This is a genomic window from Mesorhizobium sp. L103C131B0, from assembly GCF_000502275.1.
Taxonomy (GTDB): domain Bacteria; phylum Pseudomonadota; class Alphaproteobacteria; order Rhizobiales; family Rhizobiaceae; genus Mesorhizobium.
Genome location: NZ_AYXC01000012.1, coordinates 1 through 57,671 on the forward strand (window position 1 = coordinate 1; position 57,671 = coordinate 57,671).

Below are 57,671 nucleotides of genomic sequence, written 5' to 3' on the forward strand. Positions count from 1 at the left end.
CGACACACGGCACATGAAGCTTGCCCGCCGCAGCGCCGCGCCAACCAATCCGCTTGGCGCTGCGGCGGACGCATAGGGGGAGAGAAGTGTCACCTATGTATCCGGTTCAAAGTGTTACCCATCTATCGGCTGGACACAGGCACCTTCTCCCCGTGAACGGGGAGAAGGAAGAGATGCTACTGAGCTGCAAACTCCGCCGGGTCGAAGTCGTACTGCTTCGAGCAGAACTCGCAGGCGACGTGGATGCCGCCATCTTCGGTGCTGTCCTTGATCTCCTGCGCGGAAAACCCCTCGAGGATGCCGCGTATCTTGTCCCTTGAGCAGGAACATTGGTCGGCGACCGGCACGCCGCCGAAGACGCGCACGCCATGTTCGTGGAACAGCCTGTAGAGCAGCCGCTCGGCGCCGATGGTCGGGTCGATCAGCTCGGTCGGCTCGATGGTGCCGAGCAGCGCCACCAGCTCGCGCCACGAATTGTCGGCCGGCTCCTGCGTCACGTCACGCGGATCGCCGTCGCCGCCCGAAATGTCCGGCACGCGCATGCGCTCGGGTGACTGCGGCAGGAACTGCGCCAGGATACCGCCGGCGCGCCACTGCTCGCGCGCACCGCCGGGGCCGGGCGTCAGCAGCTTGGCCACCGACAGCCGGAGGTCGGTCGGGATCTGCTCCGACTGGCGGAAATAGGTGCGCGCGGCGTCTTCCAGCGTCTCGCCGTCGAGCTGGACGATGCCCTGATAGCGCTGCGTGTGCGCGCCCTGGTCGATGGTCAGGGCCAAAACGCCGCTGCCCAGCAGCGTCTGCTGCGAGGTCTGGCCTGCGGCCACCAGGGCCTCCAGCCGGTCGGCATCGAAGCGCGCATAGGCGCGCAATGCCGAAGGCGTGGAGAAATCCGCGACCAGCATGTCGACAGGCCCGTCGGTGCGGGTCTGCAGGATGAACTTGCCTTCAAATTTGAGCGAAGTGCCGAGCAGCACCGTCAGCACACAGGCTTCCGCCAGCAGGCGGGCGACCGGCTCGGGATAGTCATGACGGTTGAGGATGGCGTCGAGCATCGGCCCGAGCTGCACGGTGCGGCCGCGCACGTCGAGCGGGCCTACCTCGAAGGGCACGACATGATCGTCGCCGGCATAGCCGAACTCGCCGAGTTTGGGGTGATGTTCAGTCACTTGATGCGTTTCCAACATGACAAAGCTCCAGGGCGCGGCCATGCGGCCCGGAGGGGTGCATGCGTCCAAACGCGCTTGATTTGCGTGATGGGGCGCAAATAGGCATCGCGCCGCCCCGGATCAAGCGCTTGGAGATCAAGCGCCTGGAGATCAAGCGCCCAGACACCAGGCCAAAACCGCCTTCTGGGCGTGGAGCCGGTTCTCGGCTTCGTCGAAGACCACCGAATGCGGACCGTCGATGACCTCGTCGGTCACTTCCTCGCCACGATGGGCCGGCAGGCAGTGCATGAACAGGGCGTCGGGCTTGGCCCTGGCCATCAGCGCCGCATTGACCTGATAGGGCGAGAAGACATTATGGCCGCGGGCGCGGTGTTCCTGGCCCATCGACACCCAGCAGTCGGTGACGATGCAGTCGGCCTGGTCGACGGCCTCTTCGGGCGAGCGGGTGAAGTGCAGCTTGCCGCCATTGGTCTTCGACCAGTCGATGTGCTTCTGCGCCGGCTCGCTGCCTTCCGGTACGGCGACATTGAGGTTGAAGCGGAACCGCGCCGAGGCCTCGAGCAGCGAATGCAGCACGTTGTTGCCGTCGCCGGTCCAGGCGATGGTCTTGCCGGCAACCGGACCGCGATGCTCCTCGAAGGTCATGATGTCGGCCATCAGCTGACAGGGATGGGTGTCGTCGGTCAGCCCGTTGATGACCGGAATCGTGGCATTCTCGGTCAGCTCGAGCAGCCGCTCATGCGACGTGGTGCGGATCATGATGGCGTCCACATAGCGCGACAGCACCTTGGCGGTGTCGGCAATGGTCTCGGAGCGGCCGAGCTGCATTTCGGTGCCGGTCAGCATGATGGTCTCGCCGCCGAGCTGTCGCATGCCGACGTCGAAGGACACGCGCGTGCGCGTCGACGGCTTGTCGAAGATCATGGCCAGCACCTTGCCTTCGAGCGGTTTGGTCCGTTCGCCGGCCTTGAGGCGCGCCTTGCGCACCACCGCATCGTCCAGCATCAGGCGCAGATCGCCTTCGGAAACGGCGGAAAGATCGGTGAAATGGCGAAGGCTCATCGGGAATGGTTCTCGGGATTACTTCGCGGCGGCCGCGGCGATGGCGTCGGTCAGGCCCTTGGCGCCGGCGCGGATGCGATCGAGCGCTTCGCCGATCTCGGCGTCGGTGACGGTCAGCGGCGGCAGCAGACGAATGACGTTGTCGCCTGCCGGCACCGCCAGCAGATGCTGGTCGCGCAGCGCCATGTTGACCTTGGTGTTGGGCATGGCGCATTTCAGGCCAAGCATCAGGCCGCTGCCCCTGATGCCTTCGATGACATCAGGAAATTCGTCGGCGACCGCCGCCAGGCCCTGCTTCATCAGCAATGCCTTGCGCTGGACGTCTTCGAGGAAGCCGTCTTCCAGCACGACGTCGAGCACAGCGTTGCCGACCGCCATGGCCAGCGGATTGCCGCCGAAAGTGGTGCCATGCACGCCTGCCGTCATGCCGACGACAGCGTCGTCGGTGGCGAGGCACGCGCCCATCGGGAAGCCGCCGCCAATGCCCTTGGCAATCGCCATGATGTCGGGCGTCACGCCGGTCCATTCATGCGCGAACAGCTTTCCGGTGCGACCGATACCGCACTGGACCTCATCGAAGATCAGCAGCAGGCCATGCTGGTCGCAGAGCTGCCGCAGCCGCTTCAAGGATTGCGTCGGCACCGGGCGGATGCCGCCCTCGCCCTGTACCGGTTCGATCAGGATCGCGGCGGTCTCTGGTGTGATCGCCTTCTCGGCGGCGTCGATGTCGTCGAAGCCGACCTGGTCGAAGCCTTCGACCTTGGGGCCGAAGCCTTCGAGATATTTGTACTGGCCGCCGGCGGCGATGGTCGCCAGCGTGCGGCCGTGGAAGGCGCCTTCGAAGGTAATGACCCGGAAGCGCTCGGGATGGCCCTTGACGAACTGGTAGCGCCGCGCCGTCTTGATCGCGCATTCGAGCGCCTCGGCGCCGGAATTGGTGAAGAACACCTTGTCGGCGAAGGTGGCGTCAGCCAGCCGCTCGCCGAGCCGGGCCTGCCCCGGGATCTCGTAGAGATTGGAGACGTGCCAGAGCTTGGCCGCCTGTTCGGTCAGCGCCGAGACCAGATGCGGATGGCTGTGGCCCAACGAATTGACCGCGATGCCGCCAGCGAAATCGAGATATCGCTCGCCCTTGTCGGTAACCAGCCAGGTGCCTTCGCCATGGTCGAAGGCCAAAGGGGCGCGGGCAAAGGTCTCGTAAAGCGCCGAACCGCTCATTATATGCGTCTCCGGTACCGGAAAAATCAAAAAAGCCGCCAAAGCGGCGGCCTTTGCGGCTTATCGTGTTTTTCGGCCATGAAGTCAACGAAAACGTCGCGCAGAGGCGCGCGGCAAGCTCCCGACGAGACGCCGGCTCATAAGCGACCGGGCAAGTTGGGGAAAACCTAAAAAACCGATTCGTGTTGCACCTGGGACTCTTGTCACCGAGTCAACACATGAGGTAATTGTAGTCGGGAAATAACTAGATTTCGTGCGGCGGACCTAATCACCTAATATATGTGGTGTCTGCCCCGGCAAAGATTGCCGGGTCGGGAACGGATTCCGGCTGCCGCACACATAGCAGGAGCGCGGTCTCATGAACTGGACTGACGAGCGGGTCGAACTTCTCAGGAAACTGTGGTCGGAGGGCTTGAGCGCAAGCCAGATCGCCGCACAACTCGGCGGGGTCAGCCGCAACGCGGTCATCGGCAAGGTGCACCGGCTGAAGCTGTCGGGCCGCGGACGCTCGACCGCGACGCCGGCGCGTCAGAAGAAGACAACGCAGGGATCTTCGATCCAGAAATCGGTGCCTCGCGCCGCAACCACGCAGCGCCATGTCACGACGTCGATCGGGGCGAACGCGCTGCAGGCGCAGTTCGACGCCGAGCCAGTGGCGCGCCACTACATCCGCCCGGTCGAAAACGTCGTCGTGCCGATCTCGCGGCATCTGCAGCTCACCGATCTCACCGAGCGCACCTGCAAATGGCCGAATGGCGACCCGCTGTCGGAAGACTTCAACTTCTGCGGCAACGAGGCGGCTGAAACCGGACCTTACTGCAAGTACCACGCAAGGGTGGCGTTCCAGCCAGCTTCAGAGCGGCGCAGGAGCCGGTAGTTAGGAATAGGGATTGGGGACTGGGCAGTAGGGAATGGGGTAGCGCTCGTGAGGCGCTACCTTATACTGCCTACTGCCTACTGCCTACTGCCTACTGCCTACTGCCTACTGCCTACTGCCTACTGCCTACTGCCTACTGCCTACTGCCTACTGCTGCCTGCCCCCTCACAGCCACCCACTCTTCCGAAATTGCCAATACAAAAACGAGCAGATCAGCGCGATCGAGACCAATACGACGGGATAGCCGTATTGCATCTTCAGTTCCGGCATGTCGTCGAAATTCATGCCGTAAATGCCGGCGAGCGCCGTCGGCACCGCCAGGATCGCCGCCCATGAGGCCAGCTTCTTGGTGTTCGCGGTTTCCTGGCTCTGGCCGACCAGCAGGCTGGCTTCGAAAGCGAACGCCAGAACCTCGCGCAGGCTGTCGATCTTTTCCTGCACGGTGCGGATATGGTCGGTGACATCGCGAAACAGCGGATGCATGGCGGTATGGATCTGCGGCAGGTCGGCGCTGGTCAGCCGGCGGCAGACCTCGACCAGCGGCAGCGCCGCATTGCGCAGGCGCAACAGATCGCGGCGCAGCATGTAGAGCCGCTCGATGTCGGGACCGGTCATCGGCTTCAGCAGCACCCTGTCCTCGATCGCCTCGACCTCGTCCTCGATCTGCTCGAGCACCGGCATGTAGTTGTCGACGATGAAGTCGAGAATGGCGTAGAGGACGAAATCCTCGCCCTTGGCCAGTGAGTGCGGACAGCTTTCCCAGTGCTGGCGCACGGCGGCGTATGAGGTCGAGGGACCATGCCTGACGCTGACGATATAGCCTGAGCCGACGAACAGATGCGTCTCGCCGAAGGTGACGCGTCCGTCGATCAGCTGTGCAGTGCGGGCAACGATGAACAGCGCATCGCCATATTGCTCGATCTTCGGCCGCTGGTGCGGATGTTCGGCGTCTTCAATCGCCAGCTCATGCAAATGGAATTGCGCCTTGACGCGCAGCAGAAGCTCGCGGTCGGGTTCGAGCAGCCCGATCCAGACGACATGGCCCGACTTCTTGGCCCATTCACCGGCTTCCTCGATCGGAATGTCGGCGATCCGCTTGCCGGCGGTGTAGACGCTCGACGCGATGATGCCGGACGATGCCGGCGCCGGCTTGAACTCTCGGACATATTCCATCGCAGCCTCCTGAGCGCCTGGCCTTGGCCAGGAACCGAGACGCTAACATCCGGGCAGTTTAGCGCAATATGATTAAGCGTTCGAGGGGCGCGCGATCACTTCACCGGCAGCGCCGGCAGGGCAACCTTGTCGGTCTTGTCGCCCTTTGGACGCTCGGCCGGCAACTGCTCGCCGGTGACGATGTAGTAGATCGTCTCGGCAATGTTGGTGGCGTGGTCGCCGATGCGCTCGATGTTCTTGGCGCAAAACAGCAGATGCGTGCACGGCGTGATGTTGCGCGGATCTTCCATCATGTAGGTCAAAAGCTCGCGAAACAGCGAGGTGTACATGGCGTCGATCTGGTCGTCGCGGTCGCGAACGAAGCCTATTTTCTCGACCGAGCGCGAGGCATAGACGTCGAGCACTTCCTTGAGCTGGGTCAAAGCGAGTTCGGCCAGCGCCTCGAGGCCGCGAAACAGGCTGGTCGGCTGGCGGCCGTCAATGACGCTGACCACACGCTTGGCGACGTTCTTGGCGAGGTCACCGACCCGTTCGAGGTCGGCCGAAATGCGGATGGCGCCGACGATCTCGCGCAGATCCGTCGCCATGGGCTGGCGCTTGGCGATGATGACGATGGCTTTGTCGTCGATTTCGCGCTGGCCATCGTCAAGCACGATGTCGTCGCGGATGACCTTCTGGGCGAGGCCGGGATCGGCATTGACCAGCGCCTGGATCGCCTGCTCGACCATGCGCTCGGCATGGCCGCCCATCGCAGCGATGCGCTTCGCCAGGTATTTCAGCTCTTCGTCATAGGCGCTGACAATGTGTACGGACTGCATGGGCGAAATGCCTTCCTTAAATCTTTGGCCTTTTGCGTCGTTTCCTCGACCCCTGTGCTGATACGCTAGCCGGATGACAGAAAGAAGAAACAGGCAGTTAGCAGATAGTACCGCCTCAGCCTGCCGGCAAATGGACCGTGAACGCCGCGCCCTTGCCAACCTCCGACTTGATCGAAAGCCGGGCGTTGTGGCGCGTCAGAATATGCTTGACGATGGACAGGCCAAGACCGGTGCCTTTCTGGGTGCGGCTGCTCTCCACGTCGACGCGATAGAAGCGCTCGGTAATGCGCGGTATGTGCTCTTCCGGGATGCCCGGGCCATAGTCCCTGATGGTGACATCGATGCCCGGTTCCGGGCCGGCCTCGCCCCGCGCGATCGACACCGTGACGCGTCCGCCAGGCTGGCCGTATTTGCAGGCGTTTTCCAAGAGATTCTCGAACACCTGGAACAGCTCGTCGCGGTCTCCGGGCACGTCGAGCGGCCCCTCGGCGTAGCCGCGTTCGATGACGACGCCGTTCTCGCTGGCGAGCGGGCCCAGTGAATCGATGACGCTGTCGATGGTCTGGCGCAGATCGACCTCGGTTCCCGGCCTCAGGTAAGGCTTCATTTCAAGCCTCGACAGCGACAGGAGATCGTCGATGAGGCGCGCCATGCGGCCGGTCTGGTTCTGCATGATCTGCAGGAACTGCTCGCGCGCCGCCGGATCGTTGCGGGCCGGGCCGCGCAACGTCTCGATGAAGCCCGAGATCGAAGCAAGCGGGGTGCGCAACTCGTGGCTGGCATTGGCTATGAAGTCAGCGCGCATGCGGTCGATGCGGCGCGTCTCACTCTGGTCCTTGAATACCAGCACATAGAGATCGGTGGCGTGGCCGACCGAGGACGCGCTGACCCGGTAGGCGCGTTCCACCGGCAGCTTCTCGGTGTAGTCGACGGCATCGGAGGCGACGGCTCCCGACAGTACGCCGTCCAGCAATGCCTGCATTTCCGGGGCGCGGAATTTCAGCGACAGCGACAGGCCGGGCGCGATGCCGCCAAAGGCGGCATAGGCGGCGGCATTGGCGTGGACGATGGTGGCGGTGCGGTCGAAGATGATCAGCGGATCGGCAACGGCAGCCGCAAGATATTCGCCGGAAAGCCGCTGCAGCCCGCTCGCCTCGACCGTGGTAATGGTCTCAGCAGACCGGCTGGCGCCACCGGTTGGCAGAAGCGCGGCGGCCAGCAGCACCGTCAACGCAGCCAGGACGACATAGGCAGAGATACCGGCAAACCCATAAACGGCCATGATGGCGATCGCACCGGCGGCAAGCAGCCATCGGCTGTTCCACAGCCGGCCGGCGACGGCCTGCCCCGTGGTTGTCCGCTCTGCGCCGGTGTCAGCCATTCGTGCTTTCCGTGCTTCTGCGCCGGTCCCGCCGAAACTTCCGCTGGACCGGGTTTGAGGCCCCCCATAGCATGAGTCCGCAGGCTGGAAAGGTTCGTCTCGATGAAAAAAGCCAAGGAAAGTCCCGCCGCAGAGCCGGCAAAGGGGCCGCTGAAGATCAAGGTGGACGGCAAGGAGCGGGAGTTCGACATCGAAAACCCCGAGCTTCCCAGCTGGATCGAGGACCACAAACTGACCGCAGGCGACTACCCCTACGACAAGAAAATGAAGAGCGAGGAGTATGACGAGACGCTGGAGCGGCTGCAGATCGAACTGGTCAAGGCGCAGGCCTGGCTGCAGGCGACCGGCAGCAGAGTGATGTCGCTGTTCGAGGGGCGCGATGCCGCCGGCAAGGGCGGCACCATCTCGGTGCTGCGCCAGTATCTCAATCCTCGAACCGCGCGCAATGTGGCGCTGACCAAGCCGACCCCAACCGAAGTCGGGCAATGGTACTACCAGCGCTACGTCGCCCATTTCCCGACATCGGGCGAATTCGTCACCTTCGACCGGTCCTGGTACAACCGCGGCGGCGTCGAGCCGGTGATGGGCTTCTGCACACCGGAACAGCATGCAAAATTCCTCGACGAGACGCCGCATTTCGAGCGGATGATCTCCAACGACGGCATCTATTTCTTCAAATTCTGGCTCAACATCGGCCGCGAAACCCAGCTCGAACGGTTTCACGACCGCCGCTGGTCTCCGCTGAAGAACTGGAAGTTCTCGCCGATCGATATTGCCGGCATTACCAAATGGGACGACTACACCAAGGCGCGCGACCAGATGGTCGAGCGCACGCACAAACAGTTCGCGCCCTGGATCATCGTGCGGGCCAATGACAAGCGACGCTCGCGGCTGGCCGTCATGCGGCGCATCCTGTTGTCACTGCCCTATGATGGGCGCGATCTCGACGCCATCGGCAAGGAAGATAAGAAGATCGTCGGCGACGGGCCGTCGTTTCTCGAGAAGTAGAGACGGGCCTCGATAGGCAGAGGCTGAAATTACAGAGCCCACCCCCACACGGAGGTGGGCTCTGTGGCCATTGTCTAAAGCGCATCGCATTTGAACGGATTCACGCGACGGTCTTTGTTTCATGCATGTCGTTCTCTCAAAACCGGGGCCACTTTGAGCGACATGCATTAAAGCGCGTCGGGTGAAGACAGTCTCACGACGCCTGCCGCATGCCGAGCATGTGGGGGGTGCCCCTGGCCAACACCGGGGCGTGATGGTTGCGGCGCGAACGCACGACATCCAGCGTATGCTCGTTGAAGGTCAGCAGTGTGGCGACGACCTGCTGGTTGCCATAGGTGCGCTGGTAACCGAGCGGCGTCGCCAGGAAGTGCAACTGCAGCGTCCGCAGCACCCACACCGGCTCGACCTCGATAATGACCTGATCGACATTGCGAGCAAGGCCCCATTCGACGAAGCCGGCGATCAGTTCGGTGCCGACCGTAGACACGCCGCGCTTGCCATCGCGAAAGCCTGGCGCCACCGCGTAACGGGTTAGCTCCCAGACATTCGGTCCCGAAGGGCGCTTTCCCTCGCAGAGTTCCGGCATCACATCGCTAAGGAGATGCGGCCGTGTGGTCGGCAGCATCCGATGATAGCCTGCGAGCTCGCCATTGCGTATGACAAGGTGGTGTTCGGCCTCATTATGGTCGAATTGATCGATTTCGAGGCCGTCCGGGCGATCGAGATCGGTCCACCGCATCTCATCGACGAAGACCTTGTAACGCAGGCGATGGACGGCCTCCCATAGGTCGGGACGTTCCATCAGTTGTTGAGTGGTAAGGGAAAATAGCATTAGCCGTCTCCTGGGCTTAAGAGGAAGATACGGCCGGGCTTTCCCGAAAAAATTGCGCGAAGGTGTTGGCAAGGATTTCCAGGCTGCCACAGCCGACATGGCTAATATAGCTGCGTCTAAACGCCTCCGCGATGGCGTGCACCCTGTTGGCGACGCCGAGTCTGCTTTTGGCGTTAAGAAAGCATTAGCCGTCTCAAGAGGACGACAGGGGCCGGTCTTTTCTGAAATTATGACGCCAACAATGCGGCCATATATTTCGGGCCGCCAGAACCGGCCTAGCTGATATAGCCGTGCCTGACTGCTTCGGCGACTGCCTGCACACGGTTGGCGGCGCCTAGTTTGCTCTTGGCGTTGAGAAGGTGTTTCTCAGAGGTATGCTCCGAGATGCCGAGGATCTGCGAAATCTCCCACTCGGATTTTCCGACCGCCGCCCATTGCAGGCATTCGCGCTCGCGCGGCGTCAATTCAATGTGATCGATAGATTTGCCGGCCGTCGTTTGAAGCTGCATGGCGCGGCCGATGGCATAGGTGGAGGCCAGCGAGACCATTGCGAATTCGGCTTCGGACAGTTCGACCGCCTCACCGCCCAGCGAGACCAGCGCGATCTGGCCTTCGAGCGTGATCAGCGGGAAGGCGAGGCCGTCACGCAGCTTGAACTGGCGGGCGTCGCGCATTACCTCGGCGCTGCTCTTGTCGGCGGGCATGCTTTGAACGGCATCGCGCCATTGGAATGGCGCCCGAAACTGCTTCAAATGGCTGACGACCGGATCGTGGTCGACGTAGTTGCGCGATAAGTAACGCTCCAGCCATTCGCTAGGCCAATCGCAGAGCAGCACATGGTCCTTCGTCTGGCTGCTTGGTGTACCGGGCTGCGGCACCGTTGCGGCTATCAGGGCCGTCAATCCGAAATTCGAGGTGACACTAAGTAGCTGCTCGCACACCGCAGCCGACGTGTCGGCACGCTGCACCCGGTCAATATATTCAAGTGTCCGGTCAAAATAACCCATCGCAACATCTACCCCATGTTGCCTACCGCTCTTGAGACCGATGCTACGTGCCTGCCCCGCACTTAGCCATCAACCCCGGATTGCAAAGCCACATCCTTAGCTTCTCTAACGCCAGCGACCGCCAACCCCGGGCCGACTCTGTGCGGCTATTTGCAACCTCGCCAAAGCATAACCCGAAATTTGCCCGTTGAAATCAAAAACAATTGTGCCTGCGCCGTTTTCGTATCACAAGCCAACGGTCAAGACGGGCGGAGTTTTTTCGTGACACCTCGCTGGATAGCCATCGCCTTGCTGTCGATGCTGATGGGAGTGCAGCCGTTTGCCGGCGATGCGCGGGCAGCGGAACCGCAGGTACCGGTGCTTTGGGATGCCAAGGAGCGGCTGCCGAAACCGGACCTTTCGGCGCTGCCGAGGCTCAGGTTCCTCACCACAACCGATTTCCCGCCCTTCAACTTTCTCGACGGCACGGGCCGATTGTCCGGCTTCCACATCGACCTGGCGCGGGCGATTTGCGCCGAACTCGACATCGCCGACAAATGCCAGATCCAGGCGCTGCCCTGGGCCGAACTCGACGACGCGTTGCAGAAGGGCGAAGGCGAGGCGATCATCGCCGGCATCGCCGCTACGCCGGAGACGCGGGCGAAGTACAGCTTTTCGCGCTCCTATCTACAGTTTCCGGCGCGCTTCATCATGCCGAAGACCAAGGCCTTCGCGGAGCCGATCCTCGACAAATTGCGCTCGAAGCGGGTCGGCGTGCTGGCCGGCTCGGCGCATGAAAAGATGCTGCGCGATTATTTCGGCACCGTGCAGATCATCCGCTTCGACCGGCCGGAAGACCTCTACAGCGACTTGAAGAGGGCCAAGATCGATGCCGCCTTCGGCGACGGCATGCGCTTTTCCTTCTGGCTGGGCGGCACGGACGCCGCCGGTTGCTGCCGCTTCGCCGGTGGACCCTACCTGGCGCCGGAATATCTGGGCTCCGGCATGACCATTGCCACCCGGGCCAGCGACCCAGCGCTGGTCGCAGCCATGGACTACGCGCTGCAGGAGATATCGGTGAAAGGCACCTTCGCCGAATTCTACTTGCGCTATTTCCCGGTCAGTTTCTTCTGATCCGGTTCCCGGTCCGCTTTTTCTAGGGGCTGGATCAGGTCAGCGTGCGCAGGCGGGCCTTCGCCCCGCGCGCGATGGCTGCGGCGGTCAGCGTGTCGAGATCGAGCTCACGCCGGATCAACTGCAGCACCCGCAATTCCTCCATGCGCATTTCTAGATCGACGGCGGCAACCTCGAAGGCCGCGGCATAGGCGGTGTCGTGCAGCCGTTCGGGCAAAATCTCGGCGACACGCTCGAGCACGCCTTCCAACCCATCCTTTTCATGCAGCATCTTCTGGCAGTCCTGCGCAATGGCGATCAGCCTGTCCTGCTTGAAATCCTCGAACACCGGCCAGCTGCGGACGACGTCGCCGATGCGCGCCAGTTCGATATCGGTCATGTCGCGATCGGAAGCCGAGGTGATGACCATCAGGTAGATCAGGGCTTCATGGGTGGACGGCAACGGCATTCAAAACTCCTTGATAGTGAGGGTCGAAGGTAGGGACGCCACGGCGCCGTCGCAACGAAAACGCCTGATATCGTTGACGCTCCGCCCTGTCGCGCCTAGAGACCCGGTTGAAAAATCTTACCAGCCGCGAAAGCCGGCCATGACTGGAACTTTGACATGACGGGATCAAACATCGCCGATCTCAACCCCGAAATGCTTGCGGCAGCCGCCGAAAGCAAGGCCTGGCCGTTCGAGGAAGCCAAAAAGATCATCGAGCGCTACAAGGGCGGCGACTTCCCGGAGATCGTCCTGTTCGAGACCGGCTACGGCCCGTCGGGCCTGCCGCATATCGGCACGTTCGGCGAGGTCGCGCGCACCTCGATGGTGCGCCATGCCTTTCACGTGCTGACCGGGAACAAGGTCAAGACCAAGCTGCTCTGCTTCTCCGACGATATGGACGGCATGCGCAAAATCCCCGACAATGTGCCGGATCGCGCAGCGCTCGAGCCCTATCTGCATATGCCGCTGTCGGCGGTGCCCAATCCGTTCGGCGGCGACTATCCGAGCTTTGGCGACCACAACAACGCGATGCTGTGCCGCTTCCTCGACACGTTCGGCTTCGACTACGAATTCGCCAGCGCCACGCAGTACTACAAGGCCGGCCGCTTCGATGCGATGCTGGTGCGCGCCGCCGAGCGCTATGAGCAGATCATGGCGGTGATGCTGCCGACGCTGGGGCCGGAGCGGCAGGCAACCTACAGCCCGTTCCTGCCGATCTCGCCGAAGAGCGGGCGCGTGCTCTACGTGCCGATGAAGCATGTCAACGCCAAGGCCGGCAACATCACCTTCGACGATGAGGGCACCGAGACCACGCTTTCGGTGACCGGCGGGAAGGTCAAGCTGCAGTGGAAGCCGGATTTCGGCATGCGCTGGGCAGCGCTCGGCGTCGATTTCGAAATGTTCGGCAAGGACCACCAGACGAACGCGGTGATCTACGACCGCATCTGCAACATTCTCGGCGGGCGCGCGCCCGAGCATTTCGTCTACGAACTGTTCCTGGACGAGAACGGCCAGAAGATCTCGAAGTCGAAGGGCAACGGGCTGACCATCGACGAATGGCTGCGCTACGCGCCGACCGAAAGCCTCGGCCTCTATATGTATCAGCGGCCAAGGCAGGCGAAAAAGCTCTATTTCGACGTCATCCCACGCGCCGTCGACGAGTACTACACCTTCCTCAACGCCTATCCGCGCCAGGACTGGAAGGAGCGGCTGGGNGGCTGGGCAATCCGGTCTGGCACATGCATGACGGCAAGCCGCCTTCCATCGACATGCCGGTGCCGTTCTCGCTGCTGCTCAACCTGGTCAGCGCCTCCAACGCGCAAAACAAGGATGTGCTGTGGGGCTTCATCTCGCGCCATGCATCTGGCGTGACGCCGGCGACGCATCCCGAACTCGACCAGCTGGTCGGTTTCGCCATCCGCTACTTCGACGATTTCGTGAAGCCGACGAAGACCTTCCGGCCGGCCGACGATGTCGAACGCGTGGCGCTGGAAGCGCTTGGCAACGCGCTTGCTGGCCTGCCGGCCGGCGCCGACGGCGAAGCGATCCAGAACGCTTCGCTCAACGTGGCGCGCAAGATCGAACGCTATCAGGACCATTCGAAGAAGAGCCCGGACGGCGGCCCTGGTGTCTCGGGCGCTTTCTTCCAGATGATCTACCAGGTGCTGATCGGCCAGGAACGCGGACCGCGCTTCGGTTCGTTCGCAGCCCTCTACGGCATCGCCGAAACCCGCGCGCTCATTGAGCGGGCGCTGGCTGGTCAGCTGGCGGCGTAATTTCCGTCCCGGACGGCGGCGTGTCTATCGCCGGGGCATCGAGGATCGGTTGCGACGCCGTCGGTGCCACAACAGGCGTTGGCGCCGGTGGCAGGCCGCCAAGATCGGGCGCGGCGCCGAAGACGCCCTTCTTGGCGGCGCGCGCCTTGTCGCCCGCTTCGACATAGGGGCCGGCTGCCGTGGCGCGCGCCCAGCCGTTTTCGACCAGCCACTGGCCGACATCCAGCTTGCCGATGCGGCATTCGGCGGCGATCAGCGCACGGTCGGCCTCCGGCGGCACCTTGCAGGCAACGGCCCGGCCGCGCAGGAAAGACCGGAACGCGGTGCGCGCCCTGATACCGCAAGCCCAGGACTTGCCGCCCTCGGTGCAGGTCTCGTCTTGCCTGACGATGTCGATGCCGGAGACCGTCACGGAATAACCATTGGCTTCGATCAGGCCGGCGGCGGCCGCGACCGGCTGGAACAGTTTTGTTCCTCCCCAGTCGTCGACCGCTCTGCGCCCACGCGGCTTGGGCGGCCCGGCCAGCGCCAAGTCGCTCAGCGGCGCGCGTGGCTCAACCCGTTCAAGTTCTTCTACCGGCAGCGGCGGCGGAGCGATGGCCTCGGGATCGATCGCCCTCGAATGCACCTGAGGCGAGTGCATCGGAGGCTTGACGGGCCGGACCTCGGGGATCGCCGACGTCGCCGGCTCCTCGGGCACGGCCTCGGTGTCCGGGTCGATCTGGTCGACGGTGATGGCGGGGCCGTCGCGATGCAGCGCGCGACCGCCGGCGACGACAATGGCGACCATCACCGGGATCGCCAGGAGGGCTATGAGGATTTGAAGCAGACGCACCGCGAGACCTACTGGCTTGCCCAGACGATCCGCGCCACCCATTCGACATCGCGCATCGCGATGTCGCGGTCCGGGTGGTCGGGGTTGAGCGAAATCAGCACGATCGATTTCGTCGTCTGGCGGTCGAGCACCTTGGCCATGACTTCGCCGGCATTGGTCTTGACGACGACGCGGTCGCCCTTGCGGGTAGCGGCGCCCGGCTCGACGATCAGCACATCGCCATTGCGGTACAGCGGCAGCATGGAATCGCCCTGCACCTTCAACGCATAAGAGGTTTCGGTCGCCCGTGCCGGAAGCTCGACAAGGTCCCAGCCCTGGCCTGAGGGATAGCCGGCATCATCGAAGAAGCCGCCGGCGCCGGCCTGGGCAAAGCCGAGCAGCGGCACCGCCGAACGCTGCGCGGCTACCGAGCCCGAAGCGGCCTTGGCACGGCCTTCGACCAGCCCGGTGAATTCGTCGAGCGAGGCGCCGGTCGCCTCGATGATCTTCGCCAGCGATTCGGTCGACGGCCAGCGCGGCCGTCCATCCGAGGACAGCCGCTTCGATTTGTTGAAAGCGGTGGAGTCCAGACCGGCTCGCCGGGCCAGGCCGGAGGCCGACAACGAATAGCGCTCAGCGAGAGCGTCGATGGCTGCCCAAACTCGGTCATGCGAGAGCAATTCGCTCTCCTCAAAACAGGAAAAAATACCTTTTCCTTCTAACGCGCGGTCATCCGATTGTCCACCGGCGCGCGGCCCGATCCCCTAAAAAGCTGTGTGCGGCGAAGTCGTCATGGATGCCTCAAACTGCCTTGGCAAGGCTGCGCAATCCCTGGTCGGAGCTCATGAAACCCCGCTCGGCCTAGGTCGGCGGTCGCGGTTGAACGGAGCGGGCAAGCGTACTGTTGGACGCGCCAAGGACGCTGTAGCATTTTGATTTGGCGCATGACCCCGAAAATCGATTCCGATTTTCGGGGTCATGCGCGAGGTCGGCGAGCATCATGTAGCGGGCGTTGTTGAGATGGAGGTTGAAGTCGATCTCGGTCGGCAGGCAGCGAAAAGCCAGTCGGCTTTCGCTACCGACCGCATAAGGCCACGGCGCCTTGCCGTGGCCATCATTCGCGCAAGGCGCCCCCAGACGTACATGGGGCGCTAGCTCAAGCGGCCTTCTGCACCTCGCCTTTCGCATAGGGATCGAAGCGCTGGTAGAAGGTCTCGCCCTTCTCGGCCAGGTCGAGCAGCAGCTTGGGCGCCTTGAACTCGGCGCCGTATTTCTTCTGCAGGCCTTTGGCTATTCTGACGAACTCCCTGGCGCCGATGCCGTCAATATAGGACAGCGCGCCGCCGGTGAATGGCGCGAAACCAAAGGCGAGGATCGACCCGAGATCGGCCTCACGCGGATCGGTGACGATGCCTTCCTCCATCACCCGGGCCGCTTCCAGCGCAATGGTTACCAGCAGGCGCTGCTGCAGTTCCTCATAGTCGACCTTCTCGGCCTCCAGCTGCGGATAGAGATCCTTCAGGCCCGGCCACAGCTTCTTCTTGGCAGGCTTGGCGGGATAGTCGTAAAAACCCTTGCCGTTCTTGCGGCCGAAGCGGCCATGGGTGTCGACCAGCGTGTTGATCAACGCCATCTGCCTGGGGTCGACGGCCTTGTCGCCGAGGTCCCTGATGGTCTGCTTCATGATCTTCTGGGCAAGGTCGATCGCCGTCTCGTCGGTCAGCGCCAGGGGGCCGACCGGCATGCCGGCGGCCTTGGCGGCGTTCTCGATCATCGGCGTCGGAACGCCTTCGATCAGCATCTTGTAGGCTTCCGACATGTAGCGCAGCACGCAGCGGTTGACGTAGAAGCCGCGCGTGTCGTTGACGACGATCGGCGTCTTCTTGATGGCGCGCACGAAATCGATCGCGGTGGCCAGCGCCTTGTCGCCGGTCTTCTTGCCCAAAATGATCTCGACCAGCATCATCTTGTCGACCGGCGAGAAGAAGTGGATGCCGACGAAATTCTTCGGCCGCGCCGAATTCTTGGCCAGTGCGGTGATCGGGATGGTCGAGGTGTTGGAGGCGAAGATCGCCGACGATTTCAGCACGGCTTCGGCCTGCTCGGTGGCAGCCTTCTTGACGGCCGAATCCTCGAACACCGCCTCGACCACCAGATCGCAGCCGGCGAGATCGGCATAGTCGGCCGACGGCGTGATCAGCGACAGAAGTCTGTCCTTCTCCTCGGGCTTGACGCGGCCCTTCTTGACCTGATCGGAGATCAGGCTGTCGGAATGCGTCTTGCCCTTTTCGGCCGACGCCATGTCGCGGTCGAGCAGGACGACCGGGATGCCAGCCTTGGCGGTGACAAAGGCGATGCCGGCGCCCATGAAGCCGGCGCCGAGAATACCGATCTTCTTGAACTTGGTCTCCGGCACGCCGGCCGGGCGGCGGGCGCCCTTGTTGAGCTCCTGCAGCGAGACGAACAGCGAGCGGATCATCGCTGCTGCTTCCTTCGACTGCATGATTTCGGTGAAATAGCGCTGTTCGATCCGCAGACCGGTGTCGAAGGGCACCAGCAGGCCTTCATAGACGCATTTCAGGATCGCCGCGGCGGCCGGATAATTGCCGTAGGTCTCGCGGCGCAGGATGGCGATGGCCGGCGGCCACAGATTGAAGCCGGCCGGCGTATAGATTTGGCCGCCAGGCAGCTTGAAGCCCTTCTCGTCCCAGGGCTGGACGGCTTTCAGGCCGTTCCTGATCATCGCCTTGGCGGTCTCGATCAGCTTGCCGGGTTCGGCGATCTCGTGGATCAGCCCCATCGCCTTGGCTTTCTGCGGCGACAGCGTCTGGCCGGTGGTCAGCATCTGCAACGCCTGCTGCTGGTCGGTCAGGCGCGGCACGCGTTGGGTGCCACCGGCGCCGGGGAAGATGCCGACCTTGACTTCCGGCAAGGCCATCTTGACCTTTTCGGAGTCAGCGGCAACGCGGCCATGACAGGCCAGCGACAGCTCGAACGCGCCACCCATGCAGGTGCCGTTGATCGCCGAGACCCAAGGCTTGCCCGACGTTTCGAGCTTGCGCCACAAGCCACCCATGCGGCCGGCATTGTCGAACAAAAGCTGTGCCGCCTTCTCCGGGTCCTTGGTCTTCTCCTTGGCAAATACGGCCAGCATCTTCTGCAGCATGGTCAGGTCGGCGCCGCCGGAGAAGCTGTCCTTTCCCGAGGTGATCACCGCGCCCTTGATGGCGGCGTCGGCCACCACATGGTCGATGATCTTCTCGAGCTCGTTCATCACCTCTTCGGTGAAGACGTTCATCGAGCGGTCCGGCATGTTCCAGGTGACCAGCGCGATGCCGTCTGCGTCGGTGTCGACCGTGAAGTTTGTATAAGTCATGTCTCTCTCCTTCCGGCCGAAAATCAGACGCGTTCGATAATCGTTGCGGTGCCCATGCCGGCGCCGATGCAGAGCGTCACCAGAGCGGTGTTCAAATCGCGGCGCTCGAGCTCGTCCAGCACCGTGCCCAGGATCATCGCGCCGGTGGCGCCGAGCGGATGGCCCATGGCGATGGCGCCGCCATTGACGTTGATCTTGTCGTGCGGGATTTCGAATGCCTGCATGTAGCGCAGCACCACCGAGGCGAAGGCCTCGTTAAGCTCGAACAGGTCGATATCCGACAGCTTCATCTTGGCGCGCTTCAGAAGCTTCTCGGTGACGTCGACCGGACCGGTAAGCATCAGCACCGGCTCGGAGCCGATGTTGGCAAAGGCGCGGATGCGGGCGCGTGGCTTCAGGCCCATCGTCTTGCCGGCCTTCTTCGAGCCGAGCAGTACGGCGGCCGCACCATCGACGATGCCGGACGAGTTGCCGGCATGGTGGACGTGGTTGACCTCTTCGACTTCCGGATGCTTCTGCACGGCGACCGCGTCGAAGCCGCCCATTTCGCCAGGCATGACGAAGGACGGGTTGAGCGAGGCCAGCGACTGCATGTCGGTCGACGGCCGCATATGCTCGTCATGATCGAGGATGGTGAGGCCGTTCTGGTCCTTGATCGGTATGACGGAGTTCTTGAAACGGCCATCGGCCCAGGCCTTGCCCGCACGCTTCTGGCTCTCGACCGCATAGGCATCGACGTCGTCGCGCGAAAAACCGTATTTGGTGGCGATCAGGTCGGCCGAAATGCCTTGCGGCACGAACCAGCCGGGCAGGCCGACGGACGGGTCCATGAACCACGCGCCGCCCGAGGCGCCCATGCCGACGCGCGACATCGATTCCACGCCGCCTGCAATGACGATCTCGTCGGCGCCTTGAGCGATCTTGGCGGCGCCGAAATTGATGGCGTCGAGGCCTGAGGCGCAGAAGCGCGAGATCTGCATGCCCGGCGCCTTGTTATCGTAGCCGGCCTCGAAGGCGGCGGCACGCGGAATGACGGAGCCGGCTTCGCCGACCGGATCGACGCAGCCGAAGATGATGTCGTCGACGTTTGCAGTGTCGAGGCCGTTGCGGTCGCGCAACGCTTCAAGCGTCCTGGCCGCAAGCCGCACCGCCGGCACCTCGTGCAGCGAGCCATCCTTCTTGCCCTTGCCGCGCGGTGTGCGCACGGCGTCATAGACATAAGCTTCAGCCATTTGCTTGCTCCTTGCTTTGCCGACGTCGCTCTCAGAGAGAGCGGCCGATCAGCAATTTCATGATCTCGTTGGTGCCGCCGTAGATGCGCTGGACGCGGGCGTCGCGGAACATGCGGGCGATCGGATATTCATTCATGTAGCCATAGCCGCCATGCAATTGAAGGCATTCGTCGACGACTTTTCCCTGCAGGTCCGAGAGCCAGTATTTCGCCATCGACGCCGTCACCGGATCCAGCCCGCCATTGATGTGGCGGGTGACGCAATCATTGTAGAAGACGCGGCCGATGGTGGCCTCGGTCTTCAGTTCGGCGAGCTTGAACTGGGTGTTCTGGAACTCGATGATCGCTTTGCCGAAGGCCTTGCGGTCCTTGACGTAGTCGATGGTCAGAGCAAGCGCGCGCTCGATCATGGCGATCGCGCCGGTGCCGATCTGCAGGCGCTCCTGCGGCAATTGCTGCATCAGCTGGATGAAGCCCTGTCCCTCTTCGTGGCCAAGCAGGTTCGAGGTCGGCACGCGCAGATCATTGAAGAACAGCTCCGACGTGTCGTTGGCCTTCAGGCCGATCTTGTCGAGGTTGCGGCCGCGTTCGAAGCCTTCGGCCTCGTCGGCCTCGACGACGATCAGCGAGGTGCCCTTGGCGCCTTTGGCCGGATCGGTCTTGGTGACGACGATGATGAAATTGGCCAGTTGGCCATTGGTGATGAAGGTTTTCGAGCCGTTGATCTTGTACTGGTTGCCGTCCTTCTCGGCGCGCGTCTTGACGCCTTGTAGGTCGGAGCCGGCGCCCGGCTCGGTCATGGCGATGGCGCCGATCAGTTCGCCGGTTGCCAGCTTCGGCAGCCATTTCTTCTTCTGCTCCTCGGAGCCGTAATGAAGGATGTAAGGGGCAACGATCGCATTGTGCAGGCCGATGCCGAAACCGTCGACGCCGACATGGCCGATCGCCTCGATGATGGCGCTCTCATGCGCGAAGGTGCCGCCGGAGCCGCCATACTCCTCCGGCATCGAGGCGCAGAGCAGGCCGGCGGAACCTGCCTTGCGCCAGCTCTCGCGGTCGACCATCTCGTTCTTCTCGAACTCGTCGTAGCGCGGCGCGATCTCTTCCGACATGAAGCGATGCGCCATGTCGTAGAGCATGCCGACTTCGTCCGCCGCCCAGGCTGGCTTCGGCAAAGAGAGCACTTCTGATGGATTTGTCATGCTGTTTCTCCCGCGCCAACGTCCCCCTCCCCCTTGAGGGGAGGGTGGCCGCGAAGCGGTCGGGTGGGGTCGCCGATGACGTGCTCGACCTTATCTTCGGAATTGACGCGGGTTTGGGGCATTGCGATCATCTCCTACCAAAGCGCCAACCAGCCGGCGCACTGCACGCAGGACCCCTCCCGGCCCTTCGGGCCACCCTCCCCTCAAGGGAGGGGGACGCCAGCCATTTCTAGAACGCTTCCGCAGGCAGCGCCATTAGCGTGTCCGCACCACTGGAAATGCGGGCCAGATGTGCCGACGTCTCGGGCATGATCCGCTCCATGAAGAAGCGCGCCGTCACCACCTTGTTGTCGTAGAAAGCCCCATTTTCGTGGACAGACTGCGAGCCGTTGGCGCCGGTCTTGCCGAGCGCGGCCTTGGCCATCTGCGCCCACATGTAGCCCAGCGCCACAAGGCCAAAGAGATGCATGTAATCGGTCGACGCGGCGCCGGCATTGTCGGGCTTGGCCATGCCGTTCTGCACCAGCCACATGGTCGCCGCCTGCAGATCGTTGAGGCCTTTCTTCAGCGCCTTGGTGAACGGCGCCAGCTTGTCGTCGGCACGGTTCTCCTCGCAGAACTCGCCGACGTCCTTGAAGAAGGCCTGCACGGCGCGGCCGCCATTCAGACCAAGCTTGCGGCCGACGAGGTCGAGCGCCTGGATGCCGTTGGCGCCTTCATAGATCATGGCAATGCGGGCATCGCGCACGAACTGGCTCATGCCGTGTTCTTCGATGTAGCCGTGGCCGCCGAACACCTGCTGCGCCATGACGGCATGGTCGAAGCCCTTGTCGGTGAGCACGCCCTTGATCACCGGCGTCAGCAGGCCCGTATAGTCGTCGGCCGCCTGGCGATCCTTGTCGTCGGCGGAGCGGTGGGCGATGTCGGACTTGATCGCCGTCCACAGCGCCAGCGCGCGGCCGGCCTCGTTGAAGGCCTTCATGGTCATCAGCGAGCGGCGGATGTCGGGATGCACGATGATCGGATCGGCTTGTCTGTCCGGCGCCTTGGCGCCAGACAGCGAGCGGCCCTGCAGCCGGTCCTTGGCGTAGGAGACCGCGTTCTGGTAGGCGATCTCGGACAGCGACAGGCCCTGCAGGCCGACGCCGAGCCGGGCTTCGTTCATCATCGTGAACATCGCCTTCAGGCCGCCATTGGCCTCGCCGAGCAGCGTGCCTTCGGCCTCGTCATAATTCATGACGCAAGTCGAATTGCCGTGGATGCCCATCTTCTCCTCGATCGACCCGCAGGAGAGCGTGTTCTTCTCGCCCGGATTGCCCGAGGCATCGAGCTTCAGCTTTGGCACGATGAACAGCGAGATGCCCTTCACGCCTGCCGGCGCGCCTTCGATGCGGGCCAACACGAGATGGACGATGTTTTCCGACATGTCGTGCTCGCCGGCCGAGATGAAGATCTTCTGGCCGGATACCTTGTAGGTGCCGTTGCCGTTCGGCACCGCCTTGGTGCGCAGCAGGCCGAGATCGGTGCCGCAATGCGGCTCGGTCAGGTTCATGGTACCGGTCCAGGACCCCTCGACCAGCTTCGGCAGCCATGTCGCCTTCTGCTCGTCGGTGCCGTGTGTGATGATAGCAGCGATAGCGCCTTGAGTCAGGCCGGGATACATCATCAGCGCCATGTTGGCCGAAACCATGTATTCGGCAACCGCGGTGTGCACGGCATAGGGCAGCCCCTGGCCGCCGAACTCGATGGGCGCCGCCAGTCCCATCCAGCCGCCTTCGCGATACTGGTCGTAGGCTTCCTTGAAGCCCTTCGGCGTCGTCACCGAGCCGTCCTCATGGCGCACGCAGCCTTCCATGTCACCGACGCGGTTCAGAGGATGCATAACGTTTTCGGCGAGCTTGGCGCCTTCGGCGAGGATCGCCTCGACAACGTCGGGCGTCGCGTCGGCAAATCCGGGAAGGTTGGAATATCGCTGATAACCCAGCACCTCGTTGAGCACGAACAGCGTGTCCTGGACCGGCGCCCTGTAGATCGGCATGTGTTCCTCCACCATGCGGGTCTTGGCCGCGAGATCGGGCCCCGAACATGAGGTTGGGGCGGCACGCCGGCCAATGTCGAAAGCGAGATAGCAAAAATTGACGTTTGCGTAAACGTCAATTTTGTCGCCGGGACAAAATTTACCTGTGCCAGCCTATCGGCACGCGCGGTGCATAGCTTTGCGCAAAGCGAGGGGGGTCAAACAAAAAGAGCCGCGCGGGCGGCCGCGCGGCTCTTAAGTTCAAAGCTTTCGCCGGGAGCTGCGGAGCAAAATCAGCTGGCGGCGCTGGCCGGGGCCGAACGCTCGGACAGCATCTGGCGCACGGCCGACATCGAGCCGCTCAACTCGTTGATGGCGTCGTCGATCAGCGCGCGCTGCTTCTGCAGGCGGGCAAGCTGCTTCTCCGACTTGTCGAGAGCCAGCCGTAATTGCTTGGTGTTGGATCCCGTGGGATCGTAGAGATCCATCATCTGCTTGACGTCGCGTAGCGAGAACCCGACCTTGCGGCCGAGCAGGATCAGCTTCAGCCGCGCCTTGTCGCGACGCGTGTAGAGCCGCGTCGCCCCATCTCGCTTTGGATTGAGCAGGCCCTTGTCTTCATAGAACCGCAGCGTGCGCAGAGTCACGCCGTATTTCTTGGCCATCTCGCCGATGCGCACGAGCTCCTCACCGGCTTCGGCAGACATATTGTTGGTGTTGGCCGCGGCTTCGCCGGGCGAAACAAGTTTCATAGTCACTGGCTTTCCCCTGTCGTGGCATCGCGGTCTTGGACCTTGCAACGCCTGAGTGGAAGCGGGGGCATGCTTCCAGTCGTGGTTTCAACTAATTCATCGCAAAAGGCACGAACGGCGCCCCTCTTACGTTTACGTCAATTCTATATCGATAGCCGCCGCATGACGCAAGGGCGTTCTGGGATTGCGAAACCTTATGCCGCACCCCCGGCGCCGGGTCCGAACGGGCACCGCCTGTATTTCAGCAATGCCGTAACTTCTTAAGCTTGGTTAACACCTTGTTTACCACGATGGGTGAAATGTGCGGATGTCGGTCACCCGTGTTTATCCTGTAGCGAATTTTTCACGGTTTTTCGGAGAGCGGGCCTGGCCCGGGAAGCTCGTCTTCCGCCGCAGCAGTGCCGCGCGGCCGCCTTCGTTCCCGACAAGGACTTGGGAAACTGGCAGCAAGCCGGCCATTCTGAAAAACGGACGCATCGATGAACAGCAAGCGGTCCTATCTCGATACACTCAACGCCGGCAGGCCGCGCAGGCCGAACACCACACTTGACGAATTGAACCGCTCGCTGGAAACGCTGGAGCAGCGGCTGGAGCGCAAGCGCGAGGACGCCGCCGAGCGCTTCGATCCGCGCCGGCCGCCCGCAGAGCCGCGCTACGCAAGCGCCCAGCCCTACGCCCCGCCGCGCTGGTACGAGGACCCGCAGCCCACGCCGCGGCCGAAAGGCGCCGGGCCGGCCGGCTTTGACCAGAACTATCAGGCGATCGCGCGCGACATCGACCGCGTGCGCGGCCAGGAAGACAGCGTCGCCGTGGTCGGCAAGATCGCCGGCGAATTGCGTGGCCTGCGCGAGGAACTGCGCCATCAGATGACGGCCGGCCTGCAGCGCGAATTCGCCGCGTTGCGCAAGGACATCGAACGGGCCTTCCAGGCGAGCAACCAATCGGGTGGTCAGGCAGGCGGCTTGCCCGGCAAGGGCAGCGCCGAACTCGGCGTCGAATTCGAGCGGCTGTCCGGCGCCATCCAGACGCTGGCCGAGAAGAGCGACGACCGAAGCGTCAACATGCTGCGGCTCGAGCTCGAGCAGGTAAAGACGGCGCTCGACACATTGGCGCGCGAGGAAAGCGTGCTCAAGGTCGACCGCCGCTGGGACGATTTCGACCGCCGCTGGAGCGCGTTCGAGGACCGTGTCGACGCCGACCAGCGCAACCGCGCCGACGGCCCCGGATTTTCGGCCCTGACCGACCGGCTCGAACAGATCAGCAATGCGGTCCACAATCTGCCGGAATCGCTGTCGCTGCGCTCGATGGAAGAAAAGGTCCGCACGCTTGCCGGCGCCGTCGATCATTTCGTCAGCCAGCAGAGCAACCGCGGCGGCGACACGCTTGGCCTGATCGATGAACGGCTCGACGAGATTTCGCGCGCCATCGTCGCCTCGACCGTCGCCGCACAGGCCAATTCCTTCGACCCCGAACCGTTCGAGCGCATCGAGAAGCGGATCGCCTCGCTGGCGCAGCAGATCGAGGAAGTCGTGCAGGTTCGTCCGAGCGGCGAGGTTCTCGACCGTCTCAGCACGCTCTCGAACAGGGTCGACGAGCTTGCCGGCCGCGCCAATCTGCCGGAACAGGCGATGGAGCGCCTCGGCAAGCAGATCGCGATGATCGCCGACAAGATCGACCGCGCCCCGGCCATGCCCGACGCCGACTATATCTTCCAGGGTCTGGAACAGCGCTTCGACGTGCTGTCGGGCATGATGGAACGTCGGCAGGGCGATGCCATCGAACAGGGCAACATGCTGTTTCGCGATCTCGAGCGGCGGCTGGACGAGGTTGCCGACCGGCTGGACCAGCGCCAGCCGCAGGCTGACAGCGCCGGCATCATGGACGCCATCGATGCACGCTTCACCGCGCTCGCCCAACGCATGGAGACGCGCATTCCCGATCCTGCCAACGAGGCGGCGATCCGCGGCCTGGAAAGCCGGCTCGAAGACATTTCAAGCCGGCTCGAATCGTCGGCCGCGCAGGTCGCCGGCATCGATCCGGCACTGATCCGCAGCCTTGAGGCGCAGGTCTCCAGCCTATCGGCGCATCTGTCGAAGCCCGGCACGCCGCTGCCGGAATTCGAGGACATCAGCCCGCGCCTCAACGAAATCGAGAAGTCGCTGGCCGGAACCCGCGAATCCATCATGGGCGCGGCACGCGAAGCAGCCGAGAGCGCCGTGCGCTCGCTGGCAGATTCCAACGCCAACACCGCGGCCGTTACCGGCCTTGCTCAGGATCTGAAGACGCTGGAAGCGCTGACGCGCCGTTCGGACGAGCGCAATTCACGGACATTCGAGGCGATCCACGACACGCTGCTCAAGATCGTCGATCGTCTGGGCTCGCTGGAGACCAGCGAACCGGCCGAGGCGGTGAGCGAGCTTCTGGATGCCCAGGCCGAGCCGGCGCGGCGGGCCCGCGCTGCACGCGCCTCCAAGATTTCGGTGCAGGACGCGCCATCGATGGATATCGACCAGCCGCTGCCGCTGACCGGAGACATGGCCGATCTCGACGGCCGCGCCGCCGCCATCATGCGCAGCGAGCCGGATATGCGCGCCGACTCGGGTACGCGTAGCGACCCGGTCATGGGCAGCGAACCAGTGCGGCGCTCGCCAGCCGAAGCTGCCGCGGCCGCTGCCCAGGCAGCGCTCGGTTCCGACAGGATTGCCGAGAAAGGCGAAGGCACGGCCAAGAAGTCGCTGTTCGGAGGATTGGCGCGCGCCTTCAGGGGCAAGAAGCCGGCTGACATGCCGCCGCTTGCCGGCTCGGGGCCCAATGTCGACATGCCGAGCGTCGATCTCGACGAGCCGCTCGATCCGAAGCTCGCCAACCGGCCGTTGGAGCCGGGCTCCGGCGCGCCCGACCTCAACGCCATCATGAAGCGCGTGCGCGACGAGCGTGGCCCACCGGTGCGCCAAAACTCCGGCGATGCATCGAAATCCGACTTCATTGCCGCTGCCAGACGCGCGGCGCAAGCCGCGGCCGCCGAGGCCGACGCACTGAAACGCCAGTCCACCATGAAGGGCCCGGTCAAGGCGCTTCGTATCGGCGACCTGCTCAAGGCGCGGCGCAAGCCGATCCTGATGGGAGCGGTCGCGATCATGCTGGCGCTTGCCGGCCTCCAGTTGGGCAAGGCCTTCTTCGCCGACCCGGTCGAGGTCGCAAGCAACGATACAGCGCCGATCGTCGCCTCGCAGCCGGTCGAGACTGCCTCGGTCAACGCTGCCAGCCAACCCAAGGCAGAACAGCAGGTGGCCGTGCAGGACGTGCCGGCCCGGATCGTCAGGCAGGCGGAGCCCACGGAACCGGCAGCTGGCAATGATGCGCCAATGAATGCGGCCTCGGTCGCTGGGCCCGAAGTGCCGGCGGTGGAGCCCGCGCCAGCGCCGATGGCTTTGGCCGATCCGGCCCCCACGCCAAATGCAATGCTGCCGACCACCGCCACTGCGGAACCGGCGGCTGCCGACGCGCAGCCTGCGGCCGCCGTCATGGCGCCCTCGGATACGACGGCCTCGGATACTACCGGCGCCGTTCCGCCGGCTGATGCTGCGGTAGCACCTGTCGTGGCCAAGATAGACGTTCCGGCCGATGCAGGCCCGCAAGCCTTGCGCGACGCGGCTGCCGGCGGTGACGCCAAGGCGCTGTTCGAGCTCGGTTCGCGCTATGCTGAATCGCGCGGCGTCAAGGAAGACATGGCGGCAGCGGCCAAATGGTACGAAAAGTCGGCCGAGCTCGGCTTCGCACCGGCGGAATACCGCATCGGCAATTTCTACGAGAAGGGCATCGGCGTCACGCGCGACGTCAAGAAGGCAAAGACCTTCTACCAGCTCGCCGCCGCGCAGGGTAATGCCAGCGCCATGCACAACCTGGCCGTTCTGTTTGCCATGGCCGCCGACGGCGTGACCGACAATGAATCGGCCGCGCACTGGTTTCAGGCGGCGGCCGATGTCGGCGTCAAGGACAGCCAGTTCAATCTCGGCATCCTGGCGGCAAAGGGCGTCGGCATGAAGCAGAGCCTGGAGGAATCCTACAAATGGTTCGCGCTCGTCGCCAAGACCGGCGACAAGGATGCGGCTGCCAAGCGCGACGAAGTCGCCACTGCGCTGCGCCCCGAACAGCTGGAGCGGGCCCGCGCCGCCACGGAACTGTGGAAGCCGAAGCCGCTCGACCCGGCGTCCAACTCGGCCGATATTCCTGAATCCTGGCAGGAAGGCACGCCGCAGACCACCGCCAGCGTCGACATGAAGAAGGCGGTCAAGAACATCCAGCTCATCCTCAACAAGAACGGCTACGATGCCGGCGGCGCCGATGGCGTGATGGGCGGCAAGACCAAGACCGCAATCATGGCTTTCCAGACCGACAACAAGATGCAGGCGACCGGCGAAATCGACGAAAAGCTGGTGAAGGCGCTGCTGGCGCACAAATAACGGCAGATGCGTCGCTAACGCGACGCCCTTGCCATACATTTGCCTGTTAACTGCTTGAGATGTTTTTTGTTTCGGTAGGGCGGCGGGGTTTGATCCCACTGCCCCGGCGGTGCAAGAAGGAATTGGCTTTTCGGTGCGACAATGCCCTGGAATGGCTGCAATCGCCGACAGGCAAACTGATCGAGACTGACGGGTGGGCATCTATCTCCCGATCGCGGAAATTTCCGTCAACGTCTTCGTGCTGCTGGCAATGGGCGCGGCGGTGGGTTTCCTGTCGGGCATGTTCGGGGTCGGTGGCGGCTTTCTGATCACGCCGCTCTTGATCTTCTACAACATCCCGCCGGCAATCGCCGTTGCCACTGGCGCCAACCAGGTTATCGCCTCCTCCTTCTCCGGCGCGCTGTCGCACATGAAGCGCGGCACGCTCGACTTCAAGCTCGGCGGGGTGCTGCTGGCCGGCGGCATCGTCGGCTCGACCGGCGGTATCTTTGTCTTTGCCTTCCTGCGCCGGCTCGGCCAGCTCGATTTGTTCATTTCGCTGCTCTACGTCGTGCTGCTTGGCACCGTCGGCGGGCTGATGCTGGTCGAGAGCGTCAATGCGCTGCGCGCGACGCGCAGCGGTGCGGCGCCGGTCTTGAAGAAATCCGGCCAGCACAACTGGATCCACCGGCTGCCGCTGAAGATGCGCTTCAGGGCCTCGAAGCTGTTCGTCAGCGTCATTCCGGTGCTGGGGCTCGGCGCCGGCATCGGCTTCCTGTCGTCGATCATGGGTGTCGGCGGCGGCTTCATCATGGTGCCGGCGCTGATCTATCTCTTGAAGGTGCCGACCAACGTCGTCATCGGCACCTCGCTGTTCCAGATCATTTTCACCTCGGCCTACACCACGCTTGTCCACGCCACCACCAACCAGACGGTCGACGTCATGCTTGCCTTCCTGCTGATGGCGGGCGGCGTTGCCGGCGCGCAATATGGCGCCAAGGCAGGACAGAAGCTGCGCGGCGAACAGCTCAGGGCACTGCTGGCGCTGCTGGTGCTGGCGGTCGCGATCCGGCTTGCCATCGATCTCTTCGTCACGCCGCCAAACCTCTATTCGCTGACCGCCGCGGGCCTGAACTGATGCCGCGGTGGGGGATTTTTTCGGCCGCCGTTTTGCTTCTCGCCCTCGCTCTGCCGGCGGCAGCGCAATCGCCGAACCCCTTGCCGGAAGGCATCCAGATCGGTCTCTCCACCGACGCGGTGTCGATCACCGCCGGCTTTTCCGGCGCCGACCTGACCATTTTCGGTTCGCTGGAAAACCCCGACCCGCTGGTCGCGCGGCAGGGGCGCTACGACGTCATCGTCGTGCTCGAAGGGCCGCCGCGGCCGGTTGTGGTGCGCCGCAAGGACCGGGTGCTCGGCGTCTGGGTCAACCTGGAATCCGAGACCTTCGAGAACGTGCCGGTCTCCTACTCCGTCGCCACGACGCGGCCGCTGCAGGACATCACCGAACCCAACTGCTACAAGCAGCTGTCGCTCGGCGCCTCCAACCTTTACATGCAGCCGGCCGAGCTAACCGACAGTCCGGCGACGATCGAGGAATTCACCGTGGCGCTGCGCGAGCGCAAGGCGGCGACCGGCCTCTATAGCGAGAATGTCGGCGGCGTGCAGTTCTTGTCGCAGAACCTGTTTCGCGCCACGGTGCGGCTGGCGCCCAACGTCCCGGTTGGAACCCATAAAGCCCGCGCGTTCCTGTTCAAGAGCGGCCTGTTCCTCAAGGAAAGCTCGGCCCAGCTCGAAATCCGCAAATCGGGTTTCGAACAGTCGATCTTCCGCGTCGCGCATGATTACTCCTTCCTCTACGGCGTCTTCTCCGTGTCGCTGGCCATGATCACCGGCTGGCTGGGCAGGCTGATCTTCCGCAGGGATTGACGCGCACGACCCATTTCCGGGGAAAGGGGGTTCCCCTTTTCTCAGTCTTGCGATAGACCGCCGCCTCCCAACCCTCGGGTTACACGCACAATCATTCGGCAGAACGGTCCGGCCTCTGGACGGCGCGCGTCTTGCGACGCCTGCCACAGCGACGGCCCAATGACAGGAGGCTGCAATGCACCAGGCATTTGGCGGCATCGATTTCGGCACGTCCAATTCCACGGTGGGCGTGATCCGCAACGGCCAGGCACGGCTGGTGGCGCTGGAAGGCGGACAGCCGACATTGCCAAGTGCGGTGTTCTTCAACTTCGAGGACGGTCACACCTATTTCGGCCGCCGCGCCATTGCCGACTATACCGACGCCATCGAGGGCAGGCNGGCAGGCTGATGCGGTCACTGAAGAGCGTGCTCGGCAGTTCGCTGGCGCATGAGAAGACGCGGATCAAGGCCCGGCAGATCGGTTTCATCGACATTGTCGGCATGTTCGTCGGCCATTTGAAGAAGCGGCTTGAGGAAGACGCCGGCGCTCCGGTGGAGAACGTTGTGCTCGGCCGGCCGGTGCAGTTCGTCGACGACGATGTGGAAGCCGATGCCAAGGCGCAAAGCGAGCTTGAAAAAGCGGCGCGCGCGCAAGGCTTCAAGCACATCGCCTTCCAGTTCGAACCGATTGCGGCAGCACTCGACTATGAGCAGGACGTGAAGCGCGAGGAACTGGCGTTGATCGTCGACATGGGCGGCGGCACGTCCGACTTCTCGATCGTGCGCGTTTCGCCGCAACGATCCCGTTCAAGCGACCGCAAGGACGACATCCTCGCCAACCGAGGCATTCATATTGGCGGCACCGATTTCGACCGGCTGCTCAGCATCGCCCATGTCATGCCCAAGCTCGGCTATCTCTCGCCCACAAAAGACGGCAAGCGCAACCTGCCGGCGAGCTATTTCATTGATCTCGCGACGTGGCAGCGCATAAACCTCGTCTACACCGCCAAGGCGATGACGCATCTGAGGCAAGTCCGCTTCGAGGCCGTTCGCGCCGACCTAGTCGACCGCTTCATCCATATTGTGGAGCACCGTTACGGCCATGCGCTGGCCGGCCTCGTCGAACGAGCCAAGATCGCGCTGACGGATCAGGCTTCGGCTGATGTGGCGGTGGCGCTGCCCGGCGCGCGTTTTGCAGCCGAGATCACGCGCACTGGCCTGGAGAAAACGATTGCAGCCGACATCGAGCGGGTGTCCGCTACGGTGCGGCAGACGATTGCCGATGCCGGCATAACGGCCTCTGCGATCACCGCCGTATTCCTCACCGGCGGTTCGACCGCGATCCCGCTGGCACGGCGTGAAATCCTGTCGCTGGTGCCGCAAGCCGCCGTTATCGAGGGCGACATGTTCGGCTCGGTCGGCCTTGGCCTGGCGCTGGATGCGCAGCGGAAGTTCGCCTGATCGCTTACGCCGGATTGCTGACGGCTCCAGCGCCGAGATGCGCCTTGAGCGCCATCTGGGCCAGGCTTGCCTGGCGGTCACGATGGGTGATCATGGCGAAGTCGCGCTTCGGCAGTTCGAGCGGCACCGACCGGAGACTGCCCTCGGCGACGGCGCGTCCGACGACGAGGTCCGAGATGATGGTGGCGCCGGCGCCGGCCTCGACCGCCTGGCGAACCGCCTCGTTGCTCGGCAGCACCAGAAATATCTGCAGGTCGCCAAGCGATATCCCCTCGCGGCGGGCCAGGTCCTCCAGCACCTCGCGCGTGCCCGAACCACCCTCACGGATGATCCAGCGCAGCCCTCTGATATCCGGGCGGCCCGGCGCGATCTCGGCGATTTCGGGATGCGAGGCGGCGACGACCAGCATCAACCTGTCGACGTCGACCTTGGTGCGGCGGAGGATGTCTGACTCGGTGCGCCCCTCGACCAGACCGAGATCGGCGGTGCCGTCGAGCACATTGGCCTCGACCTGCCTGGTGTTGCCGATGCTGACGCTTAAGCGCACCGCCGGGTAGGCTTCATGGAAAGAGGCCAGCCTGCGCGGCAGCCAGTAGCTGGCGATGGTCAGGCTGGCGGCGATCGACAGGCTGCCGGCGACCGTCTCCGAGACATGCTCCAGCACATTTCGGGCGGCGTCGGCGCGTTCCAGCACCGCCTTGGCCTCGGGCAGGAAACGGTGGCCGGTCTGAGCCAGCTCGATGTTGCGGCCGACACGGTTGAACAGATGAACGCCATGCTGCTCTTCCAAAGCGCGGATGGCGGCCGATGCCGCCGACTGGGAGATGCCCAAAAGCTCCGCCGCCTTGGTCATATGGCCGCGTTCGGCAACGGCAACGAAAATGCGCAACTGGTCCAGCGTCATGTGTGCATTAAGAACCAATTCCGATCGAATTTACAAGAACAACTGATTAGACGGATCGATAGCTTTATTCTACTTTTTCAGTCGAAGTTAGAAAAAATTCGCCAACAAATCGCGGCCAACAAAATGATCGGGCGGTTCAGATCCCTTTTTGCGCATTGGACCCGTGGCCTCAGGCGGCGGCTGGCCGGCGATCGATATCATCCTGAAGAACACTATATGCGTGGCCCCGGACCGAAGACGCGGGCCAAATTCGCAGGTAGCAAAAGCACGCCGGCATCATGAACCCAGCTGCGCCGCGCGGGGCCAATTCCGCACCGTCGCAACGGTCGCTTGCCGACACGCGCGCGCCGGATGAAGGCGACGGCGTCGACACCTCGCCCGATGTTTCCGACAGCATCGCCAAGACCACCTGCTATATGTGCGCCTGCCGCTGCGGCATCGACGTCCATATCAAGAACGGCAAGGTGCGCTACATCAACGGCAACAAGGCCCATCCGGTCAATCGCGGCGTGATCTGCGGCAAGGGCAGCTCCGGCATCATGCAGCATTACAGCCCGGCGCGGCTGAAGAAGCCGCTGCTGCGTAGCGGCCCGCGCGGCTCGGGCGAATTCCGTGAGATCGAATGGGAGGAAGCCCTTTCGATTGCGACCGGGCGGCTATCGCATATCCGCCGGACCGATCCCAAAAAGCTTGCCTTCTTCACCGGGCGCGACCAGTCACAATCGCTGACCGGCTGGTGGGCGAGCCAGTTCGGCACGCCGAACTTCGCCGCCCATGGCGGCTTCTGCTCGGTCAACATGGCGGCCGGCGGGCTTTACACGATCGGCGGCTCGTTCTGGGAGTTCGGCGAGCCGGACTGGGACAATACGAAATACTTCATGCTGTTCGGCGTCGCCGAGGACCATGATTCCAACCCGATCAAGATCGGCTTGGGTAAACTCAAGGCGCGCGGCGCCAAGGTGGTGTCGATCAACCCGTGCCGCACGGGCTACAACGCGATTGCCGACGACTGGATCGGGATCCGGCCCGGCACCGACGGCCTCTTCGTCTTCGCCCTCATCCACGAACTGCTCAAGGCGGGCCGCGTCGATCTCGATTATCTGCTCCGCTACACCAACGCCCATGTGCTGGTCATCCAGGAGCCGGGCGCGGTCGATGACGGGCTATTCCTGCGCGACAGCGACAACAATATTCTCGCGTGGGACAGAGTGGCGAAGACAACCGTCAACGCAGCCGATGCGGATGCGAAGCCGGCGCTGACCGGCAGCTTCACGTTCGCCGGCCGCCGCTGCGTGCCGGTGTTTCGGCTTATCGCCGACCGCTACATGGACGACAGCTACGCACCCGATGCGGTCGCGGCACGATGCGGCATTCCGGCCGACACCATCCGCCGGATCGCCGCCGAACTCGCCCACGTCGCCTTCGAACAGACGATCGAACTGCCGGTTGCGTGGACCGACTGGGCCGGACGGCGGCACGAGACGATCAAGGGACGGCCGGTGTCGATGCATGCCATGCGCGGCATCTCGGCCCACTCCAACGGCTTTCACTCCTGCCGCGCCATCCACCTGCTGCAGGTGCTGCTCGGCACGGTGGACGTGCCCGGCGGCTTCCGTTTCAAGCCGCCCTACCCGCGCTCGGCGCCGCCGGGACCGAAGCCGGCCGGCAAGGTGGTCAAGCCGATGACGCCGCTGGGCGGTATGCCGCTCGGCTTCGTCTGCGGGCCGGACGATCTCCTGGTCGACGAGGCCGGCACGCCTTTGCGCATCGACAAGGCTTATTCCTGGGATGCGCCGCTCGCCGCGCATGGGCTGATGCATACGGTCATCCGAAATGCGTGGGCCGGTGACCCGTACCCGATCGACACGCTGATGATGTACATGTCGAACATGGCTTGGAATTCCTCGATGAACACCGTCGAGACCATTGCCATGCTCACCGACCATGACGAAGCGGGTAACTACAAGATCCCCTTCATCATCTATTCCGACGCCTATTATTCCGAGACGGTGCCGTTCGCCGATCTGGTGCTGCCCGACACCACCTATCTCGAACGTCACGACTGCATCAGCCTGCTCGACCGGCCGATCAGCCATGCCGACGGGCCGGGCGACGCGATCCGCCATCCGGTGGTCGAACCGGACCGAGATGTCAGGCCGTTCCAATCGGTGCTGATCGAACTTGGCGCTCGGCTTGGCCTGCCCGGCTTCGTCGAGGACGATGGCTCGGCCAGATATGCCGACTATGCCGACTACATCGTCAATCACGAACGCACGCCCGGCATTGGCCCGCTCGCCGGCTGGCGCGGCAAGGACGGCACGTCTGTCGGCAAGGGCGAAGTCAATCCCGACCAGCTGCAGCGCTACATCTACAATGGCGGCTTCTGGCACCAGGATTTTGCTGAGGACCAGCGCTATTACAAGATGGCCAACCGCTCCTATCTCGACTTCGCAGAGCAGATGGGGTTCATCCCCAAGGCCGAGCCGATCGTGTTCCAGCTCTATTGCGAACCGATGCAGCGCTTTCGCCTCGCCGCGCGCGGTCATGGTCGCGTCCAGCCGCCCGAGAGCGAACGCCAGCGCATCGAGACCTATATGGATCCGCTGCCGTTCTGGTTTACCCCGTTCGAAGAGGCCGCGGTCGATCCGCAGAAATACCCGCTGCATGCGCTGACGCAGCGGCCTATGCACATGTATCATTCCTGGGGCTCGCAGAATGCGTGGCTGCGGCAAATCACCAGCCAGAACCGCCTGTTCGTGCACCACCAGACCGCGGCAGTTCTCGACCTGGCCGACGACGACTGGGTGTGGATCGAAAGTATCAACGGCCGGGTGAAGGGACAGATCAAGCTGGTCGACGGGGTCAATGCGGATACGGTCTGGACCTGGAACGCCATCGGCAAAAGGCGCGGCGCCTGGGGTCTGAAGGACAACGCTGCCGAGAGCAATCGCGGCTTCCTGCTCAACCACATTATCGGCGACCAGACATCGGCTGACGCGAAAGGCAAACGCTATTCGAATTCCGATCCGGTGACCGGCCAGGCGGCGTGGTTCGACCTCAGGGTACGCATTGTCAAATGCTCTGATGAGGAAGCCGGCTTCACCGAACCGCAATTCGAGCGTTTCAGCCAGCCGCCAAATGTCGAGCCTTCGCCCGACATCCTTCGCTTCGGCGCCGAGTTCCGCGTCCATACGGAAGCCGTGGAATGACCTGCCTTCCCGCCCATACAGACAAGAAGCTTGGCCTGGTCATCGACCTCGACACCTGCGTCGGCTGCCAGGCCTGCGTCACCGCCTGCAAGGAGTGGAACACCGGCGGCCACATGGCGCCACTGACCGACATCGACCCCTATGGCGGCCATGTCGACGGCGTCTGGTTCAACCGCGTACACAGCTATGAGCACATCACCGAAGCGGGCGGGCGCACCGTCAACTTCCCCCGCTCCTGCCTGCATTGCGAGACGCCGGCCTGCGTCACCGTCTGCCCGACCGGCGCCTCCTACAAGCGGGCATCGGACGGCATCGTGCTGATCGACGAAAGCAAATGCATCGGCTGCAAACTGTGCAGCTGGGCCTGTCCCTATGGCGCGCGCGAATTCGACCCCGATGTTGGCGTGATGAAGAAATGCACGCTGTGCGTCGACCGCATCTACAATGACAATCTGGCCGAGGAAGACCGCGTGCCGGCCTGCGTAGCCGCCTGCCCGACCAGCGCCCGGCATTTCGGCGATCTCGGCGATCCTTCGTCGGCTGTCTCGCAATTGGTGGCGGAGCGTGGCGGCGTCGACCTGATGCCGGAGATGGGCTACAAGCCGACCAACAAGTACCTGCCGCCGCGCGCCCGGCGTGCCGCATCGGTGCCGGCGGCAAGGCTCGACCCGGTCAGGGCCGAAGGCGGTTTCCTCGGCTGGGTCGACCGCATGCTTTCGAACTGATATCCATGCATCCTGCCGCCTCGGTCGTTTTCTTCACCATTGCTACAGGAGCGGGCTACGGACTGCTGGCGCTGCTTGGCGTGCTGGGCGGGCTGGGCTTCATCCCGGCCGATTTCTGGCTTGGCCTTATCGGAATGGGGCTGGCGCTTGGGCTGATTGCTGCCGGCCTTTTGTCTTCGACCGTCCATCTCGGCCGCCCCGAACGCGCATGGCGCGCCTTCTCGCAATGGCGCAGTTCCTGGCTGTCGCGCGAAGGCGTGGCCTCGGTCGCGACCTTCATTCCCGCCGGGCTGTTCGGCATCGGCTGGGTGTTTTTTGGCCGCACCGGAGGCTGGATGGCCATCGCCGGGTTTCTCGCAACTATCGGCGCAATCGTCACCGTCTGCACCACCGGCATGATCTATGCCTCGCTGAAGCCGATCGCGCAGTGGCATAGCCCGTATACGCTGCCGGGCTATCTCATCTTTGCGGCGATGACCGGCAGCGTGCTGTTGAACGCGCTGCTGCAGGCTTTCGCCATCAGCCCGACCGCCGTTGCGTTAGCCGCCCTGCTGCTGACCTTGCTCGGCTGGGGCTGGAAGCTGGCGACGTGGCGATACAATGACGCGCTGGAGATCGCGACCACCGCTAACACGGCGACAGGCCTCGCCGGAGGGACGGTGCGCTCGCTGGAATGGCCGCACACCGAGGAGAACTACCTGCTCAAGGAAATGGGCTTTCGCATCGCCCGCAAGCACGGTGCAAAGCTGCGGCTGATCACGCAGTTGCTGGCTTTCGCCTTGCCTGCCCTGCTGCTGCTTTCTGTCTTATTCGCTTTGCCCTGGCCATTCGCAGCGGTGCTGTCGGTGCTTGCGGCAACCGTCCAGTTCGCCGGCATGCTGGTCGAGCGCTGGCTGTTCTTCGCCGAGGCCAAGCACACCGTCACCCTCTATTACGGCCGGTAGAGCGTCCCGCCGTCAGGCGGCCCGTGCTCGTGGCGCCGCCGGCAAATCCTTAAGCAGGATTTCGATCGCGGCATCGATTACAGCTGTCCTGCGGTCGTGCGCGTAAAGGCCGTATTGGACCGTGAGCGGCTCGGGCAGGCCGGCTGACGTCTTCAGCACCCGCATCGAAGCGGTGCGCACGGATTCGGGCGGAAGCAGTCCAACGCCCAGTCCGTTCTCGATGGCGGCCTGAAGGCCGGTGACGCTCTGGCACGACAGGACGATCCGGTGCTCCCGGCCGGCGGCGACCAGCGCCTCGATCATCCGCCTGCGCCAAGGGCAGGTTGCGCCGAAGGCGGCGAGATCGAGTGGCCGGTCATGGTCCAGCATATAGTCCTGGGCGCAGACCCACTGCAGTTCGACGTTCCATGTCGTCACGGCATCGGCCGCGACGACGGATGTCGGGGCAATCATGACATCCAGCGCATCCTCGCTCCACAGCCGTCCCAGCGCGACGCTGTGCTCGACCATCGCGTCGAGGCTGATGTCGGGATATGTGCGATGCAGCCGCCCAAGCGCGGCCGAAAGCGCGGCCGTGGTGACCTCTTCGGCAAGACCAATACGCACGCCGCCGCCAATGCTAGCCTGCTGCAGACGCGCCACCGCTTCATCGCCGAGAGCGAGGATGCGGGTCGCGTATCCCAGAAAGAGCTCGCCTTCCGCAGTCGGCACAACGCCGCGGCCGGTGCGCTGGAACAGATGCCGCTGGAGCAGGCCCTCCAGCCGGCGCATCTGCATGCTTAGCGCCGATTGGGTCTTACCGGTCTGCGCGGCGACCCTGCTCAGGCTACCTTGCCGGCAGACCGCGACATAGGTGCGGAGAAGGTCGAGGCCGATCTGTTCAGATATCATTTTGTTTGAACTCTGATGTCATCGGTATCAGTCTACAATGATATCCCGCCACGCGCTATCTCACACTCAAGAGAAACAGCGCAGGGAAGAAAACCATGAAAGCGATCCGTGTTCACCGCCATGGCGGGCCAGATATGCTCGCCTACGAAGATGTCGACATCGGCCAGCCCGGACCGGGCGAGGTGCGCGTGCGCAACCGGGCGGTCGGCCTCAACTTCGTCGACATCTATTTTCGCACCGGCGAATACGCGCCGCCCGCTCTGCCATTCATTCCCGGCAATGAAGGCGCCGGCGAAATCGTCGCCGTCGGTGAAGGCGTCAGCGGCTTCGCGCCTGGCGACCGAGTCGCCTATGTCGAGACGCTCGGCGCCTATGCCGAAGAACGCATCGTGCCGGCGCATTTCGTCGTGCATCTGCCCGACGCCATCGATTTCGAGACAGGTGCGGCGATGATGCTGAAAGGGCTGACGGCGCAATATCTGCTGCGCCGCACGTTTCGCGTCGAGGCGGGCCATACCATCCTGGTGCATGCCGCGGCGGGCGGCGTCGGCCTCATCCTGGCGCAATGGGCCAAACATCTCGGCGCGACCGTCATCGGCACGGTCGGTTCACCCGAAAAGGCCGAACTTGCGCGCGCCAATGGCTGCGACTATGTCATCGACTACAGCAAAGAGAATTTCGCCGCACGGGTGAAAGAGGTCACCAACGGCGAAGGCTGCCACGTCGTCTATGACGGCGTCGGCAACGCGACCTTCCCCGCCTCACTCGACTGCCTGCGGCCGTTCGGCACCTTCGTCAGCTACGGCACAGCGTCGGGGTCGATCCCGCCATTCGACATCATGCTTTTGATGCAAAAGGGTTCGCTGTTCGCCACCTGGCAGTTGCTGTTCCATCATCTCGCCAGGCGTGAGGACGTTGTCGCCATGAGCGAGGATCTGTTCAGCGTCGTCCTCAGCGGCGCAGTGAAAATCCCGGTGCACACAAGCATGCCGCTTGCCGAAGTGGCGGAGGCGCATCGCCGGCTCGAGGCACGGCAGACGACAGGCGCAACCGTGCTTATACCGTAGAAACTTAGCCCGGCCGCAGCATCGAACCGGAAATGGCGAAGATGCGCGCGGCGCCCATCATATAGGCCATCAACGTCTCGCGGCGGAACAGGCCGGCATAGGCGCGGTCGAGCACGTTGAGCGAGCCGGTATAAGCGCCGAAGGCCGGCATGATCATGCGGCCGCCATCGCCGGCAAAGCAGCGCCGCCGCACCGAGCGGCCCTGCTGGACGATGCGGGCGCAAGGGTGAAGATGGCCGGCAACTTCGCCCTCGGTTCTTATCTTCGACGGCTCGTGGCGGAACAGCAGCGAGCCGATGGCGAGTTCGCGCACCGTCTCGCCGGGCAAATCCGCCGGCGCTTCCGGGTCATGGTTGCCGGCGACCCAGAACCAGTCGCGGCCGGCCATCAATGCTTCCAGCCGATCGCGGAAGGTTTGATGCATGCGCTCGGCGCCGCCGCCGTCGTGGAAGGAGTCGCCCAGGCTGATGACGATGGCCGGCTGGTAGTCCGCGATTACCGCCTGCAGCCGGAGCAGAGTGGCGCCGGTATCGTAGGGCGGGATCAGTGCGCCGCGCCTGGCGAAGGACGAGCCCTTTTCCAGATGCAGGTCGGAGACCGCGAGCAGCCTCAGATCGGGGAAATAGAGCACGCCGCGCGAATCACAGATCGCGCGCTCGCCCGCGATGCCGACAAAGTCGGCCTCGGCGATCAGCGATGCCCGCGCCAGCGAAAAATTCATTCCTCAACCATCCCAGGACCCATGGCTTCCTCGACCAAAGTCGCGGCATCCATCAGCAGCGTTTCGTCGGCCTCGCCATTCACCGGCATCTTGCCGATTTCGAGCATGATCGGCACGGCCAGCGGCGATATCTGTTCGAGTGCCTTATGCACGATTCGACCCTGGATACGCGAGAGCATGTCGGCAAGTCTGCTGACATCGAGCAGACCGGTCGCCGCGTCGGCGCGCGTCGCCTGCAGCAGGATGTGGTCGGGCTCATGGCTGCGCAGCACGTCATAGATCAGATCGGTCGAGACGGTGACCTGACGGCCGCTTTTCTCCTGTCCCGGGTGGCGCTTCTCGATCAGGCCTGAAATCAGCGCGCAGTTGCGGAAGGTGCGCTTGAGCAGCCAGCTGTCGGCCAGCCAAGCCTCGAGGTCGTCGCCCAGCATGTCCTGGTCGAACAGAGCGCCAAGCGAAGGTTTCCGCGATTTGAACATCGCGCCCATATCGCCCAGCGACCAGATGGCCAATGCGTAGTCGGTGGCGACGAAGCCAAGCGGCCTGGCGCCGGCCCTGTCCAGCCGGCGGGTGAGCAGCATGCCGAGCGTCTGGTGCGCCAGCCTGCCCTCGAAAGGATAAGCGACGAGATAGTGACGGTTGCCGCGCGGAAAGGTCTCGATCAAGAGGTCGTCGCGTTTGGGCAATACCGATTTGTCGGCCTGGAACCGCAGCCAGTCCGATACCTGCTCGGGCAGCTTCTTCCAGCGCTGCGGGTCGTCCAGCATGGCGCGCACCTGCTCGGCGAGGTAAGTCGAAAGCGGAAATTTGCCGCCGCCATAATAAGGAACCTTGGCGTCGCTTCCCGGCGCATTCGAGACGAAGCATTCGTTCTCGCGGATGCCTTCGAAGCGCAGCACTTTGCCGGCAAACATGAAGGTGTCGCCATGCGTCAGCGTTTCGAGGAAGGCCTCCTCGATCTTGCCCAGAGCCCGGCCGCCGTGCGAAGCCGAGCCTTTGCTGCCGGCCTTGACGTAACGCACATTGAGCGCCGGCACCTCGATGATGGTGCCGACGTTCAGCCGATATTGCTGCGCGACGCGGGGATTGGAGACCCGCCACATGCCGTCCTTGTTGAGGCGGATGCGGGCGTAGCGCTCGTAGTTCTTCAGTGCGTAGCCGCCGGTGGCGACGAAATCAATGACGCGGTCGAATGTCGGCCGGTCGAGGCTGGCATAGGGCGCTGCTGTCAGCACTTCCTCGTAGAGATCGTCGGCGCGAAACGGCGCTCCGCAGGCGCAGCCCAGCACATGCTGGGCCAGCACATCGAGCCCGCCATTGACCAGCGGCGGCGTATCCTGGGCGCCCAGATAGTTGGCGTCCAGCGCTGCCCGGCACTCCAGCACCTCGAAACGATTGGCCGGGATGAGGATCGCCTTCGACGGCTCGTCCATGCGGTGGTTGGCACGGCCGATGCGCTGCGCCAGCCGGCTGGCGCCCTTGGGCGCCCCGACATGCACGACCAGATCGACGTCGCCCCAATCGATGCCGAGATCGAGCGTCGAGGTGGCAACGATGGCACGTAAGGCATTGTCTCCCATCGCCTTCTCGACGCGGCGGCGCTGGGCGACATCGAGCGAGCCGTGATGCAGCGCGATCGGCAAGGTATCCTCGTTGACCCGCCACAATTCCTGAAACAGCAGCTCGGCCTGGCTGCGGGTGTTGACGAACAGCAGGGTGGTCTTGTGGCGCTTGATCTCGCGGTAGATTTCCGGCGTCGCATAGCGCGCCGAATGGCCGGCCCATGGCACGCGCTCTTCCGAATCGAGGATCGAGATTTCGGGCTTCGCGCCGCCGGTTACGACGATGAGCTCAGACATATCGGGACTTGCCAGGCCTTTGGGCGGATTCTGGCTCACCAGCCAGCGCCGCAACTCGTCGGGCTCGGCCACCGTTGCCGACAGACCGATCGTCTGCAGGCCGGGCACGATGCTGCGCAGCCGCGCCAGCCCGAGCGCCAGCAGATGGCCGCGTTTCGATGTCACCAGCGAATGCAACTCGTCGAGCACGACATAGCGCAGATCCTCGAAGAAGCGCCCGGCATCGCCGGCCGCAATCAGCAGCGCCAATTGCTCGGGCGTGGTGAGCAGGATATCGGGCGGCGCCAGCTTCTGGCGCTGCCGCTTGTGGGAAGGCGTGTCGCCGGTGCGCGTCTCGATGGTGACGGGCAGGCCGATCTCCTCCACCGGCTTGCCGAGGTTGCGCTCGATGTCGACGGCCAGCGCCTTCAGCGGCGAGATGTAGAGCGTATGGATGCCGCGCCGTGCCATACCGGCTTTGCGTCTGGGGCGGTTGGCCAGTTCGGTCAACGATGGCAAGAAGCCGGCCAGCGTCTTGCCGGCGCCGGTCGGTGCGATCAAGAGCACCGATTGCCCGGCTTGAGCCTTCGCCAGCAGCTCGATCTGGTGAGCGCGCGGCGACCAGCCTTTTTCGCCAAACCATCTGATGAATGGCTCGGGCAGAAGGACGGCGGCATTTTGTTTGGCAAGGCGCGGCTGCTCGGTCACGCGAAAGAGGTAGCGCGACGGCGCGCGATCGCCAAGCAAAATCGGAACAAAAGGTGATCGGGTGAGTTGTCCTCACCCCGTACGGGGAGAGGATGCCGGCAGGCAGGTGAGGGACAGCGCGAGCTTTCAATCGCTGGCGCCGCCCCTCATCCGCCCTTCGGGCACCTTCTCCCCGTGAACGGGCCGAAGGAAGAGGCGCTACGGCCGCCGAAAGCCCGTCGGCCCGCCATAGAGATACCCAATCCGGCCGATCGCCTCCTTCAGCCCTTCGCGCGAGACCAGCATGGTGTGGCCGTTGGCGTGGATCATGGTCTCGGCGTCGGTCATCACCGCGACATGCCCCTTCCAGAACACGAGGTCACCGCGTTTCAGCCCGGCATAATCGGGTCCCGGATCGAGCGGCTCGCCGAGGCCTGCCGCTTGCATGTCGGAATCACGCAGCACATTGCGGCCGGCCATGCGCATGGCCAGTTGCACGAGGCCAGAACAGTCGATGCCGAAGCCGGAGGTGCCGCCCCAGAGATAGGGCGTGCCGATAAACATCTCGGCGACCGAGACACAGTCGGCGGCGATATCGCTGACCGGGCGCACATGGCCGGCGATCAGCGCCTCGCCGGAAGGCAACAGCGCATAGTGCGTGCCGCGCGTTTCGGCAGCGCCCGTCACCGTCACCGTCGAGCCCATCGACAATTGCCCGCTGATCGGAAAGCGCAGATCCGGGCCTGGATAGAGAAAAGTGCGCGGCGCCGTGACGATGTGGGTTGGCGCATGCTCGCGTGCGCCCAGCATGGTGGCGCCGACGTAGCCGACATAGCCGTCGCGTTCGGCCTGGACCCAGGCCCAGCCTTCGGCTTCCTCGAAGACAAGCACATCGTCGCCGAACAGTACCTGCGTGTTGACGCCGGCATCCGGGCGCGGTGCCTTGCGCACGTCAGCCACGGAGGCCGTGATCCGAGCCGGACGGCCGGTGACGAAGCGATCGGCCGAAACCTCCCCTTTCAGCCTTGCATCGGCGAGGTCGGAACGGAAGGCGTGGAGGCGGGCATCCCTGGCAGTCAAATCGGTACTCGTTCTAATTCATGGATTGATCAGATGGGCAGTTCATGAGCCCTGGCAACGATACCATCCCCGAAGCGCTCGACAAAGAGCGCGCCTTCGACCGTGCGCCGGATCAGCACATTGCGCTTGTCGAGCTCGTCGCGATGGCGTGACACCAGTTTCAGCGCACCCATCGTGTCGAGCGCGCGGGTGATAACCGGCTTGGTGACATTGAGGCGGGCGGCTAGACCGCGCACCGTGTGCGGCGGCGGGTCGAGATAGATGGTGAACAGGATCGCCGTCTGGCGCATGGTGAGATCTGGCGCGCCGGCGCGCACCTGCGACAGCATCACCTGCTGCCACAGCCGCATCGCCTGGCTCGGACGCATCGAAATCGACATCGCCCGAGCATGACGGCAAATTGTTTCGGTTCCGTTTCAGTTTTGGTGGCGGTCTCAGGGCGTCAGGCATAGCGCCTCGAAATGACCCGCTCCAGTGCACGGATGCCTTGCGCCTCGCCGCCGGCGGGTCCATAGGGGCGATCGGACGGGTTCCAGGCGAAGATGTCGAAGTGCGCCCAGCCCGTTGTCCGTTCGACAAAGCGCTTGAGGAACAGCGCCGCGGTGACCGAACCGGCGAAGCCGTCGGTGGTGACATTGTTGATGTCGGCGATCTTCGACGCCAGCCTGGCGTCATAGGGCCGCCACAACGGCATGCGCCACAACGGATCCTCGACGGCCATGGAGGCCGCAGCCAGTTCGGACGCCAGCGTTTCGTCGCCAGTGTAGAAAGGCGGCAGATCGGGGCCGAGCGCGACACGCGCTGCCCCGGTCAGCGTCGCCATGTCGATCAGCAGTTCCGGCTCCTCGTCATCGGCCAGCGCCAGCGCATCGGCCAGCACCAACCGCCCTTCGGCGTCGGTGTTGCCGATCTCGACGGTAATGCCCTTGCGGCTGGTCAGCACATCTCCAGGCCGGAAGGCGTTGCCGGCAATCGAATTCTCGACCGCCGGGATCAGGACGCGCAGCCGGACCTTCAGCCCGGCAGCCATGATCATAGAGGCCAGGCCAAGCACATTGGCGGCGCCGCCCATATCCTTCTTCATCAAGAGCATGCCCGACGAAGGCTTGATGTCGAGGCCGCCAGTGTCGAAACAGACACCCTTGCCGACCAGCGTCACCTTCGGCGCGCCTTCCGGTCCCCAAACCATGTCGATCAGGCGCGGCGCTCCGACCGAGGCCCGGCCGACCGCATGGATCATCGGGAAATTCTGCTTCAGGAGATCATCCCCCTTGATCACCGACACCTCGGCCTTGTGAGTGGCCGCCAGGGTCCGCACGGCCTTCTCCAACTCGTCCGGTCCCATGTCGCTGGTCGGCGTGTTGACGAGGTCGCGCGCCAGGAAGACGCCGTCGGCGATGCGCCGGACACGACCCGCATCGGCGCCGGACGGCAGCGCAAAACGCAACGCCTTGCCTGATTTCTTGCCGTAGCGAGTGAAGACATAGCCGCCGAGCACCAAGCCTATGGCCGCGAGTTCCGGCTCGGCTGGAGCGGCGGCAAAATGCCAGTCGCCTTCCGGCAAGGCTCTCGCCAGCATGCCGACGGCCAGCGCCCCCTCGCCATCACCGACGCCGAACAAGGCGCCGGCAAGGGAACCGTTGTCGCCGGGCAGGGCCAGCGTCCTGCCGGCTTCGCCGGAAAAGCCGTTGGCGGCCGCCCATGCGATCGTGGAAGGCGAAAGCGCCAAAGCCTCCAGTCCATCCCTCGCGACCAGATGGACCGGCAAGGCAGTGCTTAGTGTCTCGATGAGTTCGACAGGCATTCGATGGTCTCCGGGAGGCTTGCAGATCGTCCTCAGTCAAGTGACAGGGACGTCGAATGATTTCAACACCTATGCACAGAGCCGGACATTGGACATGCCAGGCCAAAGGCTTCCGGCGGGCCGTTCACCGATCCGACGGCTCACTTTTTAACTGTCCGTTAGGGTTAACAGAATATTTCTGCGGGGATGAAGATGGCCACGTGAATGGCCACGCGCAGGAATGGAGAGCCCCGTGCCGATGCCCACCAACCGCAGGATGAACGTCACGGGCAAACGGTTGGTCACCACGGCACTGCTGATGGCGCTGGCGGCCGGTGCTGCGGGGTGCGGAACCAGCAAGCTCACGACCGGCTCGATCGGGCGCACCAGCGGCAAACCGCTGGAAACCATGTCGGCCAGCGAGTTGCACGGGGCGACCGGGCGGCTGGGCGAATCCTACGCAAAGAACCCCAACGACAAGCGGCTGGCGACAAATTTTGCGGCGGCGCTCCAGATGGACGGCGATGCCGACCAGTCGCTTGCCGTGATGCGCAAGCTGGCGATCGCCTACCCCAAGGACCGCGACGTGCTTGCCGCCTACGGCAAGGCGCTGGCCGCCAACGGCCAGTTCGAGCCTGCGCTCGACGCCGTGCGCCGGGCGCAGACACCGGAATATCCGGACTGGCGGCTGATGTCCGCCGAGGCCGCCATCCTCGACCAGCTCGGGCAGAAGGATGAAGCGCGCCAGAACTACCGCAAGGCGCTGGACCTCAAGCCGAACGAACCCTCGATCCTTTCCAATCTCGGCATGTCCTATGTGCTGGAAGGCGATCTGCGCACCGCCGAGACCTATATGCGCTCGGCAGCCCGGCAACCGAATGCCGACAGCCGGGTGCGCCAGAACCTTGCGCTGGTCGTGGGACTGCAGGGCCGCTTCGACGAGGCCGAGAAGATCGCCTCGCAGGAGCTTTCGCCCGAACAGGCGCAAGCCAATGTAGCCTATCTTCGCCAGATGCTTGCCCAGCAGAACGCCTGGAGCCAACTCAAGGATCAGGACAAGGCAAAGCCGGCGACCAACTGAGCGCCGCATGGGCGCCGGCTCCGCACAGCGCAAATCCGTCCACGCATCAACGCTGAAAACCAAGAGCCGCACTGCATTGGCAGTGCGGCTCTTTTGTACGGCTGCAACGAGGCCTACTGGCTTGAGGAATTGTGCTGGTCGCCGAAGATGCCGCGCTGACTGACCTGAATGCCGGCTGGGCCCAGAATGATGGCGAACAAAACCGGCAGGAAGAACAGGATCATCGGCACGGTAAGCTTCGGCGGCAGGGCGGCGGCCTTCTTCTCGGCGGCATTCATGCGCATGTCGCGGCTTTCCGAGGCCAGCACGCGCAATGCGTGCGCCACGGGGGTGCCGTAGCGTTCGGCCTGGACCAGCGCCTGGGACACTGACTTCACCGATTCCAGGCCGGTACGAGCCGAGAGGTTTTCATAAGCCTGCCTGCGCTCCTGCAGATAAGAGAGTTCGGCGTTGGTCAGCACGAATTCCTCCGCCAGCGCCACCGACTGCGAACCGATCTCCTCGGAGACCTTGCGCAAGGCAGCCTCGACCGACATGCCCGATTCGACGCAGATCAGCATCAGGTCCAGCGCATCCGGCCACGCCGCCTGGATCGACTGCTTGCGCTTGGCGGCACGATTGTTGACGTAAAGGATCGGCGCGTAGAAACCCGCGTAGGCGACAAGGATGCAGACGAACAGTTTCACGAAGGCCGGCCGGTCCGGCAGTCCGCCGAGCACGAACAGATAGATCCCTGCCAGCGCGAAACCGACAAAAGGCAGGATCAGGCGGAAGAACAGGAAGCGCGTCAGCGGGTTCTGGCCACGAAAGCCCGCCACCTTGAGCTTCTGCAACGTGCCTTCATCGGCCAACGCACGCCGCAGGTCCAGCCTGTCGACGATGTTGCGCATGCCGATCGACTGCTCTTCGCGCAGCCCCTTGCGGCGACGATCGGCTTCATTGGCAAGCCGCGCGCGCTGCTTGGCGCGCAATTCGTCACGCTCCAGCGCCACCGATCTCATGCGCGTCTTGAGCTGATTGCCACCAAGGGCCGGCAGCACCGTGAAGACGGTCGCGAACACCGCAATGCCAACCAGCAACGCTATCAGGAAGGCAGGATCGGTCAGCGATTTTACGACTTGGTCGGTCATTCGTTTTCAGTCTTTTCGTTTCGAGCTTTCCAAGGTCGGCCTAAACTTCAAAGTTCATCATCTTGCGCATCACCAGAATGCCGATCGACATCCAGACGCCGGAACAGCCGAGGATCAGATTGCCGGTGCTGGTGGTGAACAGCGGCATGATGTAGTTCGGGCTCGACAGATAGACGAGAAGGGCGACGACAAAAGGCAGCGCGCCGATGATGACGGCCGACGCCTTGGCTTCCATGGAAAGCGCCTGGACCTTGGCCTTCATCTTCTTGCGATCGCGAAGCACGCGCGACAGGTTGCCAAGCGCCTCGGAGAGATTACCGCCGGCCTGTGACTGGATCTGGATAACGATGCCGAAGAAGCTTGCCTCGCTGCACGGCATGGTTTCAGCCATGCGCAAGGTGGCATCGGGGATGGACATGCCAATCTGCTGTGAATCGACAATCCGGCGGAACTCGGTCTTGACCGGCTCCGGCGATTCACTGGCGATCAGGCGAATGGCGTCGTTGAGCGGCAGGCCGGATTTGACGGCGCGCACGATGATGTCGAGGGCGTTGGGAAATTCGTTGAGGAACGCCTTGACCCGGCGCGCGCGGCGAAACGAGACGAACCAGCGCGGCAGGCCGAGCGCCCCCGCCAGCAGCGCGCCCGGCAGGACCAGAAGCGGCGCGCCGGCGAGATAGGCAAGCACCGTCAGCGCGATCCCGCAAATGACGGAGTAGATATAGAAACGCTCGATCGAGACCTGCATGCCGGCCTGACGAATCTGGGCCTTCAACGGCGGCTTCTTGACGGCGAGTTCGTTGGTTTTCTGCTTTTCGTCGAGCTGTTTCAGCGTATCCTGGACAGATTTACGCCGCTTGACCGCCTCCGCGACACGGTCGCGCGAAGCCTTGACGACCGAACGATCGGTCTCGGCCGCCTTGATCGTCTCGAGCCGCTTGCCGGCCTGCTTCTCGTTGCTCATCTTCGTGAACAGGAAGGCATAGGCGACCGCACCGGCGCTGAAGCCGGCGAGCACGATGAACGCCAGTACGGTGGTGTCAATTCCGAACATCGACCTCGGTCCCCAGCGCATATCGCCGTTTCAAGGAAACGGCGATATGCGCTATCGCTTTGTTTTGACGCAATTCCCAAGGGAAAGCACTACGCGCTTTTCCCGGGAAAACCGCTTCACACTTTTTCTGGAATTGCTTCCAACCTCGATATGCGTCAGTCAGCGCGTTTCTCCATCGATTCCAGCGCATTGGCGAGGCGCTGTTCCTCGCCATAGTAGCGGGCGCGATCCCAGAAGTGCGGACGGCCGATGCCGGTCGACACGTGCTCGCCAAGCAGCCTTCCATTCGAGTCCTCGCCCTTGATGTTGTAGAGCACGATATCCTGCGTGATGATGACGTCGCCTTCCATGCCGATCACCTCGGTGATGTGGGTGATGCGGCGCGAGCCGTCGCGAAGGCGTGCTGCCTGGATGATGACATCGATGGAGCCGACGACGATTTCACGCACGGTCTTCTGCGGCAGCGAATAGCCGCCCATGGCGATCATCGATTCGATACGGTTCAGGCATTCGCGCGGGCTGTTGGAGTGGATCGTTCCCATCGACCCGTCATGGCCGGTGTTCATCGCCTGCAGCAGGTCGAAAACCTCCGGTCCGCGCACTTCGCCGACGATAATGCGTTCGGGCCGCATGCGCAGGCAGTTCTTGACCAGGTCGCGCATGGTCACCTCGCCTTCGCCCTCGAGATTGGGCGGGCGGGTTTCGAGACGCACCACGTGCGGCTGCTGCAGTTGCAGTTCGGCCGAGTCCTCGCAGGTGATGACGCGTTCCTCGCGGTCGATATAGTTGGTCAGGCAGTTGAGCAGCGTCGTCTTGCCGGAGCCGGTACCGCCGGAGATGACGATGTTGCAGCGGACGCGGCCGATGATCTTGAGGATCTCGGCGCCCTGCGGCGAGATGGCGCCGAACTTGACCAGCTGATCGAGCGTCAGCTTGTCCTTCTTGAACTTGCGGATGGTGAGCGCGGTGCCGTCGATGGAGAGCGGCGGGGCGATGACGTTGACGCGGGAGCCGTCGGGTAGGCGGGCGTCGCAGATCGGACTCGATTCGTCGACGCGGCGGCCAACCTGGCTGACGATGCGCTGGCAGATGTTGAGCAGCTGCTGATTGTCGCGGAAGCGGATGCCGGTCTGTTCGACCTTGCCATTGACTTCGATGTAGACGTTCTTGGAGCCGTTGACCATGATGTCGGCGATATCGTCGCGGGCGAGCAGCGGCTCCAGCGGGCCGTAGCCCAGCACATCGTTGCAGATGTCCTCGAGCAACTCTTCCTGCTCGGCGATCGACATTGCGAAATTTTTGATGGCGATGATGTCGTTGACGATGTCGCGGATTTCCTCGCGCGCGCTCTCGGGATCGAGCTTGGCGAGTTGCGACAGGTCAATGGTGTCGATGAGCGCGGAGAAGACCTGGCTCTTGGTGTCGTAGTAGGTTTCACTTTTTTCGCGCTGGATCTTTTTTGGCGGCTCCGGCGCCATCGATGGCGCCTCAACGGCACGGCGAGTTGGCGGGGTTCCCGGCGCTCCAGGCGGCGCTGCCGCGGGCCGGGCAAGTACCGCCATGTCCGCAGGCGTTGCAGTGGCCGGCGCCGCTGGCGCCGGTGCTGGCTGACGGAACTCCGGGGTGAACCGGCCGCCGTCGTCGGAGCCTCTTTTACCAAACATGATCGACTACCAATTCCGTCCAGAACATGATGCCGAAGCGGTTTTCGGACGACATCATGCTCTACTTCTTGATTTGGAGGGGAGCGTCATTTCTTGTTACGCGAGAGCTTGCCGAGCAGGCCGCCAAGGCCTGCCTTCTTCCTGGCCTTGATTTCGCTGCGACCGGTCAGGACATGCGCGATTTCGTTGATCATGCCGACGACCGGGCTCCTGGCATCCATCTCGCCCAGCATGCGGCCGTTGTTGGCGGCATTTCCAAACAACAACGGGTCGAAGGCGATGACCGACATCGGCGTGAGGCTGAGCGGCTCGGCGAAGTCGGAAGCGGAAATCTCGGGCCGTTTCGGCACGCCGGCCTGGTTGATGATCAGCTTCGGCGGCGGATCGTTCGGGCGAAGCCTCGTCAGCATATCGACCAGGTTCTTGGTGTTGCGCAGATTGGCCAGTTCCGGCGTCGCCGTGATGACGATCTCGTCGGCCTTGATCAGTGTGTTCTTGGTCCAGCCCGTCCAGATATGGGGGACGTCGAGCACCAGCAGCGGCACGCTGCGCTGGGCGGTATCGATGAGTTGCGTGAAGGCATCGGGATCGAAATCATAGACACGTTCCAGTGTGGAGGGCGCGGCGAGCAGCGACAGATGTTCGGCGCACTGGGCAAGCAGACGGTCGAGATAGACTTCGTCGACGCGTTCGGGCGAAAATACGGCTTCGGCGATGCCTTGCGCGGGGTCCTGGTCGAAATTTATGTTGGCCGTCCCGAAAGCCAGGTCGAGATCGGCGACGACCACTTCCGACTTGAACAGCGATGACATCGCCCACGCTACATTGTGGGCGATGGTCGAGGAGCCGACGCCGCCCTTGGCGCCGATGAAGGCGATCGAGCGGCCGATCGGCTCGGCTTCCGGATCGACGAAGATCGATGACACCACGGAGACGATATCGGCCATCGACACCGGTGCGATGACATATTCGGAAATACCGAAGCGAATGAGTTCGCGGTAGAGACCGACATCGTTGTAGTGGCCGATCACCACGACTTTGGAGGAGGGATCGCAATATTCTGAAAGCTGGGCAAGCTGCTCCAGCAATTGCTTCGGTTCGCTGCGCGATTCCAGCAGGATGAGGTTCGGCGTCGGCGCCGATTGATAGAATTCGATCGCCGTGGCGATGCCGCCCATATGCACTTTCAGATGCGCCTTGGCCATGCGGCGATCCTCGCCGGCCCGCTCCACCGGATGCGCGACACCTTCCGTCTCGCAAAATGCCTGGATAGAAATACGCGGCACCGGCCGCAGCGCCTGCATCGCTGCAACATCCGATTGGGAGCTGTCGCCGCCGTCTCCGGGCGTGTCGTAGGCAAGATTGCTCATCGTCATGCTCTTTTCCGTGACTTCTCGTTCCGGTCTCTACGCGGGACCGGCGCTCCTAATACGTCACTTCCGAACTGCCGAGGAACTCGTCCGAAATACCTCTGCCGCGATAGACGTCGATCACCGCGCCGCGGTTCTCGGCGTCGATATCGGACGACTTTCTTGGCCCGAGCAGATCGGCCGGATTGGCGAGTTGCGCAGCGAGGTTGTTTTGAGAGGAGCAGCCGTAATCGGCGTAGTGCTTGTTTTCGGAGGTTGCGAGGATGTCTTCGGGCCAGCGCCCGCATTTGTCGGTCTGGGCTCTCACCGAAATATAGGAAACGCGGATAGGCGCCGAGGCTTCCGGGGAAACCGACTGGTAGGAGGTCACCACGATCCGGTTTCGCTTGATGCCGCCGGCAACCGCCAGCCTGGCGAAATCGCGCGCCGCGGCAGTCGCCGCCACCTCATTGGCCGAGCCGATCGGGATTGCGATCGTCAGCGCCGGGGCAGCGCTCCTGTCGTAGCCGTCAAGGAAGCCCAGAAGCGTGTCGCGCTGCGAGCCGGTCATGCCGCGATCGCCGGCGCCGACCGGGAGGTCCAGCTTCTGGTTCTTCTCGGCAATCATGATCGGATGCGTGGTGCGATAATCATCGGGAATCGCCCCAACCGTGATGCTGTCGCGCTTGGCGCAACCGGCGAGCGAGGCGGCGATCGCGATCGCCAGGATCGGCATTGCCGATCGGCTGATCCGGGCACGGCCGGACCGCACTGTCGCGGCGACCGCCATTGCCTTCGATGTTGACTGAGACATGTCCGCTCCCCGCTTACTTGTAGATGAAGCCGACAACGCCGTGGTAGCGGCCGTTGGGCTTGTCTGTCTGCATGGTGCCGTAGACGCGGTTGACGCGGCCAAGGAACATGGCCGGGCCATCGCCAGCGGCGTTGAAATTGTCATCCGGCTTGGCCAGGTCGTTGCGCGCCACCGGCCGCGCCAGATAAGGCGTGATGATGATGACCAACTCGCTTTCGTTGCGGACGAAATCGCGGCTGCGGAAGAGCGTGCCGAGCACCGGGATCTTGGTCAGTCCGGGCAAGCCGTTTACCGCCTGCCTGACGTCGTCGCGGACGAGGCCGGCTATCATCATCGATCCACCCGAAGGCAGTTCCACGGTCGTGTCGGCCAAACGTTTGCGCAGCGATATGACGTTGGTGTCTCCGAAAGAGACCGCGCCTTCGGTGGTCGGTTCGGAAACCGACGTCCTGACCTTCAGGCTGATGCGACCGGGCGACAGCACCACAGGCTGAAATTCCAGGCCGATGCCGTATTCGATTTTCTGAGCCGTCCAAACCCTGTCGGCATTCTGATTGGCATCCGACTTGGCATTTGTAACGGCGCTGACCATATTGTACTCGCCGCCGACCTTGAAGGTCGCCTTCTCACCGGAGACGGCCGTCAAAGTAGGCTCGGCCAGCGTTTTCATGACGCCGGACTGCTCCATCGCAGTGATGTAGCCCTGCAGAGCAGAGGTGGCAAAATTGACCCCCGAACTCGACAACGGCTTGCCTAGGCCGGGGAAGGTGTCACTGGTCGCATTGAAGCTGATGCCGTTGGAGCTGCCTTTGCCAACCATGTTGACGCCGAGCTGCTTCATCACCGAGCGGCTGACTTCGGCCACGGTCACCTTCAGCGTCACCTGGTCGTCGCCGATGATCTGCAGCAGGTTGACGATCTTCGAGACCCGGCGTTCGGCATCCGGATTGTTGATGTCGACGCCGCCATTGGCATTGCCGCCTGCCGCGGTCTGCGAATACTGACCGGTCGTCGCTTCACCGCCGGACACGAAGATGGTTGCCAGATCGACGGCGCGCTTGGCATCGAGCGGCGTGTCCACCGTCCCGGTCAGGACGACGTTGTCGTTCAGCAACTCGACCTTGATCTCGGCATTCGGAAGGAAGCGCTTGAGATAATCTTCCAATCCGGCGACGTCGCGTTCGACGGCCAGATCCAGGCTGGCGATCTGCTCGCCATTGGGACCGAAGACGAAGATGTTGGTTTCGCCCACCGACTTGCCGAACAGATAGATCCGCCTTGCGGTGCGGGTCACCGCATCGGCGACCGCGGGGTTGGCGACCAGGATGTCGTAGGCGTCGCTCGGCAGATCGATGACCACCGATTTGTTGAGGCCAAGCTTGACACGTTGCGTGGCCGACGAGGCCATGACCCCGACGCTCTTTCCGGCGGCCTTGGCGTCGACAAGGCCACTTGCATGGGCTCCGAGAAAAAGCAGACCGATGGCCGCAGCCGTGGTGACCGGCAGTCTAGCGACTAACCTCATTTCCTTGCCCCTACTTCGGAAACTTCGCCCGATTTGATCAACCGCACCGTTCCGCGCCGCCCATTGCCGGAAACGAGGTAGTCGGCTTCATCGGTACCCTTTTCCTTGTTGTCGGTGATCGAGCGCAGCGCCAGCGTCAGGCGATCGGCCATCTGCTGGGCGACGGTGATGATCTCGGCCTGCTGCGGCGTCAGCTCCAGCGTCGCCGTCTGTCCGACCCTGGTCTTCTTGCCTTCCTCGTCCTCCTGGATGGTCTGATCGATCGCCAGGACGCGGATGTTCTTGAGGATGGTCTCGGTGGTGAATCCGCTACCGGCGTTGCCGGTGTCGGATCTGCGGGTCATGATGACGTCGACAAAATCGTTAGGCAGGATAAAGCCGCCTGCCGACGTGTCGGCCGAGATCGCGGTGGCGACGGCACGCATGCCGGTGGGCAGGATCGAAGACATGAAGCTCTGCCCCTCGCCGATCAGCTTGGAGCGCCGCAACGGCTCACCGGTGTACATCGCCATGCGGGCGACGGAGCCCTTCAGCTTCTCCCGCGCTTCGGGTTCGGCGGCACGGGTGATGAAATTCGCATTGATGCCATCGGACGGCCAGGACTCCCAGCTGAGATTGTTCTCAAGCGGGCTTCCCATCGGCACGTCGCCGGAAAGCACGAGCACATCCTGCAAGGCGATGGCCGGCGCCTGCGGGGCATCGACGACGACCTGCTGGGGCGGGACCGCCACCATATTCTTGGCAACATAACCTGCACCACCCGCCGCGGCCACCGCCACGCCCAGAATGATCAGTCGGGATGCTGGCATCTGTCCGAACCCTCGCCTTTAGGCAACCACCTAGCCAGGCCGGACTTTGCAGCGGCAATCGTCAAAACAAGGTTAATACAATGCTTACGATCGTGATTAATTCAAGGTTTACATAATTACACGACCATGCTCCGACAAAATGAAAAAGGCGGCCAAGCCGCCTCTTTTCAGGATCGATGCCGAAAGGGCAGAGGAGGTTCGCTACATCAGGTCGCCAACCTTGCCAATGCCCATTCCATCAAGGGCGAATCGGGATAGGTCAGCAGCCCGCCAATGCCGAGTGCGATGCCATAGGGAACGCCATTCATCTCGTCGGCGAAATGGCGCAGGACCGGATTGTGACTGGTGTAGGTCGCCAGCGGCGATTTCCGATAGAAGAGAATGGCGAGCGTCAGCATGCCACCGATGAACGTCGAAGCGACGAGGTAATTGACAAGGTGAATGTTGAGCCCCATCCAGATGGACGTGGCTGCCAAAAGCTTGGCATCGCCTCCGCCCATGCCGCCGAGCGCAAACAGACCGAAAGTCACGGCCAGCACCAGGCCGCCGGCGGCGAAATGCCAGCCGTAAGTTGCCCAGTCCATACCCGTCAGTGGCGCAACCACGGCAAAGACGGCCACAAGCAGCACCGGCACCCGATTGGAGATTGTCATCGACAGCGCGTCGGAGATCGCCGCAAAAAGCATGCAAAACGGAAAGACAACGAAGATCAGCGCGTTGAGCATCGGTCTCTCATGGTTGGAAAGGCAACGATGGCTGCAGGTTAGGCGGCTTGGGTTAAGGATTGGTGAGTTCTGCTGATGCGGGGCAAATCCCGGGAAATGTCAGGGCGCCAAGCGGCGCAGCAAAGACCAAAGCCAAACGATCTTCAAAGACAAAAGGGCCGCCAGCGAGGCGGCCCTTCCAGTCTACCAGTCGAAACAGGATGCTAGACTATTACTTACAAGCAGCGTTCGTCGGATCCTTCACGCAATCCGCGATGTCCTTGAACTTGTTGTTCAGGGCATTGCCGAGCTGACCAGCGCCAACCATGATGGCAAGCGCGATGAGAGCTGCGATCAGACCGTATTCGATAGCGGTCGCGCCGGATTCGTCCTTCGCGAAACGTGCGATGAGATTAGACATTCGAGAGCTCCTACTCCACGTGTTACAGCACTTCCGTCAACTTCTGTGGTGGTTGATCGGATGCTGCCAATCTACGGAGAAGCTCTTTCAATCGGCTTAATAAACAGCCTTACCGATTCCTTTCCCGCTTCGAACAGCTTGCGTGGTTAACCGTAAACTAAACGCTGGACAGTAGCTCGCCTGCCCGTGAAGAGCTGTAATTTCACGGCTATCGGCAGGATGCATTGTTACATTAGCTGGCAGCAGGATTGGTGCGAATACCCCGGCGCCGGTCAAGGGTTTAACCGTTGGTTCACCAATCTCCTTCATGTTTCTTTGAACAAGTTTTGCCGCTGTGGAGCGCCTTGATGACTGCCATGAAATCGTCATTCCTGCTTGTCGCGCTTCTCGCCGTCCCGGCTTTTGTGCTGCCGGCCAAGGCCGGAGCCGGCATCGAAGTGACGATGAATCAGGCCAAGATCGTCAAACTGACACGCCCCGCCGACACCATAGTCGTCGGCAATCCGGCGATTGCCGACGCCTCCGTCCAGGATGCATCGACGATCGTACTGACTGGCAAGGGGTTCGGCGTCACCAATCTGGTTGTCCTCGACCACGATGGCAGCCCGATCGTCGACGAGCAGGTGACCGTGGTGCGCCAGGACGCGTCGTCCGTGCGTATCTACAGGCGCGCCTCGGTACAGACCATGTCCTGCACGCCCTATTGCGAAAGCTCGTACAAGAGCGACTCGGAAAAGTCGTCCGAAGCCGAGATGAGCGCTGGGCAGTAAGCGCCTCAGTTGGCTCGATTGTCTCGGGAAAGCCGCGTCGGTTAGCGGCCGGTTAATGTCGCCTGGTCGAATTTAACGGTCATTCAAACCGGAGCTAAATGGGTTCTTGATAGTGGTGCTGACGGTACCGCATCAGGATCGCAGGAACGGGATATGGGCGACGTTTTGGACGAGGATTCAGAACGCGAGATCTGCAAGGCCAAGGCAGGGCGCGTGACGTTTGCCCCTCATTTCCTTCGTGATCGGCGCGGCAGCACGGCGATAGAATTCGCGATGCTTGCGCTACCGTTTGCGGCTCTCGTCTTCGCCATCCTCGAGAGCTGCGTTTCATTTGCCGGACAGGAGGTGATGGCCAACATCACCGATGATATCGCCCGTCAGTTGCGTACTGGCCAGTTGAGGCAAGCGGATGTGACGGAAGAGAAGCTGAAGGGCTTGGTCTGCGCCAGACTCGAGATCATTGTCGCGAAGGGTTGCCCCGGTTTGCTGGTGGATCTGCGCCCGTTCAAGACCTTTGCCGGGGCAGCCAGTGCGGGTTTCACGATTTCCGGCTCGACCATCACGCTGACGGGCAAGGATCCGGATACAGGCAAGGACCCGGCTTTCGGGACCCCTACAATAGGTCCGGCAGAATCAAAGAACATGCTGCGGGTCTTTTACCCTTGGCCGGTCATGACCGATTTCATGGCTCAATACATGTCGAATATGGATGGCGGCAAGACTCTGCATTACGCGACGACAACGTGGCAAAACGAGCCATTCGACAACTGAAATTGCACGTGTAAGCAAAAGGAAAAGTGCATGTTTCGTGCGGGGGCACATCCGGGGATGTCGGTTAGCTGGAAGAGAGCGGAGCGGTTTTTTTCCGATCGGCGCGGCATAGCGGCCGTCGAGTTTGCCCTCATCGTGCCTGTCTTGCTGATCATGTATTTCATTACGATGGAGGCCTCGCAAGCCATCGAGGCCAGCAAGAAGGTCAGCCGCATCAGCTCCATGGTTGCCGACCTCGTCACGCAGCAAACGTCGGTGGTCAACGCAGATCTCACCGACATCATGAAGATCGGCAACTCCAGCCTTCAGCCTTACAACCGCTCGGTCGCCAATATCTCCATTACGGCAATCGACATCAGAACCGACCCGAACAATCCGATACCGCAAGCAAAGGTGGCGTGGTCCTGGAGCGTGCTGGATGGAAAGACTGGCCGCGACTCCAACCCGACAACTTCCACCACCGTTCCGGCGACGCTCAATGTTGCGGGGACTTTCCTCATTCGTGTCAAAACCACTCTAGCATACCAACCGATCATCTCCTGGTCGGAAGGCTCCGAAAAGCCGCTCGGATTTATCTCGGCCTTCAACGAAGGCAAGATAACGATGAGCG

47 protein-coding genes and 2 pseudogenes (1 of these 49 running past the window's edge) are annotated in these 57,671 nt (G+C 63.1%); 17 read left to right on the forward strand and 32 right to left on the reverse strand.

Translation table 11 applies throughout. From position 1 onward, the window contains the following. Positions 1-176: 176 nt before the first annotated feature. The 3 genes from X730_RS145770 to X730_RS145760 form a co-directional block, all read right to left on the reverse strand. Positions 177-1,208 (reverse strand): Hsp33 family molecular chaperone, encoded by a 1,032-nt coding sequence (locus tag X730_RS145770; protein WP_027049368.1) that lies wholly within the window; start codon positions 1,206-1,208, stop codon positions 177-179. A gap of 108 nt (positions 1,209-1,316) precedes the next feature. Then, positions 1,317-2,228: an ornithine carbamoyltransferase gene (gene argF, locus X730_RS145765; RefSeq protein ID WP_023681949.1), complete on the reverse strand. Its 912-nt coding sequence runs from the start codon at positions 2,226-2,228 to the stop codon at positions 1,317-1,319. An 18-nt stretch (positions 2,229-2,246) separates the two neighbouring features. Further along, the gene (locus X730_RS145760) at positions 2,247-3,446 is read right to left on the reverse strand and encodes an aspartate aminotransferase family protein (protein ID WP_023681950.1); all 1,200 of its coding nucleotides are present in this window, start codon (positions 3,444-3,446) and stop codon (positions 2,247-2,249) included. A 358-nt stretch (positions 3,447-3,804) separates the two neighbouring features. On the opposite strand from X730_RS145760, the gene X730_RS145755 reads away from it, so the two are divergent. Continuing rightward, positions 3,805-4,323: a GcrA family cell cycle regulator gene (locus X730_RS145755; RefSeq protein WP_023669627.1), complete on the forward strand. Its 519-nt coding sequence runs from the start codon at positions 3,805-3,807 to the stop codon at positions 4,321-4,323. 165 nt (positions 4,324-4,488) lie between these two features. Here the strand turns inward: X730_RS145755 and X730_RS145750 are convergent, their stop codons facing one another. The 3 genes from X730_RS145750 to X730_RS145740 all read right to left on the reverse strand — a co-directional run bounded on the left by X730_RS145750 (position 4,489) and on the right by X730_RS145740 (position 7,695). Then, positions 4,489-5,496 carry a magnesium and cobalt transport protein CorA gene (locus X730_RS145750; protein ID WP_023826796.1) on the reverse strand — a complete coding sequence of 336 codons (1,008 nt, stop codon included), beginning with the start codon at positions 5,494-5,496 and terminating at the stop codon, positions 4,489-4,491. A gap of 95 nt (positions 5,497-5,591) precedes the next feature. Continuing rightward, positions 5,592-6,314, reverse strand: a complete 723-nt coding sequence (gene phoU, locus X730_RS145745) for a phosphate signaling complex protein PhoU (RefSeq protein ID WP_023692535.1) — start codon at positions 6,312-6,314, stop codon at positions 5,592-5,594. A gap of 115 nt (positions 6,315-6,429) precedes the next feature. Then, positions 6,430-7,695, reverse strand: coding sequence for an ATP-binding protein (locus tag X730_RS145740; RefSeq protein ID WP_023826797.1), 1,266 nt, complete (start codon positions 7,693-7,695; stop codon positions 6,430-6,432). A 102-nt stretch (positions 7,696-7,797) separates the two neighbouring features. Between X730_RS145740 and ppk2 the strand changes: the two genes are divergently transcribed. Continuing rightward, the gene (gene ppk2 / locus X730_RS145735) at positions 7,798-8,703 is read left to right on the forward strand and encodes a polyphosphate kinase 2 (RefSeq protein WP_023738211.1); all 906 of its coding nucleotides are present in this window, start codon (positions 7,798-7,800) and stop codon (positions 8,701-8,703) included. 193 nt (positions 8,704-8,896) lie between these two features. On the opposite strand, the gene X730_RS145730 is transcribed toward ppk2, so the two are convergent. Continuing rightward, a complete protein-coding gene (locus X730_RS145730) occupies positions 8,897-9,535 on the reverse strand; it encodes a GNAT family N-acetyltransferase (protein ID WP_023749998.1) in 639 nt (212 codons plus the stop codon). A gap of 275 nt (positions 9,536-9,810) precedes the next feature. Continuing rightward, complete coding sequence (locus X730_RS145725; protein ID WP_023669621.1) at positions 9,811-10,542, reverse strand: LuxR family transcriptional regulator; 732 nt, start codon at positions 10,540-10,542, stop codon at positions 9,811-9,813. A 261-nt stretch (positions 10,543-10,803) separates the two neighbouring features. Between X730_RS145725 and X730_RS145720 the strand changes: the two genes are divergently transcribed. Further along, complete coding sequence (locus X730_RS145720; RefSeq protein ID WP_032910163.1) at positions 10,804-11,655, forward strand: transporter substrate-binding domain-containing protein; 852 nt, start codon at positions 10,804-10,806, stop codon at positions 11,653-11,655. A gap of 34 nt (positions 11,656-11,689) precedes the next feature. Here the strand turns inward: X730_RS145720 and X730_RS145715 are convergent, their stop codons facing one another. Beyond that, entirely contained in the window at positions 11,690-12,103 is a 414-nt protein-coding gene (locus X730_RS145715; RefSeq protein WP_023703444.1) for a tellurite resistance TerB family protein, read from the reverse strand. Between the two features lie 156 nt (positions 12,104-12,259). Between X730_RS145715 and X730_RS01000000164610 the strand changes: the two are divergent. Then, positions 12,260-13,917: pseudogene (locus X730_RS01000000164610) on the forward strand (lysine--tRNA ligase). Here the strand turns inward: X730_RS01000000164610 and X730_RS145710 are convergent. The 7 genes from X730_RS145710 to X730_RS145680 all read right to left on the reverse strand — a co-directional run bounded on the left by X730_RS145710 (position 13,880) and on the right by X730_RS145680 (position 23,309). Further along, positions 13,880-14,752, reverse strand: coding sequence for a thermonuclease family protein (locus tag X730_RS145710; protein WP_023738208.1), 873 nt, complete (start codon positions 14,750-14,752; stop codon positions 13,880-13,882). The pseudogene X730_RS01000000164610 and the gene X730_RS145710 sit on opposite strands and share 38 nt — an antisense overlap. An 8-nt stretch (positions 14,753-14,760) precedes the next feature. Further along, positions 14,761-15,411: a helix-turn-helix transcriptional regulator gene (locus tag X730_RS145705; RefSeq protein WP_023681959.1), complete on the reverse strand. Its 651-nt coding sequence runs from the start codon at positions 15,409-15,411 to the stop codon at positions 14,761-14,763. Between the two features lie 476 nt (positions 15,412-15,887). Continuing rightward, positions 15,888-18,107, reverse strand: a complete 2,220-nt coding sequence (locus tag X730_RS145700; protein ID WP_023826800.1) for a 3-hydroxyacyl-CoA dehydrogenase NAD-binding domain-containing protein — start codon at positions 18,105-18,107, stop codon at positions 15,888-15,890. A 23-nt stretch (positions 18,108-18,130) separates the two neighbouring features. Continuing rightward, positions 18,131-19,339 (reverse strand): acetyl-CoA C-acetyltransferase, encoded by a 1,209-nt coding sequence (locus X730_RS145695; protein ID WP_023669613.1) that lies wholly within the window; start codon positions 19,337-19,339, stop codon positions 18,131-18,133. 31 nt (positions 19,340-19,370) lie between these two features. Continuing rightward, positions 19,371-20,540, reverse strand: a complete 1,170-nt coding sequence (locus tag X730_RS145690) for an acyl-CoA dehydrogenase family protein (RefSeq protein WP_023751947.1) — start codon at positions 20,538-20,540, stop codon at positions 19,371-19,373. 229 nt (positions 20,541-20,769) lie between these two features. Continuing rightward, a complete protein-coding gene (locus X730_RS145685) occupies positions 20,770-22,578 on the reverse strand; it encodes an acyl-CoA dehydrogenase (RefSeq protein ID WP_023751946.1) in 1,809 nt (602 codons plus the stop codon). A 272-nt stretch (positions 22,579-22,850) separates the two neighbouring features. Next, positions 22,851-23,309 (reverse strand): MerR family DNA-binding transcriptional regulator, encoded by a 459-nt coding sequence (locus X730_RS145680; protein WP_023755140.1) that lies wholly within the window; start codon positions 23,307-23,309, stop codon positions 22,851-22,853. Between the two features lie 479 nt (positions 23,310-23,788). On the opposite strand from X730_RS145680, the gene X730_RS145675 reads away from it, so the two are divergent. From X730_RS145675 to X730_RS01000000164620, 4 genes and pseudogenes are all read left to right on the forward strand, one after another. Next, entirely contained in the window at positions 23,789-27,772 is a 3,984-nt protein-coding gene (locus X730_RS145675) for an SEL1-like repeat protein (protein WP_023826801.1), read from the forward strand. Positions 27,773-27,965: 193 nt separating this feature from the next. Then, positions 27,966-28,889 carry a sulfite exporter TauE/SafE family protein gene (locus X730_RS145670; protein WP_023669608.1) on the forward strand — a complete coding sequence of 308 codons (924 nt, stop codon included), beginning with the start codon at positions 27,966-27,968 and terminating at the stop codon, positions 28,887-28,889. Then, the gene (locus X730_RS145665) at positions 28,889-29,680 is read left to right on the forward strand and encodes a TIGR02186 family protein (RefSeq protein ID WP_023826802.1); all 792 of its coding nucleotides are present in this window, start codon (positions 28,889-28,891) and stop codon (positions 29,678-29,680) included. Before X730_RS145670 ends, X730_RS145665 begins: the two co-directional genes overlap by 1 nt. A gap of 175 nt (positions 29,681-29,855) precedes the next feature. After that, positions 29,856-31,120 (forward strand): annotated as a pseudogene (locus tag X730_RS01000000164620) (Hsp70 family protein). 4 nt (positions 31,121-31,124) lie between these two features. On the opposite strand, the gene X730_RS145660 reads toward X730_RS01000000164620, so the two are convergent. Further along, complete coding sequence (locus X730_RS145660; protein ID WP_023826803.1) at positions 31,125-32,024, reverse strand: LysR family transcriptional regulator; 900 nt, start codon at positions 32,022-32,024, stop codon at positions 31,125-31,127. A gap of 278 nt (positions 32,025-32,302) precedes the next feature. Between X730_RS145660 and X730_RS145655 the strand changes: the two genes are divergently transcribed. The 3 genes from X730_RS145655 to X730_RS145645 are packed head-to-tail and all read left to right on the forward strand — an operon-like array spanning position 32,303 to position 36,902. Continuing rightward, positions 32,303-35,233, forward strand: coding sequence for a molybdopterin oxidoreductase family protein (locus X730_RS145655; RefSeq protein ID WP_023826804.1), 2,931 nt, complete (start codon positions 32,303-32,305; stop codon positions 35,231-35,233). Beyond that, positions 35,230-35,958, forward strand: coding sequence for a 4Fe-4S dicluster domain-containing protein (locus X730_RS145650; protein ID WP_023669602.1), 729 nt, complete (start codon positions 35,230-35,232; stop codon positions 35,956-35,958). Before X730_RS145655 ends, X730_RS145650 begins: the two co-directional genes overlap by 4 nt. 5 nt (positions 35,959-35,963) lie before the next feature. Further along, a complete protein-coding gene (locus X730_RS145645) occupies positions 35,964-36,902 on the forward strand; it encodes a DmsC/YnfH family molybdoenzyme membrane anchor subunit (protein ID WP_023826805.1) in 939 nt (312 codons plus the stop codon). A 12-nt stretch (positions 36,903-36,914) separates the two neighbouring features. Here the strand turns inward: X730_RS145645 and X730_RS145640 are convergent, their stop codons facing one another. Then, entirely contained in the window at positions 36,915-37,793 is an 879-nt protein-coding gene (locus X730_RS145640) for a LysR substrate-binding domain-containing protein (RefSeq protein ID WP_023826806.1), read from the reverse strand. Positions 37,794-37,888: 95 nt separating this feature from the next. Between X730_RS145640 and X730_RS145635 the strand changes: the two genes are divergently transcribed. Continuing rightward, complete coding sequence (locus X730_RS145635) at positions 37,889-38,860, forward strand: quinone oxidoreductase (RefSeq protein WP_023826807.1); 972 nt, start codon at positions 37,889-37,891, stop codon at positions 38,858-38,860. Between the two features lie 4 nt (positions 38,861-38,864). Here X730_RS145635 and pdeM read toward each other — a convergent pair whose 3' ends face one another. After that, entirely contained in the window at positions 38,865-39,581 is a 717-nt protein-coding gene (gene pdeM, locus X730_RS145630; RefSeq protein ID WP_023692555.1) for a ligase-associated DNA damage response endonuclease PdeM, read from the reverse strand. Then, positions 39,578-42,082 (reverse strand): ligase-associated DNA damage response DEXH box helicase, encoded by a 2,505-nt coding sequence (locus X730_RS145625; protein WP_245261390.1) that lies wholly within the window; start codon positions 42,080-42,082, stop codon positions 39,578-39,580. Before X730_RS145625 ends, pdeM begins: the two co-directional genes overlap by 4 nt. On the opposite strand from X730_RS145625, the gene X730_RS1000000168730 reads away from it, so the two are divergent. Beyond that, complete coding sequence (locus X730_RS1000000168730; RefSeq protein WP_245261392.1) at positions 41,990-42,184, forward strand: hypothetical protein; 195 nt, start codon at positions 41,990-41,992, stop codon at positions 42,182-42,184. The two genes, X730_RS145625 and X730_RS1000000168730, sit on opposite strands and share 93 nt — an antisense overlap. Before the next feature lie 141 nt (positions 42,185-42,325). Here X730_RS1000000168730 and X730_RS145620 read toward each other — a convergent pair whose 3' ends face one another. The 3 genes from X730_RS145620 to X730_RS145610 all read right to left on the reverse strand — a co-directional run bounded on the left by X730_RS145620 (position 42,326) and on the right by X730_RS145610 (position 44,990). Continuing rightward, complete coding sequence (locus X730_RS145620; protein ID WP_023826809.1) at positions 42,326-43,186, reverse strand: NlpC/P60 family protein; 861 nt, start codon at positions 43,184-43,186, stop codon at positions 42,326-42,328. Between the two features lie 29 nt (positions 43,187-43,215). Next, positions 43,216-43,566: a MarR family winged helix-turn-helix transcriptional regulator gene (locus X730_RS145615; protein WP_023669596.1), complete on the reverse strand. Its 351-nt coding sequence runs from the start codon at positions 43,564-43,566 to the stop codon at positions 43,216-43,218. 62 nt (positions 43,567-43,628) lie between these two features. After that, entirely contained in the window at positions 43,629-44,990 is a 1,362-nt protein-coding gene (locus tag X730_RS145610) for a leucyl aminopeptidase family protein (protein ID WP_023751937.1), read from the reverse strand. Between the two features lie 238 nt (positions 44,991-45,228). Here X730_RS145610 and X730_RS145605 point away from each other — a divergent pair, with 238 nt between their 5' ends. Further along, positions 45,229-46,050 carry a tetratricopeptide repeat protein gene (locus X730_RS145605; protein ID WP_023826810.1) on the forward strand — a complete coding sequence of 274 codons (822 nt, stop codon included), beginning with the start codon at positions 45,229-45,231 and terminating at the stop codon, positions 46,048-46,050. A 113-nt stretch (positions 46,051-46,163) separates the two neighbouring features. Here the strand turns inward: X730_RS145605 and X730_RS145600 are convergent, their stop codons facing one another. From X730_RS145600 to X730_RS145560, 9 genes are all read right to left on the reverse strand, one after another. After that, a complete protein-coding gene (locus X730_RS145600; RefSeq protein ID WP_023826811.1) occupies positions 46,164-47,180 on the reverse strand; it encodes a type II secretion system F family protein in 1,017 nt (338 codons plus the stop codon). A 40-nt stretch (positions 47,181-47,220) separates the two neighbouring features. Continuing rightward, positions 47,221-48,234, reverse strand: a complete 1,014-nt coding sequence (locus X730_RS145595) for a type II secretion system F family protein (RefSeq protein WP_023669592.1) — start codon at positions 48,232-48,234, stop codon at positions 47,221-47,223. A gap of 155 nt (positions 48,235-48,389) precedes the next feature. Beyond that, complete coding sequence (locus X730_RS145590) at positions 48,390-49,898, reverse strand: CpaF family protein (RefSeq protein WP_023688717.1); 1,509 nt, start codon at positions 49,896-49,898, stop codon at positions 48,390-48,392. An 86-nt stretch (positions 49,899-49,984) separates the two neighbouring features. Next, the gene (locus X730_RS145585; RefSeq protein WP_023692561.1) at positions 49,985-51,268 is read right to left on the reverse strand and encodes a CpaE family protein; all 1,284 of its coding nucleotides are present in this window, start codon (positions 51,266-51,268) and stop codon (positions 49,985-49,987) included. A gap of 55 nt (positions 51,269-51,323) precedes the next feature. After that, positions 51,324-52,061, reverse strand: a complete 738-nt coding sequence (locus tag X730_RS145580) for a CpaD family pilus assembly protein (protein WP_023826812.1) — start codon at positions 52,059-52,061, stop codon at positions 51,324-51,326. 13 nt (positions 52,062-52,074) lie between these two features. After that, entirely contained in the window at positions 52,075-53,586 is a 1,512-nt protein-coding gene (locus tag X730_RS145575; RefSeq protein ID WP_023823744.1) for a type II and III secretion system protein family protein, read from the reverse strand. After that, complete coding sequence (cpaB, locus tag X730_RS145570; protein WP_023688721.1) at positions 53,583-54,395, reverse strand: Flp pilus assembly protein CpaB; 813 nt, start codon at positions 54,393-54,395, stop codon at positions 53,583-53,585. Before cpaB ends, X730_RS145575 begins: the two co-directional genes overlap by 4 nt. 206 nt (positions 54,396-54,601) lie before the next feature. After that, positions 54,602-55,120, reverse strand: coding sequence for a prepilin peptidase (locus X730_RS145565; protein ID WP_023823746.1), 519 nt, complete (start codon positions 55,118-55,120; stop codon positions 54,602-54,604). Positions 55,121-55,331: 211 nt separating this feature from the next. Beyond that, the gene (locus tag X730_RS145560; RefSeq protein WP_023699479.1) at positions 55,332-55,520 is read right to left on the reverse strand and encodes a Flp family type IVb pilin; all 189 of its coding nucleotides are present in this window, start codon (positions 55,518-55,520) and stop codon (positions 55,332-55,334) included. A 347-nt stretch (positions 55,521-55,867) separates the two neighbouring features. Between X730_RS145560 and X730_RS145555 the strand changes: the two genes are divergently transcribed. The 3 genes from X730_RS145555 to X730_RS145545 all read left to right on the forward strand — a co-directional run. Continuing rightward, positions 55,868-56,290: a pilus assembly protein N-terminal domain-containing protein gene (locus X730_RS145555; RefSeq protein WP_023681988.1), complete on the forward strand. Its 423-nt coding sequence runs from the start codon at positions 55,868-55,870 to the stop codon at positions 56,288-56,290. A gap of 153 nt (positions 56,291-56,443) precedes the next feature. Further along, positions 56,444-57,061 carry a TadE/TadG family type IV pilus assembly protein gene (locus X730_RS145550; protein ID WP_050587454.1) on the forward strand — a complete coding sequence of 206 codons (618 nt, stop codon included), beginning with the start codon at positions 56,444-56,446 and terminating at the stop codon, positions 57,059-57,061. Between the two features lie 30 nt (positions 57,062-57,091). Then, a protein-coding gene (locus tag X730_RS145545) for a TadE/TadG family type IV pilus assembly protein (protein ID WP_023688725.1) crosses the window boundary here: on the forward strand, positions 57,092-57,671 show its 5' portion. The gene runs 56 nt beyond the window's last position; 580 of the gene's 636 nt are visible here — the first part of the coding sequence; it begins with the start codon at positions 57,092-57,094; the stop codon falls past the right edge of the window.

Excerpts from the sequence above, each read along its gene's own strand:
- X730_RS145770 (WP_027049368.1), bottom strand. The coding sequence starts at position 1,208 with ATGGCCGCGCCCTGGAGCTTTGTCATGTTGGAAACGCATCAAGTGACT.
- argF (WP_023681949.1), bottom strand. The coding sequence starts at position 2,228 with ATGAGCCTTCGCCATTTCACCGATCTTTCCGCCGTTTCCGAAGGCGAT.
- X730_RS145760 (WP_023681950.1), bottom strand. The coding sequence starts at position 3,446 with ATGAGCGGTTCGGCGCTTTACGAGACCTTTGCCCGCGCCCCTTTGGCC.
- X730_RS145755 (WP_023669627.1), top strand. The coding sequence starts at position 3,805 with ATGAACTGGACTGACGAGCGGGTCGAACTTCTCAGGAAACTGTGGTCG.
- X730_RS145750 (WP_023826796.1), bottom strand. The coding sequence starts at position 5,496 with ATGGAATATGTCCGAGAGTTCAAGCCGGCGCCGGCATCGTCCGGCATC.
- phoU (WP_023692535.1), bottom strand. The coding sequence starts at position 6,314 with ATGCAGTCCGTACACATTGTCAGCGCCTATGACGAAGAGCTGAAATAC.
- X730_RS145740 (WP_023826797.1), bottom strand. The coding sequence starts at position 7,695 with ATGGCTGACACCGGCGCAGAGCGGACAACCACGGGGCAGGCCGTCGCC.
- ppk2 (WP_023738211.1), top strand. The coding sequence starts at position 7,798 with ATGAAAAAAGCCAAGGAAAGTCCCGCCGCAGAGCCGGCAAAGGGGCCG.
- X730_RS145730 (WP_023749998.1), bottom strand. The coding sequence starts at position 9,535 with ATGCTATTTTCCCTTACCACTCAACAACTGATGGAACGTCCCGACCTA.
- X730_RS145725 (WP_023669621.1), bottom strand. The coding sequence starts at position 10,542 with ATGGGTTATTTTGACCGGACACTTGAATATATTGACCGGGTGCAGCGT.
- X730_RS145715 (WP_023703444.1), bottom strand. The coding sequence starts at position 12,103 with ATGCCGTTGCCGTCCACCCATGAAGCCCTGATCTACCTGATGGTCATC.
- X730_RS145700 (WP_023826800.1), bottom strand. The coding sequence starts at position 18,107 with ATGACTTATACAAACTTCACGGTCGACACCGACGCAGACGGCATCGCG.
- X730_RS145695 (WP_023669613.1), bottom strand. The coding sequence starts at position 19,339 with ATGGCTGAAGCTTATGTCTATGACGCCGTGCGCACACCGCGCGGCAAG.
- X730_RS145690 (WP_023751947.1), bottom strand. The coding sequence starts at position 20,540 with ATGACAAATCCATCAGAAGTGCTCTCTTTGCCGAAGCCAGCCTGGGCG.
- X730_RS145685 (WP_023751946.1), bottom strand. The coding sequence starts at position 22,578 with ATGCCGATCTACAGGGCGCCGGTCCAGGACACGCTGTTCGTGCTCAAC.
- X730_RS145680 (WP_023755140.1), bottom strand. The coding sequence starts at position 23,309 with ATGAAACTTGTTTCGCCCGGCGAAGCCGCGGCCAACACCAACAATATG.
- X730_RS145675 (WP_023826801.1), top strand. The coding sequence starts at position 23,789 with ATGAACAGCAAGCGGTCCTATCTCGATACACTCAACGCCGGCAGGCCG.
- X730_RS145665 (WP_023826802.1), top strand. The coding sequence starts at position 28,889 with ATGCCGCGGTGGGGGATTTTTTCGGCCGCCGTTTTGCTTCTCGCCCTC.
- X730_RS145660 (WP_023826803.1), bottom strand. The coding sequence starts at position 32,024 with ATGACGCTGGACCAGTTGCGCATTTTCGTTGCCGTTGCCGAACGCGGC.
- X730_RS145655 (WP_023826804.1), top strand. The coding sequence starts at position 32,303 with ATGAACCCAGCTGCGCCGCGCGGGGCCAATTCCGCACCGTCGCAACGG.
- X730_RS145650 (WP_023669602.1), top strand. The coding sequence starts at position 35,230 with ATGACCTGCCTTCCCGCCCATACAGACAAGAAGCTTGGCCTGGTCATC.
- X730_RS145645 (WP_023826805.1), top strand. The coding sequence starts at position 35,964 with ATGCATCCTGCCGCCTCGGTCGTTTTCTTCACCATTGCTACAGGAGCG.
- X730_RS145640 (WP_023826806.1), bottom strand. The coding sequence starts at position 37,793 with ATGATATCTGAACAGATCGGCCTCGACCTTCTCCGCACCTATGTCGCG.
- X730_RS145635 (WP_023826807.1), top strand. The coding sequence starts at position 37,889 with ATGAAAGCGATCCGTGTTCACCGCCATGGCGGGCCAGATATGCTCGCC.
- pdeM (WP_023692555.1), bottom strand. The coding sequence starts at position 39,581 with ATGAATTTTTCGCTGGCGCGGGCATCGCTGATCGCCGAGGCCGACTTT.
- X730_RS145615 (WP_023669596.1), bottom strand. The coding sequence starts at position 43,566 with ATGTCGATTTCGATGCGTCCGAGCCAGGCGATGCGGCTGTGGCAGCAG.
- X730_RS145610 (WP_023751937.1), bottom strand. The coding sequence starts at position 44,990 with ATGCCTGTCGAACTCATCGAGACACTAAGCACTGCCTTGCCGGTCCAT.
- X730_RS145605 (WP_023826810.1), top strand. The coding sequence starts at position 45,229 with ATGCCCACCAACCGCAGGATGAACGTCACGGGCAAACGGTTGGTCACC.
- X730_RS145600 (WP_023826811.1), bottom strand. The coding sequence starts at position 47,180 with ATGACCGACCAAGTCGTAAAATCGCTGACCGATCCTGCCTTCCTGATA.
- X730_RS145595 (WP_023669592.1), bottom strand. The coding sequence starts at position 48,234 with ATGTTCGGAATTGACACCACCGTACTGGCGTTCATCGTGCTCGCCGGC.
- X730_RS145590 (WP_023688717.1), bottom strand. The coding sequence starts at position 49,898 with ATGTTTGGTAAAAGAGGCTCCGACGACGGCGGCCGGTTCACCCCGGAG.
- X730_RS145585 (WP_023692561.1), bottom strand. The coding sequence starts at position 51,268 with ATGAGCAATCTTGCCTACGACACGCCCGGAGACGGCGGCGACAGCTCC.
- X730_RS145580 (WP_023826812.1), bottom strand. The coding sequence starts at position 52,061 with ATGTCTCAGTCAACATCGAAGGCAATGGCGGTCGCCGCGACAGTGCGG.
- X730_RS145575 (WP_023823744.1), bottom strand. The coding sequence starts at position 53,586 with ATGAGGTTAGTCGCTAGACTGCCGGTCACCACGGCTGCGGCCATCGGT.
- cpaB (WP_023688721.1), bottom strand. The coding sequence starts at position 54,395 with ATGCCAGCATCCCGACTGATCATTCTGGGCGTGGCGGTGGCCGCGGCG.
- X730_RS145565 (WP_023823746.1), bottom strand. The coding sequence starts at position 55,120 with ATGCTCAACGCGCTGATCTTCGTTGTCTTTCCGTTTTGCATGCTTTTT.
- X730_RS145560 (WP_023699479.1), bottom strand. The coding sequence starts at position 55,520 with ATGTCTAATCTCATCGCACGTTTCGCGAAGGACGAATCCGGCGCGACC.
- X730_RS145555 (WP_023681988.1), top strand. The coding sequence starts at position 55,868 with ATGACTGCCATGAAATCGTCATTCCTGCTTGTCGCGCTTCTCGCCGTC.
- X730_RS145550 (WP_050587454.1), top strand. The coding sequence starts at position 56,444 with ATGGGCGACGTTTTGGACGAGGATTCAGAACGCGAGATCTGCAAGGCC.